General features: G+C 63.5%; 49 protein-coding genes and 1 pseudogene (2 of these 50 cut by a window edge). 19 read left to right on the top strand and 31 right to left on the bottom strand.

Annotation, left to right across the window (positions count from 1 at the left end; translation table 11 throughout):
- The 3 genes in view from QRN51_RS07030 to QRN51_RS07020 are tightly spaced (at most 44 nt apart) and all read right to left on the bottom strand, a layout consistent with a single transcriptional unit that may run on beyond the window.
- On the bottom strand, nucleotides 1-640 hold the 5' portion of the coding sequence (locus QRN51_RS07030) for an HAD-IC family P-type ATPase (RefSeq protein ID WP_284989220.1). It extends 143 nt beyond the left edge of the window; only the first 640 of its 783 coding nucleotides appear in the window; the start codon lies at nucleotides 638-640; the stop codon falls past the left edge of the window.
- The gene (locus QRN51_RS07025) at nucleotides 598-2,292 is read right to left on the bottom strand and encodes an HAD-IC family P-type ATPase (protein WP_284989219.1); all 1,695 of its coding nucleotides are present in this window, start codon (nucleotides 2,290-2,292) and stop codon (nucleotides 598-600) included. Before QRN51_RS07025 ends, QRN51_RS07030 begins: the two co-directional genes overlap by 43 nt.
- Before the next feature lie 44 nt (nucleotides 2,293-2,336).
- Nucleotides 2,337-4,760: a phosphoketolase family protein gene (locus QRN51_RS07020; RefSeq protein ID WP_284989218.1), complete on the bottom strand. Its 2,424-nt coding sequence runs from the start codon at nucleotides 4,758-4,760 to the stop codon at nucleotides 2,337-2,339.
- Nucleotides 4,761-5,028: 268 nt separating this feature from the next.
- On the opposite strand from QRN51_RS07020, the gene mgtA reads away from it, so the two are divergent.
- Complete coding sequence (gene mgtA, locus QRN51_RS07015) at nucleotides 5,029-7,707, top strand: magnesium-translocating P-type ATPase (protein WP_284989217.1); 2,679 nt, start codon at nucleotides 5,029-5,031, stop codon at nucleotides 7,705-7,707.
- Here the strand turns inward: mgtA and QRN51_RS07010 are convergent.
- On the bottom strand, nucleotides 7,694-8,869 hold the full coding sequence (locus tag QRN51_RS07010; protein WP_284989216.1) for an acetate/propionate family kinase: 1,176 nt from the start codon (nucleotides 8,867-8,869) through the stop codon (nucleotides 7,694-7,696). The genes mgtA and QRN51_RS07010 overlap by 14 nt on opposite strands.
- Before the next feature lie 175 nt (nucleotides 8,870-9,044).
- Between QRN51_RS07010 and QRN51_RS07005 the strand changes: the two genes are divergently transcribed.
- Entirely contained in the window at nucleotides 9,045-9,902 is an 858-nt protein-coding gene (locus QRN51_RS07005) for a universal stress protein (protein WP_284989215.1), read from the top strand.
- A 60-nt stretch (nucleotides 9,903-9,962) separates the two neighbouring features.
- Here QRN51_RS07005 and QRN51_RS07000 read toward each other — a convergent pair whose 3' ends face one another.
- The 4 genes from QRN51_RS07000 to QRN51_RS06985 form a co-directional block, all read right to left on the bottom strand.
- Nucleotides 9,963-11,864, bottom strand: coding sequence for a heavy metal translocating P-type ATPase (locus tag QRN51_RS07000; protein WP_284989214.1), 1,902 nt, complete (start codon nucleotides 11,862-11,864; stop codon nucleotides 9,963-9,965).
- Nucleotides 11,865-11,918: 54 nt separating this feature from the next.
- Complete coding sequence (locus QRN51_RS06995) at nucleotides 11,919-12,986, bottom strand: zinc-dependent alcohol dehydrogenase family protein (RefSeq protein ID WP_284989213.1); 1,068 nt, start codon at nucleotides 12,984-12,986, stop codon at nucleotides 11,919-11,921.
- A gap of 54 nt (nucleotides 12,987-13,040) precedes the next feature.
- Nucleotides 13,041-13,505 (bottom strand): pyridoxamine 5'-phosphate oxidase family protein, encoded by a 465-nt coding sequence (locus QRN51_RS06990; protein ID WP_284989212.1) that lies wholly within the window; start codon nucleotides 13,503-13,505, stop codon nucleotides 13,041-13,043.
- Nucleotides 13,506-13,569: 64 nt separating this feature from the next.
- Entirely contained in the window at nucleotides 13,570-14,040 is a 471-nt protein-coding gene (locus QRN51_RS06985) for a pyridoxamine 5'-phosphate oxidase family protein (RefSeq protein ID WP_059389003.1), read from the bottom strand.
- A gap of 168 nt (nucleotides 14,041-14,208) precedes the next feature.
- Here QRN51_RS06985 and QRN51_RS06980 point away from each other — a divergent pair, with 168 nt between their 5' ends.
- Nucleotides 14,209-15,924 (top strand): GAF domain-containing sensor histidine kinase, encoded by a 1,716-nt coding sequence (locus QRN51_RS06980; RefSeq protein ID WP_284989211.1) that lies wholly within the window; start codon nucleotides 14,209-14,211, stop codon nucleotides 15,922-15,924.
- 20 nt (nucleotides 15,925-15,944) lie between these two features.
- On the opposite strand, the gene QRN51_RS06975 is transcribed toward QRN51_RS06980, so the two are convergent.
- On the bottom strand, nucleotides 15,945-16,643 hold the full coding sequence (locus QRN51_RS06975) for a response regulator (RefSeq protein WP_284989210.1): 699 nt from the start codon (nucleotides 16,641-16,643) through the stop codon (nucleotides 15,945-15,947).
- Between the two features lie 192 nt (nucleotides 16,644-16,835).
- On the opposite strand from QRN51_RS06975, the gene QRN51_RS06970 reads away from it, so the two are divergent.
- The 5 genes from QRN51_RS06970 (at nucleotide 16,836) to QRN51_RS06950 (ending at nucleotide 20,120) form a co-directional block, all read left to right on the top strand.
- A complete protein-coding gene (locus QRN51_RS06970) occupies nucleotides 16,836-16,994 on the top strand; it encodes a hypothetical protein (RefSeq protein ID WP_284989209.1) in 159 nt (52 codons plus the stop codon).
- Between the two features lie 29 nt (nucleotides 16,995-17,023).
- Nucleotides 17,024-17,386 (top strand): SPW repeat domain-containing protein, encoded by a 363-nt coding sequence (locus QRN51_RS06965; RefSeq protein ID WP_284989208.1) that lies wholly within the window; start codon nucleotides 17,024-17,026, stop codon nucleotides 17,384-17,386.
- Nucleotides 17,387-17,456: 70 nt separating this feature from the next.
- On the top strand, nucleotides 17,457-18,842 hold the full coding sequence (locus QRN51_RS06960) for an MBL fold metallo-hydrolase RNA specificity domain-containing protein (protein ID WP_284989207.1): 1,386 nt from the start codon (nucleotides 17,457-17,459) through the stop codon (nucleotides 18,840-18,842).
- 37 nt (nucleotides 18,843-18,879) lie between these two features.
- Nucleotides 18,880-19,203 (top strand): DUF3040 domain-containing protein, encoded by a 324-nt coding sequence (locus QRN51_RS06955; protein ID WP_284989206.1) that lies wholly within the window; start codon nucleotides 18,880-18,882, stop codon nucleotides 19,201-19,203.
- Nucleotides 19,204-19,256: 53 nt separating this feature from the next.
- Nucleotides 19,257-20,120: a universal stress protein gene (locus QRN51_RS06950; RefSeq protein ID WP_284989205.1), complete on the top strand. Its 864-nt coding sequence runs from the start codon at nucleotides 19,257-19,259 to the stop codon at nucleotides 20,118-20,120.
- 132 nt (nucleotides 20,121-20,252) lie between these two features.
- Here QRN51_RS06950 and QRN51_RS06945 read toward each other — a convergent pair whose 3' ends face one another.
- From QRN51_RS06945 to QRN51_RS06925, 5 genes are all read right to left on the bottom strand, one after another.
- Nucleotides 20,253-20,696: a pyridoxamine 5'-phosphate oxidase family protein gene (locus tag QRN51_RS06945; protein ID WP_284989204.1), complete on the bottom strand. Its 444-nt coding sequence runs from the start codon at nucleotides 20,694-20,696 to the stop codon at nucleotides 20,253-20,255.
- Nucleotides 20,697-20,823: 127 nt separating this feature from the next.
- Nucleotides 20,824-21,267, bottom strand: coding sequence for a universal stress protein (locus QRN51_RS06940; protein ID WP_284989203.1), 444 nt, complete (start codon nucleotides 21,265-21,267; stop codon nucleotides 20,824-20,826).
- Nucleotides 21,268-21,387: 120 nt separating this feature from the next.
- Nucleotides 21,388-21,810 (bottom strand): Hsp20/alpha crystallin family protein, encoded by a 423-nt coding sequence (locus QRN51_RS06935; RefSeq protein WP_284989202.1) that lies wholly within the window; start codon nucleotides 21,808-21,810, stop codon nucleotides 21,388-21,390.
- 238 nt (nucleotides 21,811-22,048) lie between these two features.
- On the bottom strand, nucleotides 22,049-22,498 hold the full coding sequence (locus QRN51_RS06930; RefSeq protein WP_284989201.1) for a pyridoxamine 5'-phosphate oxidase family protein: 450 nt from the start codon (nucleotides 22,496-22,498) through the stop codon (nucleotides 22,049-22,051).
- A 242-nt stretch (nucleotides 22,499-22,740) separates the two neighbouring features.
- Complete coding sequence (locus QRN51_RS06925; protein WP_284989200.1) at nucleotides 22,741-23,571, bottom strand: sugar phosphate isomerase/epimerase family protein; 831 nt, start codon at nucleotides 23,569-23,571, stop codon at nucleotides 22,741-22,743.
- A gap of 218 nt (nucleotides 23,572-23,789) precedes the next feature.
- Here QRN51_RS06925 and QRN51_RS06920 point away from each other — a divergent pair, with 218 nt between their 5' ends.
- From QRN51_RS06920 to QRN51_RS06885, 8 genes are all read left to right on the top strand, one after another.
- Complete coding sequence (locus QRN51_RS06920) at nucleotides 23,790-24,965, top strand: substrate-binding domain-containing protein (protein WP_284989199.1); 1,176 nt, start codon at nucleotides 23,790-23,792, stop codon at nucleotides 24,963-24,965.
- 144 nt (nucleotides 24,966-25,109) lie between these two features.
- The gene (locus QRN51_RS06915) at nucleotides 25,110-26,417 is read left to right on the top strand and encodes an ABC transporter substrate-binding protein (protein WP_284989198.1); all 1,308 of its coding nucleotides are present in this window, start codon (nucleotides 25,110-25,112) and stop codon (nucleotides 26,415-26,417) included.
- Between the two features lie 55 nt (nucleotides 26,418-26,472).
- A complete protein-coding gene (locus QRN51_RS06910; RefSeq protein ID WP_284989197.1) occupies nucleotides 26,473-27,435 on the top strand; it encodes a carbohydrate ABC transporter permease in 963 nt (320 codons plus the stop codon).
- On the top strand, nucleotides 27,432-28,340 hold the full coding sequence (locus QRN51_RS06905) for a carbohydrate ABC transporter permease (protein ID WP_284989196.1): 909 nt from the start codon (nucleotides 27,432-27,434) through the stop codon (nucleotides 28,338-28,340). The genes QRN51_RS06910 and QRN51_RS06905 overlap by 4 nt, the downstream gene beginning before the upstream one ends.
- Nucleotides 28,337-29,341 (top strand): hydroxyacid dehydrogenase, encoded by a 1,005-nt coding sequence (locus QRN51_RS06900; RefSeq protein WP_284989195.1) that lies wholly within the window; start codon nucleotides 28,337-28,339, stop codon nucleotides 29,339-29,341. The genes QRN51_RS06905 and QRN51_RS06900 overlap by 4 nt, the downstream gene beginning before the upstream one ends.
- Before the next feature lie 263 nt (nucleotides 29,342-29,604).
- Nucleotides 29,605-31,797 carry a polysaccharide lyase 8 family protein gene (locus tag QRN51_RS06895; RefSeq protein WP_284989194.1) on the top strand — a complete coding sequence of 731 codons (2,193 nt, stop codon included), beginning with the start codon at nucleotides 29,605-29,607 and terminating at the stop codon, nucleotides 31,795-31,797.
- A 297-nt stretch (nucleotides 31,798-32,094) separates the two neighbouring features.
- The gene (locus QRN51_RS06890; RefSeq protein WP_284989193.1) at nucleotides 32,095-33,078 is read left to right on the top strand and encodes an aldo/keto reductase; all 984 of its coding nucleotides are present in this window, start codon (nucleotides 32,095-32,097) and stop codon (nucleotides 33,076-33,078) included.
- Between the two features lie 62 nt (nucleotides 33,079-33,140).
- Entirely contained in the window at nucleotides 33,141-33,569 is a 429-nt protein-coding gene (locus QRN51_RS06885; protein ID WP_284989192.1) for a hypothetical protein, read from the top strand.
- Between the two features lie 20 nt (nucleotides 33,570-33,589).
- Here QRN51_RS06885 and QRN51_RS06880 read toward each other — a convergent pair whose 3' ends face one another.
- Nucleotides 33,590-35,005: a ferredoxin reductase gene (locus QRN51_RS06880; protein WP_284989191.1), complete on the bottom strand. Its 1,416-nt coding sequence runs from the start codon at nucleotides 35,003-35,005 to the stop codon at nucleotides 33,590-33,592.
- The gene (locus QRN51_RS06875) at nucleotides 35,002-36,306 is read right to left on the bottom strand and encodes an aromatic ring-hydroxylating oxygenase subunit alpha (protein WP_059388985.1); all 1,305 of its coding nucleotides are present in this window, start codon (nucleotides 36,304-36,306) and stop codon (nucleotides 35,002-35,004) included. The genes QRN51_RS06880 and QRN51_RS06875 overlap by 4 nt, the downstream gene beginning before the upstream one ends.
- 156 nt (nucleotides 36,307-36,462) lie before the next feature.
- On the opposite strand from QRN51_RS06875, the gene QRN51_RS06870 reads away from it, so the two are divergent.
- Nucleotides 36,463-37,395, top strand: a complete 933-nt coding sequence (locus QRN51_RS06870) for a LysR family transcriptional regulator (protein WP_284989190.1) — start codon at nucleotides 36,463-36,465, stop codon at nucleotides 37,393-37,395.
- A 132-nt stretch (nucleotides 37,396-37,527) separates the two neighbouring features.
- Here QRN51_RS06870 and QRN51_RS06865 read toward each other — a convergent pair whose 3' ends face one another.
- From QRN51_RS06865 to QRN51_RS06820, 10 genes and pseudogenes are all read right to left on the bottom strand, one after another.
- Nucleotides 37,528-37,773, bottom strand: a complete 246-nt coding sequence (locus tag QRN51_RS06865; protein ID WP_284989189.1) for a hypothetical protein — start codon at nucleotides 37,771-37,773, stop codon at nucleotides 37,528-37,530.
- Between the two features lie 62 nt (nucleotides 37,774-37,835).
- Nucleotides 37,836-39,338 (bottom strand): MFS transporter, encoded by a 1,503-nt coding sequence (locus QRN51_RS06860; RefSeq protein ID WP_284989188.1) that lies wholly within the window; start codon nucleotides 39,336-39,338, stop codon nucleotides 37,836-37,838.
- 312 nt (nucleotides 39,339-39,650) lie between these two features.
- On the bottom strand, nucleotides 39,651-40,631 hold the full coding sequence (locus tag QRN51_RS06855; RefSeq protein WP_284989187.1) for an ABC transporter substrate-binding protein: 981 nt from the start codon (nucleotides 40,629-40,631) through the stop codon (nucleotides 39,651-39,653).
- A gap of 11 nt (nucleotides 40,632-40,642) precedes the next feature.
- Nucleotides 40,643-42,730: an ABC transporter permease gene (locus QRN51_RS06850; RefSeq protein WP_284989186.1), complete on the bottom strand. Its 2,088-nt coding sequence runs from the start codon at nucleotides 42,728-42,730 to the stop codon at nucleotides 40,643-40,645.
- Nucleotides 42,727-43,824, bottom strand: a complete 1,098-nt coding sequence (locus tag QRN51_RS06845) for a quaternary amine ABC transporter ATP-binding protein (protein ID WP_284989185.1) — start codon at nucleotides 43,822-43,824, stop codon at nucleotides 42,727-42,729. The genes QRN51_RS06850 and QRN51_RS06845 overlap by 4 nt, the downstream gene beginning before the upstream one ends.
- 144 nt (nucleotides 43,825-43,968) lie before the next feature.
- Complete coding sequence (locus QRN51_RS06840; RefSeq protein ID WP_284989184.1) at nucleotides 43,969-44,772, bottom strand: IclR family transcriptional regulator; 804 nt, start codon at nucleotides 44,770-44,772, stop codon at nucleotides 43,969-43,971.
- Nucleotides 44,773-44,838: 66 nt separating this feature from the next.
- A pseudogene (locus QRN51_RS06835) lies at nucleotides 44,839-46,136 on the bottom strand (molybdopterin molybdotransferase MoeA).
- A 151-nt stretch (nucleotides 46,137-46,287) separates the two neighbouring features.
- Nucleotides 46,288-47,505: a formaldehyde dehydrogenase, glutathione-independent gene (gene fdhA, locus QRN51_RS06830; RefSeq protein ID WP_284989183.1), complete on the bottom strand. Its 1,218-nt coding sequence runs from the start codon at nucleotides 47,503-47,505 to the stop codon at nucleotides 46,288-46,290.
- Between the two features lie 271 nt (nucleotides 47,506-47,776).
- Complete coding sequence (gene folE / locus QRN51_RS06825; protein WP_284989182.1) at nucleotides 47,777-48,376, bottom strand: GTP cyclohydrolase I FolE; 600 nt, start codon at nucleotides 48,374-48,376, stop codon at nucleotides 47,777-47,779.
- Complete coding sequence (locus tag QRN51_RS06820) at nucleotides 48,373-50,712, bottom strand: FdhF/YdeP family oxidoreductase (protein ID WP_284989181.1); 2,340 nt, start codon at nucleotides 50,710-50,712, stop codon at nucleotides 48,373-48,375. Before QRN51_RS06820 ends, folE begins: the two co-directional genes overlap by 4 nt.
- Before the next feature lie 190 nt (nucleotides 50,713-50,902).
- On the opposite strand from QRN51_RS06820, the gene QRN51_RS06815 reads away from it, so the two are divergent.
- A complete protein-coding gene (locus tag QRN51_RS06815) occupies nucleotides 50,903-51,568 on the top strand; it encodes a GntR family transcriptional regulator (RefSeq protein ID WP_284989180.1) in 666 nt (221 codons plus the stop codon).
- 88 nt (nucleotides 51,569-51,656) lie between these two features.
- On the opposite strand, the gene QRN51_RS06810 is transcribed toward QRN51_RS06815, so the two are convergent.
- From QRN51_RS06810 to purU, 4 genes are all read right to left on the bottom strand, one after another.
- Entirely contained in the window at nucleotides 51,657-52,514 is an 858-nt protein-coding gene (locus tag QRN51_RS06810) for a bifunctional 5,10-methylenetetrahydrofolate dehydrogenase/5,10-methenyltetrahydrofolate cyclohydrolase (protein WP_284989179.1), read from the bottom strand.
- Nucleotides 52,511-53,137, bottom strand: a complete 627-nt coding sequence (locus tag QRN51_RS06805; RefSeq protein WP_284989178.1) for a cyclodeaminase/cyclohydrolase family protein — start codon at nucleotides 53,135-53,137, stop codon at nucleotides 52,511-52,513. Before QRN51_RS06805 ends, QRN51_RS06810 begins: the two co-directional genes overlap by 4 nt.
- 119 nt (nucleotides 53,138-53,256) lie before the next feature.
- On the bottom strand, nucleotides 53,257-55,749 hold the full coding sequence (locus tag QRN51_RS06800; RefSeq protein ID WP_284989177.1) for a GcvT family protein: 2,493 nt from the start codon (nucleotides 55,747-55,749) through the stop codon (nucleotides 53,257-53,259).
- 61 nt (nucleotides 55,750-55,810) lie between these two features.
- Entirely contained in the window at nucleotides 55,811-56,725 is a 915-nt protein-coding gene (gene purU / locus QRN51_RS06795; protein WP_284989176.1) for a formyltetrahydrofolate deformylase, read from the bottom strand.
- Between the two features lie 119 nt (nucleotides 56,726-56,844).
- On the opposite strand from purU, the gene QRN51_RS06790 reads away from it, so the two are divergent.
- Entirely contained in the window at nucleotides 56,845-57,525 is a 681-nt protein-coding gene (locus QRN51_RS06790) for a GntR family transcriptional regulator (RefSeq protein WP_059388974.1), read from the top strand.
- Nucleotides 57,526-57,575: 50 nt separating this feature from the next.
- On the opposite strand, the gene QRN51_RS06785 is transcribed toward QRN51_RS06790, so the two are convergent.
- Nucleotides 57,576-57,671, bottom strand: the end of a protein-coding gene (locus tag QRN51_RS06785) for an amylo-alpha-1,6-glucosidase (RefSeq protein ID WP_284989175.1). The gene runs 2,061 nt beyond the window's last position; only the last 96 of its 2,157 coding nucleotides appear in the window; its start codon lies off the right edge, out of view; it ends in the stop codon at nucleotides 57,576-57,578.

Genomic DNA, 57,671 nt, shown 5'->3' with positions numbered 1-57,671 from the left:
CCAGCACGAAGACCAAGCCCAGGTACATCGTTCCGATGATGGTTGCGCGTCGCAGGTTGAGCGGGCGCGAAATGGCTGCCAGTATCCATAGACCCGTGAGTGATAGCGCGAGAACGGAAGCTGTGCGGGTGGCACTGACTGTGTGCGCACCGACAACCGTTGCGTAGACGTTGACGGCAAGGACGGCGGCAGCGACGACGAACCCGGAAGGCACAGCGAAGGAGAGGGAGCGTTTGAGGAATCCCGGGGTGTAGCGGCGGTTGTTGGGCATGAGCGCAAGGAAGAACGCCGGAATTCCGATGGTGAGGCCGTCTGTGGCGGAGAGTTGGCGCGGCAGGAACGGGAAGTCCCACAGAAGTGCTCCGAAGGTGGCGGAGAGGACGATGGCGTAGGCGGTCTTGCTAAGGAACAGGACCGAAACCCGTTCAATATTCGCGATGACCCGCCTGCCTTCCGCAACCACGCCGGGAAGCCTGTCGAAGCGTCCGTCCAGGAGGACAAGGCGGGACACGGCCTTGGTGGCGGCCGCGGCGGAGTCCATGGCGATACCTATGTCCGCTTCCTTGAGTGCCAGCGCGTCGTTGACCCCGTCCCCGGTCATCGCGACAGTATGGCCTCCCCGCTGCAGTGCAAGGACCATGTCCTTCTTTTGTTCCGGGGAGACCCGCCCGAATACCACGTTGTTCTCCAGAGCTTCCAGCAGCAGGTCCGGATCGACCGGCAATTCCCGTGCGTCGTACCCGTATTCCGCGTCCAGCCCGACCTCGCGGGCGACGGCGGCAACGGTGCGGGATCGTCGCCGGAGAAAATCCTCACCTTCACGTCCTGCTCGCGGAAGTAGTCAAGGATCTTTGCAGCATCCGGGCGCACGCTCTCCCGGAAGGTCAGCAGGCATACCGGGGCACAATCGGCCGGGGGTTGATCCTCCGCTGCGGCCCGTGCCGGCAACGGGCCGGGCAAGTAGGTCAGGGCCATGGTGCGCAGGCCGATTGAGGCCAAGCGGCCTGCTGCCCCAACAATGCGAGCTGTGCCTGGGGTGTCTTCGCGAAGGACAATCTCCGGAGCGCCCAGCACCCAGGTGCCGCCGACGAATTGGTCTGAGCCGAAGCTGACGGCGCTCCATTTCCGTGCAGAAGAAAACGGCACCGTCGAGCTCGGGCGAAGCCTGGTGCCCGAGGGGAAGGCATCGGCAAGGCACCGGGCGGTGGCATTGGCCTGCGGGTCGGTCCCGAACCATCCCAGAACCTGCCTCCACCCGGGTTGCGGCGACGGACCGGCCTCGTGGACGCCGTCGAACACGAGCTTGCCTTCGGTGAGGGTGCCGGTCTTGTCCAGGCAGAACACGTCCACACGAGCGAGGCCTTCAACGGCCGCCAACTCCTGGATCAGGACTTCCTGACGGGCCAGCCGCAGCCCGCCGACAGCGAAAGCGACGCTGGAGAGGAGCACCAGGCCCAGCGGGATCATGGCTATGACGCTGGCGACCGCCCCCACGGAAGCGGTCCTCCAGCTTCCGGTTGTGATGGCTTGCTCCCAACCACCGCTCGCCTGCATTTGCCCGTTGATGACAAGAATCATGACGGGCGGCAACAGCCAGGTGATCCAACGGAGGATCCTGCTGAGGCTATTGCGGATCTCGGAGTTGACCATAGAGAAGCGTTTGGCCTCGGCGGTCAGTTTGCTGGCGAAGGAGTCGGCGCCGACCCGGACCACCCGGGCCCTGCCGTTCCCGGCGACGACGCTGGAGCCGGAGAGCACTTCGGATCCCGGTCCCTTGCTCACGGGATGTGATTCGCCGGTGAGGAGCGATTCGTCAAGTTCCAGGCCTTCGCCGTCGATGATGGAAGCATCCGCGGGCACCTGGTCGCCGACTCGCAGCACGAGCACGTCGTCGCGGACGACGTCTTGCAGGTCAACATCCTGCGCCGTGCCGTCGCGAACCACCCGGGCGGGGGAGGCGTCGAGAATCGCGAGTCGATCCAGTGACTTTTTGGCCCGGTATTCCTGAACGACACCAATGAGGATATTGCCCGCGGCTGCCAGCCCAAAGAGCGCATCCTTCCACTGGCCCAGAAGAAGCAGCAGGCCGAAGCTGCAGCCCACGATCACGTTGAACAGCGTCAGGAGGTTTGCCCGGAAGATCTGCCCGAGCGTTCTGCTTGGAGCCTCCGAAACGGTGTTGACGAGTCCTGCTTCCGTCCGGGCCAGGACCTCGGCGCTGGACAACCCGGATCCAGCGGGGGAGCGGCCCACCTCGGCACCGGGATGGTTCAGGGCTGGTTGTTGGGTCACAGTTTTCCGCACTTCTCCTCGACGGCACCTTCCTTTTCCTCCCGCTAGGGAAGGTGCGGCGTCCAGGACCAGTTCCGTATTTCCGGGAGGTCTTCGAAGTGTTCCCGGATGTATCGCGCATGTGCATCCAGCTGCCTGCGGCAGAAGTCGACCAGTTCGTCCGCGCCTCCGACCTGCCGGTGAATGCGACGCAACGCTTCCAGGACCAGGTGGTAGCGGCTCATCTTGTTCAGGACCACCATGTCGAAGGGGGTGGTTGTGGTTCCTTGTTCGTTGTAGCCGCGGACATGGAACCGTTCCGGGCGGGGTCTTCCATGCAGGAGTTGGTGCAGGGCCCGGGCGTAGCCGTGCCAGGCCATGATGACTTCTCGGTCTGCCGTGAACAGCTCTTCGAACTTCTCACTGGAGAGTCCATGGGGGTGGGCGTCGCGGGGCGGGAGGACCATGGCATCCATGACGTTGACAACGCGGACCACGAGTCCGGGCAGATGTTCTTGCAGCAACCAGGCTGCGGCCAGCGTCTCCTGGGTGGGGATGTCCCCTGCACAGGCCAGGACGACGTCGGGCACAGCCCGGGCGCCGTCGGGCTCGCCGCCGAAGGGCTGCTCGTTCCCGGCCCAAGACCAGATGGACGCTCCTGCCTCGGCGTGGCGCCTCGCCTCCTCCAGGGTGAGGTACTGCGGGTGCGGTTGTTTGTCTACGACCACCAGATTGACGTAGTCCTTGCTGCGAAGGATGTGGTCGGCAGTGACGAGGAGGGTATTTGCGTCCGGTGGCAGGTAGACGCGGGTGACGGTGCCCGACAGGGACAGCACCGTATCGATCAGTCCGGGCCCTTGGTGGCTGAATCCGTTGTGGTCGTTGCGCCAGCAGGTGGAGGTCAGGAGTATGTTCAGGCTCGGCACGGGGGCACGCCATTCAAGTTCCCTCGCATGCTGGAGCCATTTGGCGTGTTGGACGGTCATCGACGCGCTGACCATCGCGAAGGCCTCATAGCTGGCGAACAGTCCATGGCGGCCCGTGAGGAGGTATCCCTCCAGCCAACCCTGGCACAGGTGTTCGGACAGGACTTCCATGACCCTGCCTCCCGGCGAGACGTGGTCTTCCGTCGCGGCATGGTCGCCGGCTCGCGCCGGTTCCAGGAGGCAACGGTCGGTGGCCTCGAAGACAGCCCCGAGCCGGTTGCTGTTGGTTTCGTCCGGGCAGAAGAGCCGGAACCGCGGATCCGGGGCCGTAGCGATGTAGACATCCCGGAGCAGTTCCCCGAGCGGCCGGGTGGTTTCGTGGACGACCGACCCCCGCGGGGCCGCCGGTACCGCGTACTGTTCCAGCCCGGGGATCTCAAGGACAGTCCCGGTCCCGCCCCGGCCCGCACGGGCTGCGCCCATGCGAAGACTGCCCTCCGGAGCAAGCGCGGCCAGTTCGGAGACGAGCCGGCCCGCGTCGTCGAAGAGAGTTTCCGGCTGGTAGGAGCGCATCCAGGCCTCAAGCTGCGACAGGTGTTCGGGATTCTCGCGAACGTTTGCCAAGGGCACTTGGTGGGAGCGAAAGGTTCCTTCGACGGGAAGCCCGTCCACCATGGCTGGCCCGGTCCACCCTTTTGGCGTCCGCAGGATGATGGCAGGCCATCGCGCGGGGCCGTGCACGCCCTGGCTACGCGCTGTGGATTGCAGTTCGCGGATGCGCCCATAAGACTCGTCCATCGCGGAGGCCAATGCGCGGTGGACAAGCACCGGGCCCTCGCCGGAGACGGTCACCGGATCCCAGCCATGGGCACTGAGCAGCGCTTCGACGTCCTCGTCGGATTTGCGGCCCAGGACGGTCGGTCCCGAGATCTTGTATCCATTGAGATGGAGTATCGGTAGGACGGCGCCGTCCCGGGCCGGATTGAGGAAGGATGGCGCCTTCCATGAAGCCTCCAACGGGCCGGTCTCGGCTTCGCCATCGCCGATGACGCAAGCGACAATCAGTCCGGGGTTGTCCATGGCCGCGCCCGTGGCGTGCATCAAGGAGTAGCCAAGCTCGCCCCCTTCGTGGATGGATCCGGGAGTGGCCGGACCGACATGGCTCGCGATCCCGCCCGGCGTCGAAAATTGCCGGACAAGGCGCCGGAGTCCCTGGAGGTCCATCCCCACTTTGGGATAGATCTCCGAGTAGGTGCCCTCAAGATAGACGTTGGCGACGACGGCGGGACCGCCGTGGCCTGGACCAGCGACGAACAAGACTTCCGCTGAGGTTCGCCTGATCAGGCGGTTCAAATGGGCATAGATCAACGACAGCCCGGGGCTGGTTCCCCAGTGGCCAAGGAGCCGGGGCTTGATGTGGCGCGGGAGCAAGGGCTCTCTCAGTAGAGGGTTTTCCTGAAGGTAGATCTGGGCCACCGTGAGGTAATTGGCCGCAGACCAGTACCGGTTCAATTGCTCGAAGTCTTCGGCCGACTCGCCGGTGACGGGGGTTCCGGTTTCCATGGGCTTGCCTCTTCCGGGTTCGACGGCGTGGAATGCACGCGTTTCTGGCGTCTGGACTGTTCTGGTCTTCACGGTGTCAGATGCGCGACCGGGGCGGTTAGGGCCATAGGGCCCAAGGCCGCGCCGCTGCGAGACTGCTATCACAATTCCACGTAGCCACTTCCAACCGCTCGACACAACCCAACCCACGGCACTCGTCCTCCCTCCCCAAGCCGTACCCTTATCCCAAGGGCGACTCCCTCAGGCAACGCATTCGAACGGATACGGCATGTCAGATCTCAACGTCAAGGAGCGGCACCGCATGCAGCTGCCGATCAACGAGGCCGCATGCCTTCCTCCGGACCAAGTGCTCGAACATCTGGGCTCCAGCCCAGCCGGCCTGACAAACAAAGAAGCCGCGGAACGCCTCGCAGAACTCGGCCCGAACGCCGTCCGGACGCACCGGGCCAACGGTTGGGCGGTATTGGGCCGGCAGTTCGCCAGCCCCATCCTCATCCTGCTGATCATTACGGCAGGGCTTTCCCTCTTCCTGGGCGATGCCACGAATTCGATCGTGATCGGCGTGATCCTCCTGGTCAGCGTGGGTTTGGGCTTCACCAATGAATTCCGCGCCGAACGGGCCTCCGAAGCCTTGCATTCCCGGGTAACCCACCGCGCCGTCGTGCTGCGCGACGGAACCACGCAGGAGGTGGACGTCACCGCTCTGGTGCCGGGCGACGTCGTACACCTGAGCCTGGGCGCCATCATCCCCGCCGACATCCGCCTCCTGAGCACCAAGAACCTCCTCTGCGACGAAAGCATCCTGACGGGGGAGTCCCTGCCAGCCGGCAAAGATCACGCCCCCGTGGCACCCGGATCGTCCCTGGGGGACCTCGCATCCTGCGTCTTCATGGGAACCGTCATCCAGTCCGGCGGCTGCACGGGCGTCGTCGTAGCCACGGGCGGCCGCGCCGAATTCGGCCGTATCGCGCTGGGCCTGGGAGAACGGCAACCCCAGACCGAGTTCCAGCTCGGGCTGAAGAGGTTCTCGTTCCTGCTTTTGCAGGTGGCTATCGGGCTCACCACGCTGATCTTCATCGCGAACCTGCTCCTGCAGCGCCCGCTGATCGAGTCTCTGCTGTTCTCCCTGGCAATCGCCGTCGGCATCACTCCGCAGCTGCTGCCCGCCGTCGTGAGCACCAGCCTCGCTACCGGCACCCGCCAGCTGGCCCGGCGGAAGGTCCTGGTCAAACGGCTGGTTTGCATCGAGGACCTGGGCGACATGGACATCCTGGTTACCGACAAGACGGGCACCCTCACCGAGGGGCGCATCAGCTTCATCGGCGCGCTGCCCGCCTCCCCGGACGTCTCCGACGCCGAACTCCTCACCTTGGGTCTGCTGGCCACCGAAACCGACTACTCCGAGGCCAAGCAATCCACGGCCGGGCAGAATCCGCTGGATGCCGCATTATGGGAAAGCTCAGGTGCGGCACCGTTTGATCCCACCCGCTTTGAGCGCCTCGACCTGATCGACTTCGACCACCAGCGCCGCCGGACCAGCGTTCTGGTGCGGGAAGCCGGCGGCCCCGCACGCCTGGTCACCAAGGGTGCCCCCGAGGACGTGCTCGCTCTCTGCGGGCCGACGTCGCCCAACGTGCAGGCCATGCTGGACGAACAGTTCGACGCCGGATCGCGCGTCGTCGCGGTGGCTACCCGTCCAGCCACGGGGATGAGTAACATCACGCCTGCTGATGAAGGGGACCTCGTCCTGGCAGGCTTCCTCGTCTTCCTCGACCGGCCCAAGGCAAACGCGGGAGCGTCCCTGGAACAATTGGCCACGCTGGGTATCTCCGTCAAGATCGCCACCGGGGACAACGCCAAAGTCGCCGAAAAAGTATGCTCCGAACTCGGCGTGATTTCGGGCGGAACCCTGACCGGCGCCGACGTGGACGTATTGTCAGACACCGAGCTGGCCGCGGCCGCCCGGGAAGCCACCATCTTTGCCCGCGTCTCGCCCGAGCAGAAGGCGCGGATCATCACCCTGCTGCGCCAAAGCGGCGGAGCGGTGGGCTTCATGGGCGACGGTGTGAATGACGCCCTGGCCCTTCACAAAGCCGACATCGGGATCTCCGTGGACAGCGCCACCGACGTCGCCAAGGACGCCGCCGACATAGTGCTTTTGGAAAAGGACCTGGGAGTCCTGGCCGAGGGCGTGATGGAGGGCCGGAGGATCTTCGCGAACACCATTAAATACGTGCTGATGGGTACGTCCAGCAACTTCGGAAACATGTTCAGCGCCGCCACGGCGTCGGTGGTACTGAGCTTCCTTCCCATGCTGCCGGGGCAGATCCTGCTCAACAACCTGCTCTACGACAGCGGCCAATTGGCCATCCCGGGCGACCGCGTGGACAAGGAACAGCTGTTGGCACCATCGCATTGGAACATCGCGTTCATACGGCGCTTCATGTTCCTCTTCGGGCCGATCAGTTCACTCTTCGACTTTGCGACCTTCGCGCTCATGCTGTTCGTCTTTAACGCGGTCCCGGGGGAGTTCCGGGCAGGCTGGTTCATCGAATCCATCGCCACGCAGACCCTCATCATTTTCGCCATCCGGACCCGGCGGGTCCCGTTCCTGCGAAGCCGCCCTTCGGCTGGTCTGTTGACTGCATCCTTGGGAGTGGTGGCCGCGGGGATCTTCTTGCCGTTGTCACCACTGGCGGGCCTGCTGGGCTTCGATCCATTGCCGGTGCCGTTCTTCCTGTCGCTACTGGGAATGATCGTCGTCTACATGGTCCTGGTGGAAGTCGCCAAGCAATGGTTCTTCGCCCGGGCCGCGCAGCAGCTGCCGGAGCTTCCGACGCCGGTGCGCCGTCGGCCGGATACCCACCACATCTCGCGCCGCGCCGCCCGCTTCAGCGCTCCCGTTGCCGGGATTGCGCCAGGGCGTCCATCAGTCACTCTTCGTTGAGGCATCGAATCGCCGATTCGTCCGAAAGCACGACGGCGGCCGTCGCCTCGGCGATGGCGCGTTCCTCGTCGCTCGGGACCACCAGGACCGGAAAAGCCGATGCGTCCGTGCTGATGACGCGGACGCCGGTCTCGGCGGAGCGGTTCCTGGCTTCGTCGACGAAGAGGCCGAGGGGCCCTAGCCGCGAGACAACCTGGGACCTGAACCGGCTGGAATGTTCGCCAATGCCCCCGGTAAGGATCAGGGCAGCAGCCCCGCCGACCACCATGTTGTAAGCGGCGATGTACTTGGCTAGCCGGTACGCGGCCATGTCCGAAGCGAGGATCGCACGGGTGTCCCCGTGCCGCGCGGCGTCTTGGATTGCGCGCATGTCGGCTGATCCGGCCAGTCCGAGCAGGCCTGCCTGATGGTTGAGGATCTCGTCGACCTCGTCCGGTCCCAGGCCGCGGCGCTGCAGCAGCGTGACAATGGACGGATCCAGATCACCGGAACGGGTACCCATGACCAACCCCTCCAGGGGGGTCATGCCCATGGACGTGTCGACGCTCCGGCCCTCCCGGACAGCGGTAACCGAGGCGCCATTGCCAAGGTGCGCCACCACCGCATTCAAGGAGCCCGGCGGGACTCCGAGATACGTCCCCGTATGGCGGCAAGCCATCTCGACGGAGATCCCGTGGAAACCGTAACGCTTGATCCCGTATTTCGTATGCAGCTCTTCCGGAACGGCGTAGCGGGAGGCATGGTCGGGAATCGTGCGGTGGAAGGCCGTGTCGAATACGGCCACCTGGGGCGTGCGCGGCCAACGGGCGACCGCGGCACGCATGCACGCCGCGCTGGCCGCGTTGTGGAGCGGCGCAAACTCGACAAGTTCCTGGATGTCATCCATGACGGTCTGGGTAACACGGACCGGAGAACTGAAGCGATCCCCGCCGTGGACCACCCTGTGTCCGATGGCGTCAGGGCGTTCCCCGCCCGTAATGTCCCGAATGGCGGCATCGACCACGTCGAACACGTTTCCAAGGAAGACTGGATCCAGCGTGCCCTCTTGCGGGCTGTTGATGGCCCGTTCCAGCAGGATACCGGGACTCGGGTCAGATGGTCCGAGGCGCCGTAGCTGGTACTTCAAGGATGAGGAACCTGGATTCAATACGAGGATCAGCACACTGACGTCCTTTCAGGAAGACCACGCGGCACCCGATCATGGAACGCGATACCCCTCCAGGAACATACCCGGAAATTGCGTTCGCGGGGAGGGTCTTACGGCCCTTGCAGGTTAACGACGCAGCCCACGAAACTGGGGGGAGATTGCTGCTGGTTCCGGAAAGGCACGTGCGTTCGTGAAGACAAAGATCCTCGTTGGTGTCGATGGGTCCGTGGTCGGCAGTGCTGCCGCGGACTGGGCTGCCGAACGGGCCCGTGATCTTGGTCTTCAGCTCAACCTGGTCCATGCCGTTCCTGAGCCGTGGGCGTTCCCGGAGAAGGCCCTCCACGACGGCGCGACTGCAGAAGCAAAGGACCTGCTGAAAGGCGAGTCAGCACGGGTCGCCGCACGGTTTCCCTCCCTGGAGGTAGTGACGACAGTGAGTCCCGGAGAGCCCGCGGAGACCATGCGCAAGCTTTCGGCAGACGCGGAAATGGTCGTCGTGGGAACCGATAGACGCCCCGGCAACCACGGCGAAGGATTCGGTTCGGTCAGCTTTCAGATCGCGGTCATCAGCCATTGCGCCGTCGCGATTGTGCCAGCCCCCTCAACGCGCGAGTCATCCGGCGTAGTAGTTGGTGTCGATGGTTCCCGGGACTCCGAACTCGCCGTCGAGTGTGCAGCTGACGAGGCGCAGCGAATGGGGCAGGAACTCGTGATCGTCCATGCCGGTAGCGGCCGCGCTCCTGCACCGTCCGGGAGATCAGTGCGCGGGACCGGGCCTGCAGAACCTGGACTCGATGGGCACGCGCTGTTGTCCAAATCGGTCCACGGCCTTGAGGGGCGGCACCCGGGTTTGGCCATACTCAAGATCCTGGACTTTGAGCGTGCGCCGGCCGAAGCGCTCCTGGACGCCAGTACCCGTGCACGGCTGCTGGTCATGGGCTGCAAAGGAAGAGGCGGTGCCCGCGTGCTCGTCGGCTCTGTGGCTCAGCATGTGCTGCTCAACGTCCAGTGCCCGACGCTGATAACCCGCCCGGTTGTGCAAACATAGCCGCCGGGCGGAAGCAACCGGCCTTGGTTGCTCCACCCTGTCGGGCGGGCGGCCGGCAGGCTAGGGCCGAAAGTCGCGGTCCAATTTTCGGAGCCGGTCAAGGGGGACACGCCCTGGCGAATCGACCCCCGGTTTTCGGCTGTGCCCCAAGGCCCGGAGGGCATTCAAGATGGTCGCGAGATCTACCAACTCCTGCAGGAGAGCCCCGGCAACCGCCGGGACGAAGCCGTATGCTGCCGCGGCCATCAACCCCACGCTAAGGAGAATGCCTGTCCAGATGCTGGTGCGGGCGATGTGGATGGTGTGCCGGCCGATGTCAACGGCAGCGGCCACCTTGGATAGGTCATCGAGCATGATGACGACGTCGGCCGATTCGCTGGCCGCGGTTGCTCCCCGGGCACCCATTGCTACACCGACGTCGGACGCGGCGAGGACAGGTGCGTCGTTGACTCCATCACCGACCATCAGGACCGGTCGGTCGTTCAATTCGGCGACGGCGGCCACCTTGTCGGCAGGCAGGCAATCGGCCAGGACCCGGGTTATCCCGGCTTCGGCCGCAATATGTGAGGCAGTGGAACGGGTGTCGCCAGTCAGGAGCATGGTTTCCCGCACCCCGAGGCGTCGCAGCTGGGCCAGGGTGGCCACCGCGTTTTCCCGCAAAGGGTCGCTCATGATCAGCGTTCCAGCGAAGTGCCCGTCCACGCCGACGGCGATCCCAAGTTGTCCGCTGGCCACGTCTGCCTTCTCGAAGCCGCTTGTGGCTGGGCCGACGAAGGCAGCTTTGCCCACCTTTACAGTCTGGCTTCCGCAGACTGCCGTGACCCCCTGGGTCGCGTGCTCGTTGGCGCTGGTGACGGGCAACAGATGGAGGCCGCGCGTCCGTGCTGCATCAATCACGGAGGCTGCCAGCACATGCGAGGACGACTGTTCAGCGGACGCTGCGAGTTGCAGTATCCGATCGGCTGACATGCCTGGCGTGGCGGTCGCGGAAACCTGTATGGCGTGCAGCGCGGGGCGGCCGTGCGTCAGTGTCCCGGTCTTGTCGAAGACCGCCGTCCTGACGCGGGCGAGTTGTTCGAGGGTGCCGGCATTCTTGATGATGATTCCCGAGTGGGCTGCCCGGCTGGTGCCGGCAAGGAACGCCACAGGTGCTGCGATCAACAAGGGACACGGTGTCGCAACGACGAGCACCTGGGCAAACCGTTCCGGATCGTGACTGAAGTACCATGCGATTCCTGCCAGCAGGAAGGCGAATATCGTGAAGGGAACGGCGTATCGGTCCGCAAGCCTGACGGTGGGGGCGCGGCTCGCCGCGGCTTCTTGGACCAGGGCCACGATCCGGCTGTACTGGGAGTCTGCAGCGGTGGCACTTGCAACAACGCGAACGGCTTCGTCGCCGTTAACTGATCCACTCATGACGGGGTCGCCCTTGCCGTGCTCGACCGGCAGGCTTTCGCCAGTCAAGGAGGATTCATCGAAAGTCCCGGCAGGGGAGAGCAAGAGACCGTCCACTGGGACGATTTCGGAGGGTTTGACCAACAGTGTGTCTCCGGAGCGGATGCTCCCCACGGGAACCTCTTCCACCGGGTTGCCTGGGGTCTCGCGGTGCGCGGTCCGCGGAGCCCGCTCAAGGAGGGCTTTCAGTTCGTGCGTAGCCCGTCCGTGGGCAAATTCCTCCAGGGCGTCTCCTCCCGTGAGCATGAGGACGATGATGAGGGAGGCAAGGTATTCTCCGACCACGAGGGTGCTGGCGATGGCCGTCACCGCCAACAGGTCGATGCCCCACCGTCCCCGGAAGAGATCCCTGATCATGGACACGGCACGGTACGCGGCCACGGTTAGCGCATAGATAGTCGCTGTTGCCTGTGCCGCTGGCATTTGACCGAGGCCCCACAGTACCCCGACGCACACTCCTACGAGGAGTGTGGCCGCGACGAGCGGAAAGCGCAGAATTGTGGCCATGGGAGCCGCCGCTCTTGGGTGCCGATTCGGGGAAGGAGCTTCAGCAACGGTTGCCTAGTGGTGGGATTCCCGGCTGAGGATGACCTTTAGGGCGTGTGTTTCAGCCGCCCTTGAGAAAGTGTCGTAAGCATCGATGATCTGTCCCAGGGTGAAGTGGTGCGTCGCGAATTTCTCGGCGGGGATCTTGTGCTGGGCCACCAGGCGGAGGAGCATCGGCGTCGTGTTGGTGTTGACGAGGCCCATGCTGATGTTGATGTTGCGGATCCAGAGGTCCTGGAGGCGCAGTTCAACGGACTTTCCGTGCACGCCGATGTTGGCCACATTCCCGCCGGGGCGCACGAGCCGCAAGGCCATATCGAAGGTGTCCGGGATCCCGACTGCTTCGATGGCGACATCCACTCCTGCGCCGTCGGTGTAGGACATGACGTCGCTGATCCAAGCAGGACCGGAGGGGTTCACGACCCCCGTTGCGCCGAACTCCCGGGCCCGGAGAAGGCGCCCTTCGTCCGGGTCTATGGCGATGATGGCGGCGGCGCCGTGGAGGCCTGATGTGGCTATCGCGGCGAGGCCGATGGGGCCCGCTCCGACGACGGCGACGACGTCGCCTGGCTTGATGCGACCGGCTTGGACTCCGATTTCGAACGCCGTGGGCAGGATGTCGGAGAGCATGACGGCTTGGTCGTCGGTGACCCCGTGGGGCAGTTTGTAGAGCGAGTTGTCCGCGTAGGGGACACGCACGTACTCGGCTTGGGTGCCGTCAATGAGATGGCCGAAGATCCAACCGGTTCCTGCTTGGCCCTCCTCCCCGGAGCAGTGCGAGTAGAGGCCCTTCTTGCAGTTGCCGCAATGTCCGCAGGACTTGATGCAGGAAATGAGGACGCGGTCTCCGGTCCTGAGCCCGGTGACGGACGAACCCACTTCGGTGACCGTTCCGACGCCCTCATGCCCGAGGACCCGTCCCTCCTGGACCGCCGGAACGTCGCCTTTGAGGATATGAAGGTCCGTCCCGCAGATTGTGGTGGTATCGATGCGGACGACGGCGTCGGTGGGGTTGACGATGTGGGGATCAGGGACGTCCGTCCAGGACTTTTGTCCGGGTCCGCCATAGACGAGTGCTTTCATGATGCTCCATCAAGCTAGGGCAAGAGGTACCGTCGGCGACGCCGGCAGCAAAAGTCAGTGGAACAGCTCGGAGCGCGCATCCCACAGGGGAGTGTTCCAGATATCGGGCCGGGTGGCCTTGAACCGTCGACCAGTGAGGGCATCCAAGGTCAAACGCAGATAGTGGCTCTTGCTGCCCGGCTGCCAGGGATCCAGGTGGAGGGCATCGGCTGCCGCCTTTTCACGCAGGTCGACGATGAAGTGCGCCTGCCCTCTGGCGACGACGCTCCAGGCCTTCCCGGTGCCCGCATCGAAACCATCGATTTCGAGCGCGCAGGGATGGCGCATCGTGTTCCAGAATTTCGTGCCGGTGCCTGTGCGGAAGACGATTGATCCGTGGTCCACGACGTAGTTCACGGGGAAAATGTCCGGATGGTCCTCGACAATGACGGCTAGCCTGCCAACGGCTGCTTGGCCAAGCAATTCAAAGCATTCGTCTGGACTCAGACTTTCGATTTCATCCGTCGATTGAGGGTTCATGACCATGACGCTACCGGCGGCTGTCCGCCGTCGTTAGGGGCTTTAGGCCCGCCGGGCGACGCCGTCATTCGAGTCCGGCGCGCGTTGCGTCATCCAGGGGACTCCACCACGTCAGGGGAGGGGTGACGGTGAAGCGGCGTCCGGTAATTGACGTCGGAACGATGCGGACGAAGTGGTCTTTGCGGCCCGCTTGCCAAGGGAAAAGGAGCAGCCCGACCGTATCGAGCACCTCCTGGGTCAGCTTGATGGCAACAGCGTGACCTTTCACGACCACGCTCCACGCCACCCCGGTGTCCGGGTTGACGCCGTCGGCCTCCAGCGCAACCGGTGTTTCGCCCAGGGCCGAGTGGAGCTTGGTCCCTTCTGCGGTCCGGAAAACGAGGGTGCCATGGTCAACCTTGTAGTTGATCGGGAAGATGTCTGGATGGTCTAGTACCCACACTGCGAGGCGTCCCACCGAGACGCCGCGCATGAGCTCCCAGCATTGTTGAGGTTGCAGGACCTCCGGCTCCGGGGTTGATGGTTTGTTCGTCATGACGGAGAGGCTACGCCCGGGAGTGAGCTGGAAACAGGGCACAAAGACCCGCGCCTCAAGGGCGTCTGGGCGAACGCGAGACTCGGGGAGTAGTCTGGCATCGGATACGCCAGCTGCCACGACACGGGTACCTGCCCCGTGTGGGCTGCACCGCTCGAAAGGCAGTAAATGAACGGCTCTCTTCCAGATCCTGTGCGGCCTGATCGCCTTCATGTCACGGGAACCCGGATCGAAGACCTGCTGAGGGACTTTTTGGCCAGGGCCGGAGAACTCCTGGATGCCCAGGAGCAGATGCGGGGGCTTCTGGAAGCGGTGGTGGCCGTCGCCGAAGACTTGAGCCTGGAAGCCGTTCTGGACCGGGTGGTCAAGTCCGCGTGCCGGCTACTGCATGCCCGCTACGGCGCGTTGGGAGTCATCGGCGAAAACAAGTCTTTGAGCCACTTCGTCACAGTCGGGATCGACGAGGACCTTGCACGCCGCATCGGCCCGCTGCCCACCGGGCACGGGGTCCTCGGCCTGCTGATCAGCGAACCCGCGCCCCTCCGTCTTCATGATTTGCACCAGCATCCGAAGTCATACGGATTCCCTGCAAACCATCCACCCATGAAGTCTTTCCTTGGTGTCCCGGTGCGGGTCCGGGACGTCGTCTTCGGCAATCTGTACCTGACGGAAAAAGAGGGGGGTGGCGATTTCACTCCCGAAGACGAGGATCTTGCCGTCGCATTGGCTGCTGCTGCCGGCGTGGCCATCGAGAACGCCCGCCTCTATGAGGACGCCCGCCGCCGCGCGTCCTGGCTCGAAGCATGCATGGATGTGACCGGCCGGATGCTCGGCGACGACCGGACCTCGGAGCCGGAAAATGTCGGGCTTGACCAGATAGCCGACAGGGCGCTCCGGGAATCCGGTTCCCAGCTGGCCCTGATTCTCGTTCCAGATGGAGGGGTGGATTCGTACTGCGTCGCGGGTGCCGCGGGAACGGAGAGCGCACATTTCGCCGGAAATATCCTGCCCATGGATTCCGCCGTCATCAGGTCGGTCGCCGCCACCGGGATGCCCGCCTGCATGGACGAGGCCGGAGACATCCTTGGACTGGCTGACGGCTTGTCCAAGGGAAAACTCCTGGCGATAGATCTCAGTGCACAGGGCGCCCATCATGGACTTCTGTTTCTGGTTCGGGCCCCTGGAACGGGGCCGTTCGCTAAGACGGATGTGGAGATGGGGGCCGTGTTCGGCTCACACGTGGCCTTGGGCCTGGAGCTTGACCGGATTCACCGGCTCCGTGAACAGCTGGTGGTCTTCTCGGATCGGGACCGCATTGCCCGGGACCTGCACGACCTCGTCATCCAGCGCCTTTTCGCCGCGGGACTCAGCATCCAAAGCCTGCGGCGGTTCACTACAGGCGAACCTGCCTTGACCCGGATCAATGCGGTCACGGCTGAACTGGATGAGACCATCAGGGACCTCCGCAACACCATCTACTCGTTGCGCTCTTCCGGCGAGCAGGAGTTGCTGAGCAGCCGGATACTGCAGACTGTCCGCACTGCCACCAGGTCCCTGCCCTTCGCCCCCCACCTCACGCTCACGGGGGCGGTCGATTCAGTGCTCGACGACGGAACAGTCACCAACGCGCTGGCGGTCATCTCCGAAGGCCTCAGCAATGCGGTCCGTCACTCCGAGGCCGAGGCAATCAGCGTTTCAGTGTCCGTGGAAGACGGCATGCTGACCTTGATCATCGAAGACGACGGCAGGGGCTTCAGGGATGCCGTCCCCGGAAATGGCCTGGTGAACATGGAACAGCGGGCCTCGGAGTTGCGTGGTTCGTTTGAGGTGACCAGCGCCCCAACGAAGGGGACTACCTTGGTGTGGTCGGTTCCGGCCCACTGAGTTTCCCGTCTGCTGGTCCGTCAACGGAAGGTTCCGGTGTCCGTTTCCGGTCCGTGGGCAATATAGACGGCTGCCTGGGTGCGACGTTCGAATCCCAGCTTTGCCAGCATCGAGGACACGTAGTTCTTCACCGTTTTCTCGGCGAGCTGCATGAGTTCCCCGATCTGCCGGTTTGTCAGGCCCTGTCCGACCAGATCGAGGACCCGCCTCTCCTGGGGTGTCAATGAGGCGACCCTGGGATCCACACGCCGGGGCTCGGTGAGTCCCTGGATGATCTTCGCCTTCACTGACGCATCAAACAACGACTCACCGCGCGCGGCCTGGCGGAGCGCACCTATCAGGTCGGTACCGCCGATTTCCTTGAGGACGTACCCGGCCGCACCGGCAAGGACGGCTCCCCGCAGGGCTTGTTCGTCGTCGTAGCTGGTCAGTATCAAGCAATTCAGGGTGGGGTCCACGGAGCGCACCTCCCGGCACACTTCGATGCCCGTGCCGTCGGGCAAGCGGGCGTCTAGCACTGACACGTCGGGGCGCAAAGCGGGAATCCGCCGTGCGGCTTCCTCCGCGGAACCGGACATGCCCACCACCACAAAGCCTTCGCTTTCGAGCAGCTCCTGCAGTCCCCGGCGGACAAGCTCATGGTCGTCCAGGACATAGACACGGATAGGCGGCGCGCCAAGGACCCGGGCGTCGCTTTGGGGTGATACTGGGCGTTCCATGATCCTCCTGTCGGGCAGCCCGTGGCCGCGGTCCCGCCGGTCCGGCATGTTTCCCGGCTATGTCATTGTTCACTGCCCGCCAACGGCAAACAAGGGCCGAAGGACCCAAGCCGGGGCCATGACTTTCGGCCCTGTTTGGCAGCTGATTTTCTGCCCATTCTTAGAGAAACCGCGGGAACGGAAAGGAACACCATGGCCAGGCAAACCGGGCAGGACAAGATCATGCTGCTTGGTTGTGTCAGCGCGGCCTGTGTCGTCCATGCCCATTGTCCAGTTCTCGTCGTGCACGAGCCCGAAGCGGCCAAGCACCCCGAACCCCGTCCCGGCGCCGCCGGGGCGGCCATCAAATAGCCCAAACCGATCAAAGGAGCACGATCTAGATGAAGAAGTGGACCCGTTGGCAGGACTGGACGGTCATCGCCGCCGGCGCCTATGCCGCACTCTCGGTGCTGTGGACAAGTCAAGGCGGATCGTCCACGGCCCTCATGGTGATCCTCGGCGTCCTGCTGGTCGCCGCCGGGGTCACCAACCTGGCCATGCCGGGAATGCCGGCTGCCGAGTGGGCGCAAGCCGTGTTCGCCGTCGTCCTCCTCCTTGCGCCATGGCTTGGAGGCTTCACCTCCATGACAGGGGCCGCCTGGAGTGCATGGATTCCGGGCGCGGTCGCCCTGGTTGTCACGGCCTTTGCAATCAAGCCCAGCACCGAGGAATACCGTCACCACCACGTGATGCCGGCCCCGTAGCCGTGCAATTCCGGAACGGGCATCCGGCCACCGCCGGATGCCCGGCACTGCAAATTTCGAGGTGACCAGCATGAACAGCAATCACCCGGCCCGCCTGCGGTTTTTTGGCGCGACCGACACTGTCACTGGTTCCCGCTATCTCCTCGAATCCAGAGACACGCGGATCCTGGTCGATTGCGGTCTTTTCCAAGGCTACAAACGTATCCGCGACCGAAACAGGATCCCGTTTCCCGTCGCCCCTGGTTCCATCGACGCGGTGCTGCTCACCCACGCGCACCTGGACCACACCGGATACGTTCCGGCACTGGTGCGCGATGGCTTCACCGGGCCGGTCTACGCCACCCACGGGACCAGTGAACTATGCAAACTGCTGCTGCCGGACAGCGGCCACCTCCAAGAAGAGGAAGCCCGCTACGCTGATCATCGGGGTTCCTCGGTGCATGTTCCCGCGCTTCCGGTCTACACCGCGGCCGATGCGGTCAGGTCCTTGAACTCATTCGAGCCGCGGGATTTTGATGCTCCGCTTGAAGTGGGAGATGGCATCGAGGCCACCTTCCTCCCAGCCGGACACATCCTCGGCGCCGCCCAGATCCACATAAATGTCGACGGGCATTCCATACACTTCACGGGAGACTTGGGCCGTGCCGACGATCCCCTCATGTTCCCTCCCCGGGAATTGGAGGCCGCGGACATTCTTGTCACTGAATCGACGTACGGCAACCGACGCCACCCGGATCAGGACGCGGCCGCTGAGCTTGGCGCGGTCGTGTCCCGCGTCGCCAAACGCGGGGGAGTTGTCATGATCGCCGCGTTCGCCGTCGGCCGCGCGGAAACCCTCATGCTCCATCTCTCCCGGCTCCGCCGCAAGCACCTCATTCCGGACATTCCGATCTATCTGAACAGCCCCATGGCCATCGACGCGTCCTATATGTACCGGCAACACCCGGACGAACACCGCCTCCTCGTGGACGAGTTCGAAGACATGTACAAGCTGGCCACCATGTCACGTACCGCCGACGATTCCAAGCTTCTCAACCTGAGGGGAGGGCCAATGGTCATCATCTCCGCCAGTGGCATGCTCACCGGGGGAAGGATCCTCCACCACCTTGAGGCTTATGGCCCGGATCCGAAAAACGCCATCATCCTCAGCGGCTACCAGGCCGGAGGAACACGCGGTGCCGACCTGGCGGCCGGAGCAAAGGAACTCAGGATTTACGGCCAGGACGTCCCCATTCAGGCCGAGGTCGTACAAATTGAAGGATTCTCCGCGCATGCCGACGCCGACGAAATCATTCGTTGGATGCACACCGCGGATGAAGCCCCGCACATGACTTACATCACTCACGGCGAACCCGAGGCCTCCGATGCCCTGCGCCGCCGCATCAAGCGGGAGCTGGGCTGGAACGCCAGGGTCCCTGAATACCTCGAAGCAGTCCCGCTCGACAAACCGCTCTAGCAGCAATGGTTTCCACCCACGCCGGCATAGGAGGCCGATGATGGCTCTCTCCGAGCACGAAAAGAAGACACTGGAACAGATCGCCCAGGAACTGGAACGCGATGACCCGAAATTCGCGGCAAAGATGAGATCGACGCCCGGGCGTCCCAAGTCCCGACACACAGCTTTCGGCATCTTCGCCGCCGTCGTCGGATGCCTTGTGCTCCTGACCGGGGTCGCGGCCCGCACCCCGGCCCTCGGAATCATTGGATTCACCATCATGGGCGCAGGGGCGTACCTGGCAACGAGGCGCTTCGGCTCCCCGCAGATACGGTGGCGTCCGAGCTCTTCCCAGTCCATGGGACCCGCAGAGCTGGGGTAGTTGAGGTGGAAGCCCAACGGTCGAAGACATCATCGAGGAAGAGCGGACATGCCATGAAAGAGCCAATAGTCGTCGGCATCAACGACACCGGGGCCAATGACGCCGCGGTGACTTGGGCAATGCACCGGGCCGCGGCTTTGAAGCTGCCCGTGCAACTCGTGCATGCGGTGGATGACCGCTGGATGGCCGAATCCTTTGCCTACAACGAGATGGCCAACAAGGTCGCGACAGAGCTTCTGATCAAGGCCAAAGCCCATGCAGCCGGGGTGGAACCGAAAGTTGAAGTTCGAACGGTATTGATTTCGGGCACCGCAGGGTACGCCCTTCGCAAAAGGTCCAAGAAGGCTTCCCTGGTGGTCATCGGTTCCGGGACCCATGTCAGGCCCGGAGGTCGGCTGACCGACCGCGCCCTGCAGATCGCCTCCGTGGCCGTTTGCCCCGTGGCCGTCGTCGGAGAAGAGACGGTGCACAACCGCCACGGAGTCATCGTCGGAGTGGACGGTTCGGAGGAATCAACACAGGCGGTAGCATTCGCCGCCGCGGAGGCAGACCGTGAAGGACAGGAACTGACCGTCATGCACGCCTACCCGATACCCGGCGCCTGGTTGCAAAGGGGGTTGCCTGAGGGCAGCTTCGGCGAGCAATTCATGGAAGAAGAACGGCTGGTCCTCGCCGAGACAGTCGCCGGCCTGGCGGAAAAGTACCCCGACCTCGTCGTCCACAGGGTCCTGGCCACCGATCCACCGGCCCAGGCCCTCGCTGAAGCCGCATCGACGGCGAAGCTGCTGGTCCTTGGCAGCCGCGGCGGAGGCGGAATCAAGCGTCTCCTGCTGGGCTCGACCGCCCACGCAGTCCTTGCCCAGCTGGCGTGCCCCACCATCATTACCCGCATACGCCGGGTCAAGAAGAGCAAATAGCGGGCGGGGTTCCTTCCCGGGGAAAAGGCGGGCGAGGCCATCACGGGAATCGACAGCACAGCCGTCGAACCCGACTCGGGCAGGCCCGGCACTCTGGAGAGCACCGTTGACGCCTGGCGCCAGGACCCGGATTCAGGCTAGGTGTACGTGGCGGCCAGTCACCACCGCGGCGTGGATCCGGATGAAGTCATTCCTTGCTCCGCCTGCCCAGGGCTCTACCATGGCCTGTCCCCAAAGATAGGTCAACAGCTCCGGTTCCTGCACATGCGAGGAAGGTCCACTGACCAGGACCGACCACCCTTCGCTTCGCTCGGGCTGCGCCTCATCAATCTCGAACGATGAACTCAAGCGAGGAACGGCGTCCCCGATGGTCCCGGCAGCGGACGTACGGAAGTAGATCGCCCGGTCATGGACGAGGTAGCTGACGGGCAGGATCATCACCCTGTTCTTGTAGTTGAAGCCGAAGCGGCCTGTGTCCTGTGAGCACAACAGCTCCCAGCAACGCTCCTCGCTAAGCTCCTCCGTGACGTGCCGGACATCGTCAAAGGGGCTGGGATCCATGTTGGGAAAGGACATTTGTTTCTCCTGGGGGCCGATTTTGCTTCTGCAAGTCACGGCATTTGAGCGGCTGGATCGGCGAGAAGGCGACTCAGAGACCACAAGGGCGCCATCAGGCGTCTCCTCTCTCCGCCGTCGGTGTCGTTCACTTCTTTTCCGGAGCATGGACAACAAGGACCGGGCAGTGGGCGTGGGCAACGCAGGCTGAACTGACCGATCCGAGCAGCAGCCCGCCAAATCCTCCGTGGCCACGCCTGCCGAGAACGATCATGTCAGCTTCCCGGCTAGCTTCAATGAGGGATTCCCGTGCCTGACCGCGGACAACGCGCGAGACGACGTTGTCCGGCAGTCCCGGACCGAACGCTTTCTCCAAGGATTCCTTGAGGACCTGTCCGGCGCCTTCCTCGAAGTCATCGATGCCCATGGCCACATAGCCGCCATAGACCTGAGGGAACTCCCAGTAGGCAACGGCCTCGATTTGCGCTCCCAATGGCACCGCAAGGCTCTGGGCCTGCCTCAGTGCCTCTATGGAGGCTTCCGATCCATCAACACCAACAACTATCCTTGCAGTGGATGCTTCCCCGCCCATGACTTTCCTCCCGCGATAGGGGTGATTTCGTTCCCCGCTAGCGTGATCCGTTGCGATTCCGGATGATAGGGCCGAAAGTCACGGCCCGCCCGTGGCAGGCCATCATCTGGACCGTGTGTACTACTCCCGCGTAATCGAGATCTTGTGAGCGGAGGAGGGTTGGACCCTTTCCGGAATCGGGGCTCTCACTTCGAGAACACCGTCCTTGTATGAAGCGGAGACGTCGTCCTTTTGGATTGTGTCCGGAACTGGCAGCCTGCGGACGAAGGAGCCGTAGCGGAATTCCGTTCTGTAGCTGCCCTTGTCCTTTTGCTCCTCTTTCTCCTGCCGTTCAGCCCTTATTTCAAGGAACCCGTCGCCAAGCGTGATTTCAACGTCCTTCTCGGGATCGATCCCCGGCAGTTCGGCGCGAACCACCAGGGTGGTGCCTTCAACCAATTGTTCGACCCGGATCCCGGATGCTGCCACATCACCTTCGAATAGCCGTTCGATCATCTCAATGGGTGAGCGACGGTTATCGAACCACCTGATTAAGTCCGACATTCCTGACCTCCTTGTCCTGGAATCTGGTCAAGCCCGAACCGGCTTGACCCTTCCAGAATGCGAAGCACGGGGAATTGATCCCAGAGTCTTTGGTCCTCCATCTTCCGGATTTTCAGTTGGTCGAGTGACATGAACGAAGCGGCGTCTTCCCTTCGGCACCGGACACGCAGCCCAAGGCACAAGGCAATGCGGGGAAGCCATGGTCGGCGAGGACCGAGGCAGCCGACCTGACCAGCGGTCACGAATCGCGTGGGGGCCACCATTGGGATGGCGGGCTGATCACGAACCTGCGACCGCTCATTTCCGCCGGCGTAATCCGGACAAGATGATTTTTGGCGCCGGCTTCCCAGGGCGAGAGTTCCATAACGGAAGATTCCTGCAGTTCTTCAGCTTCCGTGACTATCTCGGCACGTCCCTTGACGATGACGCTCCACGCAATTGTGCCGTAGGTGTTGAAACCATCGGCTTCCAATGCAATCACTTGCCCGGCCATGACGGCATCCAGTTTGGTGCCCGGTCCTGTCCGGAAGATCACTGTCCCCTCGTCAGGCAGGTAGTTGACTGGGAAGATCTCCGGGCTGTCGCCTCTGACGAGCGCAATTCTGCCGACGGAGGAGGAACGAAGGTACTTCCAGCACTCATGAACGCTGAGTACTTCGGTGTCAGGTCTCAACTCTGAATTCTCCATAATGGTGAGCCTACCGAGATGGTCCACGCGGAAGTAGAGGAATAGGTCTCAGGTCTCTCCCGCGACCCGTGAGCCCCGGTTCAGGCATTCGACACGGACCGGTAATCCGGTCGGACGCCACTCCCGCAGGGCCTGACCAAAAGCCGGCGCAAGTGGAGCCACTCGTACCCCGCCCCAACGGGGCCAAAGAAGCTTGACATGTTCCGGTCATCATCCAGCGAATGCAGGAAATGGCCTTCTGCTTAAGGACCCGTCAGTTTTTCAAACCACTGCCTCATTCCGGCCAAGGCCACGGCCAGTTCGGGGAGTTCGGGATGCCATGGGCGCTCCCATTCCAATGAAAGCCACTCGGTTCGGTCTTCGAGGAGAATGAGGATTTCGTGCAACGGAATGTCGCCCTGACCGAGGAGCCGTAGCTGTCCGTCGAAGTTGGCATCTTTGAGTTGCGCATAGCCAAACCACGGGCTGATGGCTTCGAACGTCGTGGCGGGGCGCTCACCGGCAGCGGCCGGATGGAGTACGTCCCAGATGACTTGGACGCCGTGACCGGGGCATATCTCGTCCAATAGCGTCATAACCCGCCGGATGTCCGTTCCTCGGGGATGCGAGTCGTGCGTTTCCAGCCATATCCGGATGTCAGGGGCGGAGAGGGCGGCCGCCGCGAGCCGCCTTGCGATGCGTGCATCCGAGTCCGTGCCAGCCCCACCCGGAAAAACGCGGACGCCTGCCGCTCCCAGGTCACGAGCGAGAAGCATCTGGGCCTCAAGCTCGCCGAGTACGTGGTCGTCGCTTAGCCCGGGATCGCCCACACGTACGTACGTGGCTACACAGACGACGTGCAACCCTGCCTCGTCGATCCGCCTACGGATCCAGCCGCGCTCTTCACTCGATAAGCCAGCATGCACTATTTGTCCTGCCATGGAACGGAGTTCGAGCCCTTGAACCCCATAGGTGGCCGCAATGTCCAGAATCTCTTGGAGGGACGCTTCCGGGCAGCCGAGCGTAGAAAACGCAACCTTCGCTTTCACGAAGTTCTCACCAACCAGGCGGCCGCCGCCGAGCCTTTCGCCCACTTCACTCTCAATTCTTCTCCTCCGATGAATGTCCGCTGATTCAAGGAGAAGTCCCTGAGGAACCTGAGGTCAAGCATTGGTAGCTGATTTGAACAACAATGCACATCTCCTGCGCGGCCAATTCTCACGGGCCCAAATGGTCTTGACTTTCGGAGCCAGCGTCGGCTCTAGTTCATAATGAACAAATCAAACACAAGCGAACTTGATCGGAGACTCTCATGCTCCCCGAGGACCGGCACCTGCAGATTCTGAAGGAGTTGGCTTTTCACGGCTCCCTCAGCGTTGAGGATTTCGCGGCAAGAATGGGAACGTCCGGGATGACGGTCCGTCGTGACTTGGCAGCTCTCGCGGAGCAGGGGCTCCTGCAACGCGTCCGAGGTGGTGCCGTCCCTGTCGCCGGGTCCGCCATTGAAAGCGGCCGGCGTCGCGCGACCGGCATGAACCCCAGGGGACCATCGGGTCCCGGCAGCGTTCCTCTGTTGTCAGGGCGGCCGGGCGGGAGCCGCCCGCTGGCGACGGTCGGCATGATCGTCCCGTCCGCGTCGTACTATTTTCCCGGGGTTATCCGGGGCGCGGAGGCGGCCGCCCAGGAAGCGGGAGTTCGGTTGGTGCTGGGGGTTTCCAACTACTCCGGGGCCGAGGAACGGCGCCAGCTTCGCCGTCTGTTCGAACACGGCGTTGACGGCATCCTGGTTACGCCCAGTGAGGTTTCCTTGGCCGGAACTGAAACCCTGGCCTTGCTGGCTGAGACGGCGGTGCCGGTTGTCGTCGTCGAACGCTCCATCGACGACATTTCTGAAGAGTGCCGCCTGGAATCCGTACGCAGCGACCATGTGCGCGGGGCGGAGATCGCGGTCAACCATCTCCTGTCCCTCGGCCACAGAAGGATTGCCTTGTGCGTCCGGGAGAAGACTCCCACTGCCTCCCAGGTCATCGAGGGCTACCACCTCGCCATGCGGCGGGCCGGGACCCCGCAGCACTCCACCATGGTGCGCCCCGTCTCGCGTGCGCTGAACGATCCACAGGCGCACCGCCTGGTGGTGGAAGGGATTCTCGACTGGTGCGCCGAGTCGCACGTGACTGCTGCGATCGTGCACAGTGATGAGGACGCGCTGCAGTTCGCCAGCGCCTGCCAGGATCGCCGCGTCCGCATCCCCGGGGACTTGGCTATCATCGCGTATGACGACGAAATCGCGGCGCTGGGTACCGTTCCCCTCACCGCCGTGGCACCGCCAAAATACGACGTCGGCCACGAAGCGCTGCTGATGTGCCTGAACCGGATCGGAGCCCAGCGACGGGGCGTGTCGGCGCTGCAGCGACTGAGCCTCTCTCCCAGCCTCAATATCCGGGATTCCACCCAGAGCCAGGCGCTTCACGTCGGGGCCGCCGAATGACGGAAGCCAAGACAACTTCACTCCGGTTCTAGTGTTCAATTCTGTTCATTCCGTTGATATGTTTACTCGCTGACCGTTTCACTGGGAGTTAAGTGCTTCAAGGCACACCACGACTTCGCATCGTGAACTTCAAAGGAGAACAGAATGAAGCGTCGCCAGCTTCTGCTCGGAGCGGCCAGCCTCGTGGCCAGTGCCGCCCTCATCACGGCCTGCGGGACAACCCCCTCCGCAACCCCGACCCCGGCTCAAGAACCCACCGGCACCATCACGTTCTGGTCCTCGCTCGCCGGGATGGACAAGGTCGCCGCAGCGTTCAACGCAAGCCAGAACAAGATCAAGGTCAACTTCGAAACCGTCCCCAACGGCGCCAGCGGGGGTTACGCCAAGCTGTCCACTGCCATCACGGCGGGCAACGGTCCCGACGTGGCCACCATCGAATACCCGCAGCTGGCCCAGTTCGTCAGCAACGGTCAGCTCCAGCCGCTGGACGGACTGATCGACAAGTCCGCAACGCTGGACAAGCTCTCGGACCAAGCCCGCGGACTGGTGCAACTCGGCGGGAAGACCTACGCCCTTCCCTACGACACCACCCCGATGGTCATGTGGTACCGCAAGGACCTGCTGGAAAAGGCAGGCGTTGAGGTTCCAAAGACCTGGGATGATTTCGAGAAGGCCGGCCAGAGGGTCAAGGCAGTGGCGCCGAACGCCTACCTCGCCAGCTTCTACCCGAACGATCCGGTCGTCACCGCGGGCCTGGCCTGGCAGGCCGGTGCCAAGTGGTTCTCAACCGAGGGCGACACCTGGAAGATCGGCGTCAAGGATGAGGCCACGCAGAAGGTGGCCAACTACTGGCAGAAGTTGATCGACGAGAAGATCGTCAAGGTCGAACAGTCCTTCAGCGACGAATGGTCCGCCGATCTGGCCAGCAGCACCGTTGTCGGTGTCCTCGGCGCGAGCTGGAGTGCTCCTGGCCTGCAGTCGCGTACGAAAGCAAACAACCAGGCCGGCCAGTGGATTGCGGCCGAGGTGCCGAACTGGGGCACTCCCTCGAACGGTTTCCTGGGCGGTTCCAGCTTCAACATCCCCAAGGGCAGCAAGAACCCCGCCGCTGCAGCTAAGTTCATCGAGTTCCTCACCACCAACCCCGACGCCGTCAAGGCCCGCGGCAGTGCCGGCTCGGCCTACCTGGCGTTTCCAGGACTGACTCCAGTGGCGAAGGGCGCGTTCGACGCGAGCTACTTCGGCAACGACATCTACGCCGTCTTCGACAAGGCCTTCGCCTCCGTCAGGAGCGGCTGGCAGTGGGGACCGAACTGGGACCTCACCAACACCGCCATGAAGGATGCTTTCGGCAAGCTGACCACCGGCGGCACCGTCAAGCAGGGCATCGAAACCGCGCAGACTGCCACGGTGGGCGGACTCAAGCAGAACGGCCTCTCCGTCAAGGAGTAGGCCCGCCCGGCGGGGTGGCTTCATGGCAAGCCACCCCGCCAGCGAGGAGATTCAAATGGTCAATCAAGCACCTACGAAGCCGGCCAGCCGAGTTGCCGCCGCCCCCGCTTCAACCATCCGCAAGCCACGCGGCCTTTCCGGAACCGGCGGCCGCACCGCCGCCCTGTTCCTTACCCCGTTCTTTGCCGTCTTCGCCTTGGCGATGGTGGCACCCGTCATCTATTCGATCGTGTTGAGCTTCTTCGCCCAGCAGAAATCCGGCCTGGGCTTCGGCGAGGCGAAGACCGCGTTCGTCGGCCTCGAGAACTACGTGCAGGTCCTGCAATCCGAGGCCTTCGTGGGCGGCATCGGCCGCCTCGCGCTGTACTGCGCTATGTACATTCCATGCATGGTGGGCGGCGCCTTGGCGTTCGCGCTCCTACTGGATGCCGCCGTCGCACGTGCCCGGAAACTGTTCCAACTCCTTGTCTTCCTGCCGCATGCCGTTCCGGGCGTCATCGCCGCGCTCATCTGGGCCTATCTGTACACGCCGGGAGTCAGCCCCATCGTCTCCGTCCTCGAAACCGGCGGCATTTCGCTGAACTTCCTGGACGCCCACCTGATCCTGCCGTCGATCGTGAACATCGCCGTGTGGGAATGGACGGGCTACAACGTGATCGTGCTCTTCACGGCGCTGCAGGCGGTTCCGCGGGAAGTCCTCGAGGCCGCTCGTGTTGACGGAGCCGGGGAAATCCGTGCGGCCCTCAGCATCAAGCTGCCGCTGATCCTGCCCGCACTCAGCGTCATCATGCTCTTCACCGTGATCGGCACGCTGCAGCTGTTCACCGAACCCTCCATCATCTCCAAGGCCACGGCGTCGGTCACCAGCACATGGGTTCCGAACATGTGGGCCTACGACGCGGCCTTCAATCGGCACAACCTCAACCAGGCCGCGGCCGCCTCCATCATCATTGCGCTCATGGCCGCCGTGCTGTCCTGGGCCGTCACCCGCTTCAGCTCAAGGATGAACAAAGCATGAGCGCCACCACCTTCCCCCGGCCCCGAACGGCGCTTGCGCCTTCACCTTTGAAACGACGCCGGGCCGCCCGAGTCGGGTTCGCCAGCACCCTCACCGTGAACGCACTCCTGATCCTCGGTTGCGCCTACATGGTGCTTCCGGTGCTGTGGCTCTTCTTCGCCTCCACCAAAAGCACCGCGGACCTCTACGGAACGGCGGCCTACGCTTTCGGGCACCCGGCCTTTTTTGACAACGTCGTCGCGGTCCTGAGCCAAGACGGCGGCGTGTTCCTCCGCTGGATGGCGAACTCCATGTTCTACGCGGCCTTCGGAGCCGTCTTTGGCGGGCTCATCTCGGTCATGGCCGGGTATGCGTTCGACAAGTTCCAGTTCCGCGGCAAGGACTCCTTCTTCGGTATCGTCCTGGTGGGTGTCCTCATCCCGAACACCGCCACCGTCCTGCCCATGTATCTGCTGGCATCGGTCTTCGGGATCACCAACACCATCTGGGCCGTCCTCATCCCCGTGCTCTGCAACCCTTTCGGTGTCTACCTGGCCCGGGTTTACTCCGCGGCCTACGTCCCGGCCGAAACGCTCGAAGCCGCGCGTGTGGATGGGGCCGGAGCCATCCGATCCTTCTTCTCACTCGGCCTGCCCATGATGCTCCCCGGATACGTCACGATCGCCCTGTTCCAGTTTGTCGGCGTCTGGAACAACTTCATGCTTCCGTTGGTGATGCTCCAGGACCAGCAACTGCTCCCGGTCAGCGTCGGGATTTCCATCTGGCAGGGCTACGCCGTACCGCAGCCGGAATTCACACCCCTGGTGATCACTGGGTCCCTTCTGTCCATCGTGCCGCTGCTTCTAGCGTTCATCATGCTGCAGCGATTCTGGAAGTCCGGCTTGACGGCAGGGAGCGTCAAGTGACCCTCAACGTTGCCTTGGCCATGCCGGCCCACACCGCCCGGGCCCTGTTCCCGGAACGCAGCCTCGACACCCTCGAGCCTGAACTGAACCTCCTGAGCCTTGAGCCCATCCAGGACTTCCACGCACCCGAAGGCAAGGCGCTGCTCGCGGAGGCCGACATCCTCATCACGGGCTGGGGCTGCCCCATGATTGACGACGCCGTCCTCGATGCGGCACCGCGCCTGCGCTACGTCCTGCACGCGGCCGGGAGCGTGAAACACCACGTTGCGGACGCCTGCTGGGAACGCGGCGTCCAGGTCAGCTCTGCCGCGGATGCCAACGCCATCCCGGTCGCCGAATACACCGTGGCCATGATTATCCTGGCCAACAAGCGCGTCCTTCAGATCGCCCGCGCCCTGCATACCGCCCGCGCGGAGATCCAGCCCGAACGGCTCTTCCCTGACATGGGAAACTACCGCAAGCGCGTCGGGATCATCGGTGCTTCCAAGATCGGGCGCCATGTCATCCGCCTGCTCGCTCCTTACGAGCTTGACGTCGTGGTGGCCGACCCCTACCTCGACGCCGCCGAGGCGGCCGCGATCGGCGTCGAGCTCGTCACCTTGGACGAGCTCGTGGCGAGCAGCGACGTCGTGTCCCTCCACGCGCCGTCGCTCCCCTCCACCAAGAACCTCATCGACGCCGGCCGGATCGAAGGGCTCCGCCCCGGAGCCACGTTCATCAACACCTCTAGGGGTGACCTCGTCGACCAAGGCGCCTTGCTGGCGCGGGTGGAGCGCGGTGATATCTATGCCGTGTTGGATGTCACCACCCCTTGGGTCCTGCCAGCGGACTCCGGCTTCTACGCGCACCCAAATGTCCTGCTGACCCCGCACATCGCCGGTTCCCTGGGCAACGAACTGGAACGCATGGCAGCCAGCACCGTCCAGGAAGCCCTCCGGCTTTCCCGGGGCGCCCCCCTCTCGTTTCGCGTCCGCGCCGAAGATCTCGGCATCACCGCCTAGTTCTCAAGTCCGTCCATTTTGTGCCTCGACGTCCAGGGCGCCTTTGGCACGTCCACCACACCTACTTAGGAGCAACTCCGTGTCACCACAGATCTCACGCCGAACGGTTCTCCAGACCGCAGGCACGCTATCCCTTGCGGCCGTTGTCAGCTCGATGTTTGCCCAAAATTCCTGGGCGGCATCAGTGCCGAGCGCCGCGGACTTCGCCGCGCTGCGGACCCGCTGGGTGGACCAGATCACCGGCCGCACGGTGATCCAGGCGGGTGATCCAGACTTCGCCACGGCTATCAGCTCTGAACAACAAGGCCGCAGCTTCGCTGGCCAAGGTCAACCGGGCGCCAGGCCGTACCTCGGTTTTCACCGATCTGTCGCTCGCCAACGACGTCCAAATTGTTGCCACCTACCAGCGTCTGCAGCAGCTCGCCATCGCCTGGGCGACACCCACAGCCACAGTGTTCGGGGATGCCTCCGTGCTCGCCGACATCAAAGCGGGGCTGGCGGACGCGCATGCCGTTGCCTACAACGATACGAAAGTAGAATCCGGAAACTGGTGGAACTGGGAAATCGGTGTGACAAGGGCCTTGGCCGATACGTTGGTCCTGATTCACGGCGAGCTGTCCGCCGCTGAGATCGCTGCCAACTGCGCAGCCATCGACCACTTCGTGCCGGACCCATGGCAGCAGTTCATGGCACCAAGAGCCAAGGTCACGTCCGTGGGGGCCAACCGCGTCGACCTTAGCCAGGCAATCATCATCCGCTCCTTGGCCGGGGAAGATACCGCAAAGCTTCAGCACGCCATCACGGGACTGAGCCAAGTGTGGCAATACGTCACTAGCGGAGACGGATTCTTCAGGGACGGCTCCTTCATCCAGCACAGCACCACCGCATACACAGGTTCGTACGGGGTAGTGCTGCTCACTGGATTGTCCAAGCTGTTCGCGCTCCTTGGCGGCACGGCCTCTGAAATCTCCGATCCAAGCCGCAGCATCTTCCTCGACGCAGTCGAGGGTTCGTACGCGCCGTTCATCATCAACGGAGCCATGGCGGATGCCGTGCGTGGCCGCTCAATTAGCCGAGAGGCCAACACCGGCTACGACCTCGGGGCTTCCGCGATCGAAGCCATCCTCCTCCTGGCACGCGCCATGGATCCCGCTACCGCTGGAAGATGGCGGGGCCTGTGCGCCGGATGGATCACCCGCAACACCTGCCGCCCGATTCTTGCAGGGGCCAGCGTGCCAAGAACTGCCCTTGTCAAGGAACTCCAGGCCAGCGGTATTGCGCCCGTCGCCGAGACCGCGGGGCACCGGCTCTTCCCTGCCATGGACCGTACCATCCACCGGGGGAGCGGCTGGGCACTGTCCTTATCCATGTCAAGTAACCGCATTGCCTGGTACGAATGCGGCAACGGCGAAAACAACCGCGGCTACCACACGGGTTCCGGCATGACACATTTCTATACGGCCGACTTGGGCCAATACGACGACGCCTATTGGGCCACCGCCAACTACAACCGGCTGCCCGGCACCACCGTGGACACCACGCCCTTGCCGGACAAGGTGGAGGGCGAATGGGGTGCAGCCCGCCCTGCAAACGAGTGGACGGGCTCCGCGGCCCTGGGCGAGGTGGCCGCCGTCGGGCAGCATCTTGTGGGTCCCGGTGGCACCGGCTTGTCGGCCAGGAAGTCCTGGTTCATCAGCGGGGACCTGGCGGTATGCCTCGGCGCCGACATCAGCACCAGGAGCGGCGCCCGCGTGGAGAGCATTGTGGACCACCGCAATCTTCACGAAGGAAACAACGCCCTCACGACGGCGTCGGGCAGCATCGCCGAATCGGCCGGCAGCGCAGTGGTTCTTGATGACGATCGATGGGTCCATTTGGAAGGGTTCGGCGGCTACGCCGTCCTCGACGCCTCACCGCTCACGGTCCTCCGCGAAAGCCGCTCCGGAAGCTGGTCGACGGTCAATCTCCTTGCCGGCAGCACCACCGTCCAGCAGCGCAACTTCGCCACCGTCTACATTGACCACGGCGCAGGCGATACACCGGGCAGCTACGCCTACGTGGTGGCTCCAGGCGCATCGGTCGCCCAAATCAGGCAGATCGCACAAGGCGACAACCACACGGTGATCCGGAACGATGCCACCGCCCAGTCCGTGGATTTCAAGAGCGAGAAGACTACGGCGGCAACCTTTTGGAAGGCCGGAACAGCGGGGGACCTTGGTGCCTCGGGTCCAGCGTGCGTTGTCTACTCCAGGCACGGAAATGTGCTCAGTCTGGCGGTCAGCGAGCCCACGCAGAAAGCATCCAGCATCACATTGACGCTGCCCGAAGGAACATGGTCCACAGTGCTGGAAGGCTCCGGGGCGACCCTCGGCGCTGATGCCGAGGGCCGCTCAACCCTCACACTCGACACTGCCGGACTCGGCGGCCAGACGCAGACCGTCAAACTCCGCCGCTAACCGAACATGGGCCACCGTGCCGCTGCGACACTTGGACGCGATGGTCGGCGTGGTCGACCTCAAAAACCTGGAAAGAGCATCCAGAACGTCATCATCACCTGAGCTGTGTGACGGGGGCGTCCGGCCGTCCCCTGCCACTTGGTGCTTATGCTTCCCGGGTGGCGGGTGAGGAATCGGGAGAGCCCGAGATCGTCCGGCAGCATCTTTTGACCAGGCGTGGCTGGCCCATCCGGTCCTAGGATCAACTGGCCCCCCTCCATGCGGACGGGGCTGTTGTGCCGTGGTTATAGTCGAAGGATGAAGCAGCGAGTATTGGGCAAGACGGGGCGGTCCGTCTCCGTTGTGGGGCTGGGCACATGGCAGCTCGGTGCAGACTGGGGCAACGTGGACCCGAAGGAAGCCAACGACATCCTGGAAGCCGCAGTGGATTCCGGGGTGACCTTCTTCGATACCGCCGATGTCTACGGCGACGGGCGGAGCGAGCAAACCATAGGGGCGTACCTCGCTGCCAACCCCGGACTGGAGATCACGGTAGCCACCAAAATCGGGCGGCGCCTGGAACAGAAACCGGAGAACTACACACTGGCCAACTTCCGGCAGTGGGTCGACCGTTCCCGGCGGAACCTCCGGACGGATTGCCTGGACCTGGTGCAGTTGCACTGCCCACCGACCCCGGTCTACAGCCGGCCGGAAGTCTACGATGCGCTGGAGACACTCGTCAGTGAAGGCGCAATCAAGGACTACGGCGTCAGCGTCGAGCGGACCGATGAAGCACTCGAAGCCATCAAACACGGCACGGCCACCGTCCAGATCATTCTGAACGCCTTCCGACTCAAACCCTTGGAGGGCGTCCTGCCTGCGGCGAAGAACGCCGGAGTCGGCATCATCGCCAGGGTCCCTCTGGCCTCCGGCCTGCTCTCGGGCAAGTATTCCAAGGACACAGTCTTTGCCGAAAATGACCACCGGAAATACAACCGGAACGGCGCAGCATTCGACGTCGGAGAGACCTTCTCCGGAGTTGACTTTGAACAAGGCCTCAAAGCGGTGGAAGAATTCAAAAAGCTTGTCCCGTCCGGAGCAACTACAGCCCAAGCGGCCATCGCCTGGATCGCGGCACAAGACGGCGTCAGCACCGTCATACCAGGTGCCCGAAGCCCCGAACAAGCCCGCTCCAACGCCGCCTCCATCCAGATACTGGACCACCTGGGTCCGGACTTCGAGAACAGCGTCAGGGAAATCTACGACACGTACTTCCGCGAGATGGTCCATTCACGCTGGTAAACCCCGGAAAGCCAAGCTATTCCGCATGTACCGGCAGTCAGGGACGACGATAGGGTTGGTGCATGAGCGCACCGGAAACCACACACGACTGGCAGCCCCTATGGGCGCGGCTCAATGCAGGCGAGGAAACACTTCCCGCCGGCGTCCTGATGACCGCCCCGCCGGGCGAGGTCAACAGCGCGCTGCCGCTGGAGTCCGAGTTCGGGGTGTTCGAGGCGCCCTTGGAGGATTACGACGTCGTGGAGTTGACCCGCTTCGACCGCCCTCTGGCGCGGGGCCGGGTGGCTTTCGGCGATGGTTTCGCTGTGGTGGGCCCGGTGCGCGCAGTGGACGGCGACTCTGTGGCGCTCGATCACGAGGCTGTGATTCTGGCCCGCCTGGCGGAGGAAGCGTTCGTCGACCGTGGACGCCGCGGCGGCGGACCGGTACGAGGCCCTCGGGTGGACGCGGGCGGGCGAACTGGCCCCCTAGGAGCGCCGGGTCTTCCGTGAGGTCCGGCAGCTGGAAGCTGCTAGGCATCGATCACCAAATCGGTTCGTGCTGTGGAGCAGCAGGGCAGGAACTTGCCTGCCTCGATTTCCCGTGCCCGAATCCCGCCCTGGTGGTTCATGTCGACCTCCCCGGAGAGCTTGACGACCTTGCAGGAGCCGCACATGCCCTCTTTGCAGTTCGCTCCGATCCTGACGCCGGCACGCTGCGCCACCTCGAGGATGTGTTCGGAGGGGTCGATGCGCACGTTAATGCCGGTGCGCATGAAGGACAGGGTGAGGCTTCCCGTTCCGACCGTGTCGAAGCTCGAGGCATCGGAGGACCCGGCCTGCGGTCCCACGTCCGGACTGCCGTCGGGGGCTTCGGGACCGGGAACGTCAGGGTCGACGGTTTCCAGCGGCAGGCCCGTGGCCTGCAGGGTTCCATCGGCGTCGTAGCCCGGCTCGTAGAGCCCGAACGCGGTGGGCTGGCTTTCGTAGTAGTCCTCGGCGGAATCGGCTATTTCCTCGGCTATTTCCTCCGCAATGTCCACTGCAAACGCGAGCTCCGCCTGGTATTCAAGGAGCGTCTGGCGATCTCCCGAGAAGAATTCCATGTAGATGGAGGTGTCGTCGACGCCGACCTTCTTGAGGAGCTCGGTGGCTGTGTTCAGGTAACCCTCGGGGCCGCAGGCGTAGACTTGGCGGCCGTTGGCGTCGGGAGCCACCTCGTCGAGCATGGCCGCCGTCAGCCTTCCGGTGAGCCCTTCCCAGCCCTCGGGTTTGCTGCGGTCGCCCAGGGAGTAGAAGACCTTGACCCGCGAGTCCACGGAGGCGATGTAGGCCAGCTCCTGGTGGAAGGCAAAGTCTCCGGCCGCCGCCCCGTGGTAGAGCACCACGACATCGGCTTGTCCGGGGAGCGAGTGGATGGTCCGCACCATCGACATGATGGGGGTGATGCCAGCGCCGGCGGCCAGGAACAGGTACCGTGCCCGCCGGTCGGCGTCGGGCAGGTGGAATGCCCCGACTGGTCCGAGCATGTCGAGGACGGTGCCGGGTTTGACGTTCTGGTGCACCCACGGCGAGACCTGTCCCGTGGGGTCGCATTTGACTGTGATGTCGAAGGTCCACGGCTTGGTGGGCGAACTGGACAGCGAGTAGCTGCGGTCCACCGCGTCCTGGTCCGCGCCCTTCACGGGAAAGGCGACGTTCACGTACTGGCCCGGACGGAACGCCAGCGGCGCACCATCGCAGCGGCGAAACACGAAGGTCATCATGCCGCCCACCTCGGGAACGGTCTCGACGCATTCGGCCAAGAACTCCTGCGGATGCCAGGGGCCCAATGCGCGGGCGGCGCTTGCGGGTCCCTCGGTGCTGCCCATGACCCTGTTCCACGGCATCTCAAGACCGCGAATGCGCTGTGGTTCCTGGACGGCCGTCTCAGTGCGGAGTTCGATCATGCCAAGTGCTCCTGCACGCGCTGCACGTACCAGTTGATGAACGCCTCCACCTGGTATTCGCTCTTCATGTACGGGCCGGGTTCGTAGGCGGGGCTGCCGGCGCCCTTCTGGCATAGTTCCACGAACTCCTTGTCCTGCAGATTGGTCTGCTTCCAGGTGTAGGTGAGCTTCTCCAGGTCGTAGTCGACGCCTTCCTCGGCGTCGTCAGCCACCAGCCAGGTGGTGCGTACCAGTGTCTGGTGTTCGTTGATGGGGAAGACGGCGAACGTGATGACGTGGTCGCTCTGGAAGTGGAACCAGCTGTTGGGCTGCAAGTGCATCGAGCAGCGGCCAAGGCGGAAGTCCCGCAAGTCGCCGAGCAGCTTCTTGGAGAGCCTGCGCCCGTCGGCCGAGAACGATTCGCCCTCTCCGTCGAGCGATTCACGTGAGATACGGATTCCCGCGATGCGGGTGTCGAGCTCCTCGACCACCTCGTAGGGAAGGCCATAGCGGCGGCAACGCTCCTCGAGCGAGGACTGTGCTTCCTTGTTGCGGTCCCACACCTCTTCGAGATGGGCCGGGATCAGGCCCTCCGTCAGACCCCAGGTGGGAAAGAGGGAACAGGCAAGCTCGGGGTGGCCGTCGCAGTGGTAGCACTCACGGTTGTTCTCCATGACGAGCTTCCAGTTGCCCTCCTCGATGATGTTCTGCTGGTAGGCGACTTTAGTCTTCGACAGATCGTGCGGCGCGAGGTAGGGCTCGAAGATCTTTGAGGTTTCGTCGAAGTCGGTTGGCGGTTCGTCGGCAATGCAGACGAAGATGAGTCCGGCGACCATGCGGCTGTGGGCGCGCTTGAGGCCGAAACAGCCCTTGTCGAACTTGGTTTCCCCCGGCGCCGAGGCATGGATCAAATTACCTTCGGGAGAGTAGGTCCAGGAGTGATAGCCGCACACCAGGTTTCCCGTTGACCCCGCGGGCTCGGTCAGGACGCGGGCGCCGCGGTGGCGGCACACGTTGTGCAGGACGTTCACGCCGCCGTCGTCGTTGCGCAGCACGATCAGGGAGTAGGGCCCGTAGTCGACGGTGACGTAGTCGCCCGGCTCCGGCAGTTCGGCGATGCTGGCGGCATAGATCCAGTGCTGGCCAAAAATGGCCTCCATGTCGATCTTGAAAATCGTCGGATCGGTGTAGAAGGGGGCGTTGAGGGAATACCCCACGCGCCGGAACTCGAACAACTCGGTGATTTCCGCCAACTGTTCGGCAGGCAATGACGAAGCGAGTTTTCGGCGTGAATTGAGGGGCGCGTTCACTGGAGCAGACATGTGTTTCCTCCCGGGAGGGCTAGGTAGGGGGCGATCCATCGAGACCGGCGTTGGTGGGTGCAATCGCCGTTGTCGAACGTTTTATTCATGAGATTAGAGCCGATCGATCTGCAACAAAAGCGCAGGATTGTGGAGATAACAGTGCACAATAGATGCATGATCGATCCACGGCTCATAACACTTCGGGTGTTTGCCCAGTGCGGCACCATTGGCGCAACCGCAGAGCTCACGGGCTATTCTCCCTCCGCCGTCTCCGCGCAATTACGGGAGTTCCAGCGCGTGCTTGGAATGCAGCTGCTGACGAAGGACGGCCGGGGTGTGCGGCTGACCGCCACAGGCCGTTTTCTCGTGGCTGGGTCGGATACCCTCATTGCCGAATGGGAGAACCTGCGCGCTACGGCCATGGAGGCCGGCGAGCAGATACCCGCGCGTTTTGGACTCGGCGGATTCTCCACCGCGGCCGCCCAGTTGCTCGCGCCGCTGGCCGCCACCTTGCGCTCAACACACCCGTCGCTGGAGGTGCAGGTGCTGGAGGCTAACCCGGCCCGCTGCTTCGACTTATTGGTTGCCGAGCGGATCGACATCGCGGTCATCGTCGCCATGCAGTCCGACACTTATGTTGAGGACGATCCGCGCTTCGAGCAGACCGTTCTGCTCGACGATCCACTGGACGTGATCATTCCTTCCAGCCATCCGTTGGCATCGCGGGAAAAGGTCACGCTCGAAGAGCTGGCGTCGGAGCCCTGGATCACCGAGGCTGCCGGATCCACCTACCATTCCCTGTTCACCGCTGCGTTCACGGCAGTCGGGGTGACGCCGCGGATTGCCCATGAGGCCGTGGAATGGGAAACCCAGATCGCCTTCGTTGGTGCGGGGCTGGGCGTGGGCCTGCTGCCGCGACTCGCCCCCCTGCATAGTGCCGAAAACGTGGTTCGACTGCGCATCACTGGCAAGGGGAAGCCATCGCGGCGTATTGTCGCTGCGGTGCGCAGTGGCAGCATTGCATCGCCCCTGATCAAGGAGTCGCTCGGCATCCTGCGGGTCAGCGCCAATCGTATCCTCACCGCCCGGCCCGAAGACGATCTCTAAAATCGGATGGCCGCGATTCCTTGCCGAAGGGCACGCGGCATCGACGCCGGCCGGGGCCTCCTCCAGGAAGGGCCGTCTCAGCATCGGCAACCTCGCGTGATCGCTTCCGCTCCGCGGCTGTGGCATGTTCAGTTAAACACCCATGTTTTCCGGCCACGATGGAGCATCGATAACGTCGCTTGGCTTGGTTCGGCCCCGCGGATCACTGTAGGCGTAGGAACCCGGCCGGCTGGCGGCACCTTCGTCTTGGCAGTTGCACTTGGCGTCGATTTGTAGCCGGACCGTGACGGGTTCGGAACCTTCGAAGTTCACGATTATCGGATCGGTGCCGGAGCCTGAGATGCGAAGCACGTTTTCCTTCGGCAGGGATTGATTCATTGTGGATTCCTTCTTTGGGCGCCGTTTGGCGAGCTTTGGGGCATTAGTTAGGTCCTCGAAAATCATCGCAGTGAGGGTCTGGCCGTATTTTCGAACGCAAGATCCTCCAGGAACGGCATTCCGTCCAGGTCGATCAGCGGGTTGTTGTCCTGGGTAGCGACCAGCTCGCGGGCCTCGGCCTCAGTATCAACGCTCGGCATGGAGCCGGGCAGTGGCCGCCGAGCGGATTCGCGCAGGAAGTAGATGCCGATCGCACCGACGATGGAAGTGCCCATGAGGTAGTAGGCCGGGGCCATGTCATTGTGCGTAGCCTCGATCAGGCCTTGGACGATGAATGGCGTTGTGCCGCCGAAGAGCGCCATGGAGAAGTTGTACGCAATGCCCATGCTGCTGTAGCGGCCCAACGTCGGGAACTGCGCGGGGAGCGCCGAGGCGAGGTTGGCGACATAGAACGTCACGGGGAAGGCGACAAGGGCAAGGCCGGCGAGCGTGGACCAGACATTGCCGACGCCGATCAGCAGGAATGCCGGGATAGCGAACAGAATGGTGCTTCCGGCACCGATCCAGAGGACGGGGCGGCGGCCGATGCGGTCGGACAGTTTCCCGGTCAGCGGGATGCAGGCTGCCATGATCACCATCACGGGGATGGTTAGCAGCGTGCCGTGGATGGGGTCGTAGCCTTTGGATTCGGTCAGGTATGTCGGCATGTAGGACGTCAGGACATAACCTACTGTGTTGGCAGCGGCGGCGAGGATCATGGCGAGGATGATTTGACGCCAGCAAGCCTTGATGATGGGCAGGGGACCGTTGACCACCGTTTTGTCGGCTGCTGTAGCATCTGCAGATTGTGCTTGCCGGGCGTCGAGGGTTGCCTGGAACTGGGGGGATTCCTCGATCTTGTTCCGGAAATAGACGGCGATCGCACCGAGCGGCCCGGCGATCAGGAAGGGCAGCCTCCAGCCCCATTCCTCCATGGCCGCTTGGCCCAGGGACAGTTGCAGTACGGACACGATCGCAGCTCCCAACGCGAAGCCGAGATACGAGCCCATGTCCAGGAAGCTCGCGAAGAAGCCGCGCCGCTTGTCGGGGGCATATTCGCAGACGAAGGTAGTGGCGCCTGCGTACTCGCCGCCGGTGGAAAAGCCCTGGACAAGTTTCAGGATCACCAACAGGGCGGCCGCCCACACGCCGATCTGGGCGTAGCCAGGAAGGAGTCCGACGGCGAAGGTACTTGCCGCCATCAGCATTAGCGTCGCCGCCAGCACCTTCTGGCGGCCAATCTTGTCGCCGAGCCAACCGAAGATGACACCGCCCAGCGGGCGGGCGATGAATGTTGCGGCGAAGGTGCCGAGCAGGAACAGGGTTTGGACGGATCTGTCAGCTTCCGGGAGGAAGACGGGGCCCATAGTGGTGATCAGGTAGCCGAACACGCCGACGTCGTACCATTCCATGGTGTTGCCGACGATCGTGCCGCCGAGTGCCTTCTTGAGCATCGTCTGGTTGACGACGTTGACGTCGGACACCTCTAGCCGCCTGTGTCTGAGGAGCTTCGGTTTCTGGGTCATAACGATTCCTTTTGCTCAATGTTGCAATTGGCTCATATGTTGCCGTCAGCCGGCACCTTGTGACAGGTTCGGTTCGCCCGGCGGATAGGCGTGGTGCTTCCCTCGGAGGCCTTGGGAATGAAGCACCTCCCCTTCATTTAGGAAAGGACTCGCAAATACCGGTAGGCGCCAATTCTTGATCGTTCCGCATGGAACAACAGAATTCGCCATAAGCAACAGAGTGCGCTAGATCACAGTAATTGTCAAGGACGTTGCGCAAATGAGTTGCTTATCGTGAGTTTTGTTGCGTACAGGGGAACTGTCGCCATGGGTCTACTTGAGCCAGGCGGCGACCTTGTCCGAGTTCGCGTCGATCCATTTCTGTGCGGCGGAATCCGGGCTCATGTTGTCCTTGGCGATGTACCCGGCAACCGTGTCCTGGTCCTGGTTCGTCCACGTGAATCTTTTGACGAGGGAATACGCGGGGCTGCCGGAGTTGGCGAACTTGGTGGAGACGACCTTGTTGAGCTCGTACTTGGGGTAATCGCACGCGACCTTGGCCGCGTCGGAGTCGCAGCCGGGCGTGTGGGCCGGGAGGTTGACTTTGACGAGCGGGACCTCTGCGATGAACCACTGGGGCTCGTAGAAGTAGCCGATCAGCGGGGTCTTGTTCTGCTCCGCTTGCCGGAAGGCCTGGATGAGCGCCGGTTCGCTGCCCGCGTACACAACCTTGAAGTTGAGGCCAAGGTTCTTCACGAGGGCTGCGTCGTTGGTGACAAAGGAGGGGTCACCGTCGAGGAGTTGGCCCTGTCCTCCGGACTCGGAGGTCTTGAACAAGTCAGCGTACTTGTCAAGGTTCTTGGAGTCCGTGATGTCCGGGTACTGCTTGGCCATCCACGGCGGCACGTACCAGCCGATTACGCCGGTGTTACCGGTCGGCCCGGCGTCGACCGCAGTCTTTTGCTGCTTGATGTACTTGTCCGCGAGCTCGGGGTGGCCCCAGTTCTCAAGGACGGTGTCCACCTCGCCGCTGCCGAAGCCCTGCCATGACACCTCTTCCTTGAGGGTCTTGTAACTTACGGTGCAGCCGAGCTTTTCCCTGGCAACGGTCCCTACGACGTAGGCGTCCGCCTCGTACCCGACCCAAGGGTTTACGGCGACGTTGAATGCTCCGCATGCACTCTTTCCGCTTGGCGGGGTTGCGCTAGGGATATCCCCGGCGCAGGCCGTGAGCGCGAGGACCGCGGTAAGGACAATTGCGGCAGACGTTCTCTTCCCCGTCTTTGGGCCACGCTCCGTCAGTGATTTCTTCACGGCTCTTTCCTCTATCGGGTGCTGCCGAAGCGGGCAGTGGCGTGTTGGGTGATCCGGTCGAGCATGACTCCGAGCGCGGTGATGGCGATGCCGGCGGCAAGACCCTTTCCGAAGAGCTGGCTCTGGGAGAATCCAGCGACTACGAGATAGCCGAGTCCTCCGCCGCCGACGAGTCCGCCGACGACGACCATGGACAGGACGTAAAGCAAGCCCTGGTTGGCGGCGAGGACTACTGCCGCGCGGGCCATGGGGAGCTGGACCTTCGCGATCATCTGCCACGACGTTGTTCCGAGTGATTCCGCGGCCTCCACGGCAACCGGCGAGACACCTCGGACCCCGTCGGCAACCAGTTTCGTCGCGATGGGCACACCGTAAGCGAACGCGGCGGCGATCGCCGTGAATCGTGTGGGACCGAAGAGGGCGAGGGCCGGTACCAGGTACACGAAGGACGGGATGGTCTGGAAGGCGTCGAGCACGGGTCGGATAACCGAGTCGGCGGGCTTGCTCCGACCCATCCAGACGCCCAGGCAGACAGCGACGATGATCACAACGAACGCGGCTACTAGCGTGGTCGCGAGCGTCTTCATGCTCTCATTCCACAGCCCGCTTCCGAGGATCACGGCTTCGCACACGATCGTGACTGTGGCGGCCCGCCGGCCGGCGAGCACGAACGCGATTCCGAGCAGCGCGAGCGCCATGACCCACCACGGCGACTGTGAGAGCACCGACTGGAGTGGGTCGACGAGAAGTGCGGTGACGGTGTCCCTGAGCCATTCCGTGAAGCCTGAGAACGTGCCGACCGTCCAGTCGGTCGCGGCTGAGACGGCCTTCGCCAGTGGGGTGCCGAGGTCGGGCGAAGCCGGGAACTTCGAGAGTGCAAGATAGATGTGCGAGAGATAGATGGCCACGGCGGCGACGACAGCGCTGGCGATGATAGTGGTCCGACGCATCTGCCGGCCCCCGAATGTGCCGGTCTGACCCACTCCGGACCCGCGCTGCATGCGGGCTTCGATGCCTGAGCGTTCGGAGGCCCTCGTCGTGGTGCGGTCGAGCATGATCGCCATGAGCACGATGGCAAGGCCGGAGACGAACGCCGAGCCGACGTCGAGCGACTGGAGCGCCTGGAGCACCGGAGTGCCCAGTCCCGGGCCATTGATGAGCGCGGCTATGGTGGCCATCGAGAGCGCCGCCATTGTGCACTGGTTGATACCGACCACGATAGTGCGCCGGGCCATGGGAAGTTGCACCTTCACGAGGGCCTGCCAGGGGGTGCTGCCCATGGACGTGACGGCCTCGAGCGTGGCCGGTGAGACCCCTCGGATGCCGTGCTCGGTGATGCGCACCAGCGGGGGCAGCGAGTAGATGATGGTCGTGACAATCGCGGCCGCCGGGCCGATGCCGAAGACGAGTGCGAGCGGTGCCAGGTAGGCGAACGACGGCAGGGTCTGCATGAGGTCGAGCAAGGGTGAGACCGCGGCCGAGACTCGGCGGCTTCGGGCCATGACAATGCCTAGCGGGAGTCCCGCGACTGTGCAGATGCCGACTGCGAAAAACGTGACGATGAGCGTGTCGATGCTTTGTGCCCAGTAGCCGAAGAACCCGAAGAGCAACACGCACACGCCGACGAGGAGCATCGAGCGCACGCCGGCGAACGCCAAGGCCAGCCAGGCGAGGAGCGCGACGACGCCGAGCCAGCCGATCTCCGGCACCGGGCGTCCGTCCGAGGCCTGGCTGAAGATGCCTTGGAGAAAGGTAACGAGCCCATTGATTCCGTCCGTGACCGGCTGGACGATGTGCTGGAACACGAAGGAGTTGGTGCGGGCGCTGTCAAAGGCGTCGCGGACGCTGTTCAGCCAGAGTTGGAAGTCCGTCTTGTCTGCACCGCCCAACTCGAAGGTGTCCACGCCCTTGAGCGTGGCCCAGAGTCCGAGCCAGACGACACCAATGCCCACGAGCGAGACCGGGCGCCAATGACGTCGGCAGAATCCCAGGACAGCAGGACCTCCGGACGGGGTGGCAGGGGTTCGTCCTCCAGGTGAGTTGGAACGCGCGCCCCCGGACCGTCGTCGACGGTTGGCCCGCACTGTGGCGATGCTCACCCGGCACCGCCTTGGTGGGAAGTCGGGGATGGCTCTTCGGCGACGACGACGCGGAGGATATCCTCGTCGTCGACGATGCCGAGGAATTCCTCGCCTTCGAAAACCCTAACGGGGAGCTCCGAGTGGAGGACCTGCCGCGCGGCTTCGCGCACGATGCGGTCGGCCTGCATCACCGGCCCGTCGAGGGCCTCGCCTTCGCGCGGGGGCCGCACCACATAGCGCAGCGTGAGCACATGGGAGCGGGGGACATCCGAGATGAAGTCGCGCACGTAGTCGTCAGCGGGGTTGGCTACGATGTCGGCCGGGGTTCCGATCTGGACGACCTCGCCATCGCGCATGATGAGGATGCGGTCACCGAGCTTGAGGGCCTCCTGGAGGTCGTGGGTGATGAAGACCATCGTCTTCCCCACCTCCTCGTGCAGGCGACGGACCTCGTTCTGCATGTCGCGGCGGATGAGCGGGTCAAGGGCGGAGAACGGCTCGTCGAAGAGCAGGACCTGCGGGTCCACGGCGAGTGCCCGGGCAAGGCCGACGCGCTGCTGCATGCCGCCGGAGAGCTGGTCGGGGAACGAATTCTCGTACCCGGTCAGGCCGACGAGGTCGACCATGTCCTGGGCTCGGGCGCGGCGCTGGGACTTGCCCTCCCCGCGGACTTCGAGGCCGTAGGCGACGTTGTCGATCACCTTGCGGTGCGGGAGCAGGCCGAACTGCTGGAACACCATCGCCATGTGGTTCCGGCGCATAGCCCGGAGGCGGGCCTTGCTCGCGCGGATAACGTCTTCGCCGCCGATCGTGACGCTTCCCGCCGTCGGCTCGATCAGTCGGGTGAGCAGGCGAACGAGAGTCGATTTGCCGGAGCCGGAGAGTCCCATGACCACGAAGACCTCCCCAGGGGCCACCGCGAACGAGACGTTCCTGACGGCCGCGACACAGCCGGTCTTGCTTTGGAGCTCCTTGCGCGAGAGGTGCTCGGCTGGGGTGCCGATGATCTCGTCAGACTTCTGGCCGAAGATCTTCCATAGTCCATCGACCTTGAGCGCGGACTCAGTCGCGTTGGAGCCGGGGGTCTCTTCTATCGCAGTGTGCGTGCTCATGCTCTTCTGCTCTTTCCGCCATCACTACCCCCTTTATTGATGATGCATCCGCAGTGCTTGGCTGTCACGAAAAGTCGGAGACGCTATTTCGTCCTCCTGGGCCCCTGACCCTTTACTGATGACCCGGCGCCCCAGTGCCCGGGGTCATCGGTGCGTGTAGCCCATTTGCACGCTGATCCGGATTCCGGCCTGACGAAGTGCGTCAATAAGTCCAGGGATCTTCTGCGGGTCAAAGCGGAACGCGGGTCCGGAGATGCTGACGGCTCCGATGACGGTTCCCAAGTGGTTGTAGATCGGAACCGCAATCGCGTTCAGGCCGATTTCCAGTTCCTCGCGTGTCTCCGCATACCCGTCGTGGGCCACATCGATCAGCTGCTTCTCGAGGTCTTCCCGATTGGTGATAGTGCGGGGAGTCCTGGCATGAAACCCGGCTTCCGTCAGGATGCGGTCCCGTTCGTCGGCGGACAGTGCAGCCAATAAAACCTTCCCGCTCGAGGTGGCATGGAGCGGCGTCAAGCCGCCCACCCAGTCATAGGTGGCCAACGACGACGGTCCCATGGCCTGATCCACGTTGACGGCATAGTTCGAGCGCAGGACAGCGAGGTTCACAGTCTCCTTGAACTCCTCCGCAAGACTCTCCAACACGGGCCGGGCCTCGCGGACCAAGCTGAGCCGGCCGGGAATCGAGCTGGCAAGCCGCAGGATGCCAAAGCCCAGCTGGTACTTTCCCCGGTCGCTGTTCTGGTGGACCATCTCCCGGCTCACCAATGAGCCGAGCAGTCGAGAGACCGAGGATTTGTGGATGCCGATTTCCTCGGCGATTTCGCTCACCCCCGCGTGTCCGTCACGGGAAAGGATTTCGAGGATCTGGAGGGCGCGGTCAACAGATTGCACGCCACCGGGCTGCCCGTTTCCGCCCTTTTCGGAGTCAAAGTCAATCGTGGCCATGAGCCATACCTACGTCTTTCTGCGGCGAAACAAGAGGCTGGAACTTCCCCCTTGTTTCTCTAAATCCTAGACCGGAACCACAGAGGCATTGAACGGGTGGCTTCCCGCCGATCCGGCGGTCAGGGTTTGGGTCCACGGGAGCGGCAATGCGGGAACCGGGTCCCCTGCCCGCGCGCCGCTGGGAGGCGCCGCCAGGACACCGTCGGCCAAGGCGAGGCCCCTCATCATTCCCGGGCCAGTGTGATGGGTGGGGTATGCCAGACCGTTGTCGAAGCGGAAGGGCATGAGGCGGGTGCGACCCGGATCAGGGTCAATTGCGGTACCGGAGGTTACCTGGCCGAGGTTCGGGAGCGGACGGTGTCCTAGTGCCGCGATCATGGGCGCCGCAATGGTCATCAGCGCCATCATGGCGGCCAGAGGGTTTCCAGGCAGTCCGATGACGAAGCGCCCGTCCGGCAGTTCGGCCAGTACCGCGGGATGTCCGGGACGCATTGCGATGCCATCCAGCAGCAGCCTCCCGCCTAGCGCGGCTATGGCGTTGCGGAAGTGGTCCGTTCCGGAGCGGCCGGTTCCGCCTGTGGTGATGACGACGTCGGGCCGCTCCACCGGGCGGCTGCCCGTATCGCTGAGGGCGGCGAGCCACTCGTGATATGAGTCCCCGATTCTTCGCTGTCCCGCCGGGACGCCTCCCAGCATTGCCAGCACCGTGCCCAGTTGCGGGCCGAATGCGTCCCTGACCTGACCCGGCCCGGGCAGCCCGGAGGTCACCACTTCCGCGCCCGTCAACAGGATCGTGACTCGTGGCTTGCCAAAGACGTGCAGCTCGTCGTGGCCGGCGATCGCGGCAAGGGCGATATGGGCGGCATTGAGCACGGTGCCTGCGGGGATCAGCATTTCGCCTGCAGCGGCTTCCTCGCCTGCTTGGCGGATATGCTGGCCGCTTCGCGGTTCGCCGGGCCTTGCTTCGGAGCCGAGGGTCAGAGCGGGCACGCCCGCCATGTCATCGCTTGTCCGGCCACTTTCACGGCGTAATACGGCGTCGGTACCGGCAGGCACCAGTCCGCCGGTGGCTATGGGGCTGGCACGGTGCGGTGCCAGCGGTTGGCCCGGTTTCACCAAGGTCCAGGGTCCGCTGCCGCTGACGGCCCAGCCGTCCATGGCCGAGGACGCGTAGTGCGGTAGGTCTTGGCTCGTTGTGACGGCCCGGGCAAGCGTGCGTCCGATGGTTTCGCCAGGGGCACGGGCAGCGCCGGGATGGGGTCGGCACAATCGAATGCCAATCGGCGGGCCTCAGACCAGCTCGTCGCGGACTTCCCGACGGCCGGTCGACCCGAAGGCCGACGCTGTTCACCGCTGCGATCGATTAAATCGTGAGCAGGCAAGCCTTGCCCCTTATCTGAAGGCTTTCCGAATGGGATGCTGCTCGCCGGGAACGGCGTTAAGGCACCTTCTTGGCCCTTAACGCCGTCCCTTCGGGGAGCAAACGAGCCAGACCAGGCCCGTAAAACGCGGCGCCTAGGCCTTGACGTAACCGTTGGGGTTCAGCACGTACTTCGTTGCGGCTCCCGCATCGAACTCGGCGTACCCGCGGGGTGCGTCCTCCAACGCGATGGCCTTGGCGTTGACGGCTTTGGCGATCTGGACTTTGTCGTGCAGGATCGCCATCATCAGTTGCCGGTTGTACTTCATCACGGGGCACTGGCCTGTGGTGAAGGACAGGGATTTGGCCCATCCCGTGCCGAGGGAGAGTGAGAGGGAACCATGCTGGGCAGCGTCGTCGATTCCACCTGGATCGCCAGTGACGTACAGGCCGGGTATGCCCAAGGCACCTCCAGCGGCCGTGATGTCCATGAGGGAATTCAGCACGGTGGCCGGCGCTTCGTGCGAGGCGTCCTTGCCGTGTCCGCGGGCTTCGAATCCGACGGCGTCGACGCCGCAGTCCACTTCCGGGACGCCGAGGATCTGCTCGATTTGGTCCTTCGGGTCGCCCTTGGAGACATTGACGGTTTCGCAACCGAATGACCTGGCCTGGACGAGGCGGTCTTCGTTGATGTCACCGACAATGACCACTGCTGCGCCGAGCAGTTGCGCTCCGGCGGCCGCCGCCAGGCCGACCGGGCCTGCGCCTGCGATGTAGACGGTAGAGCCGACCCCGACCCCGGCCGTGACTGCTCCGTGGAAGCCGGTGGGGAAAATGTCCGAGAGCATGGTCAAGTCCATGATCTTCTCCAAGGCCTGTTCCCGGTCCGGGAACCTAAGCAAGTTCCAGTCCGCATAAGGCACCAGAACATAATCGGCCTGGCCTCCGACCCATCCGCCCATGTCGACGTAGCCGTAGGCGCTGCCTGGCCGGTCCGGGTTGACGTTCAGGCAGATGCCGGTCTTGCGTTCCTTGCAGTTCCGGCAGCGGCCACAGGAGATGTTGAAAGGCACCGATACGATGTCGCCGACCTTGATGAATTCCACATCCGGGCCAACTTCCACCACTTCGCCGGTGATCTCATGACCGAGGACCAGGTCCCGCGGTGCGGTGGTGCGGCCGCGCACCATGTGCTGGTCGGAACCGCAGATGTTTGTGGTCACGGTGCGCAGGATCGCTCCGTGGGGCACCTTCCGGCCGACATTGGCTGGGTTGACGCCGGGGCCGTCCTTGAGCTCGAACGTCGGGTAGTCGGTGTCAATGATCTCGACTACGCCAGGTTCCTTGTATGCGACTGCTCTGTTTCCTGACATGGACACTCCTAAGGGCCATTTCATGGTGTTTTGATTCAGTGGTTGGACGTTCGCTGAAACAGTTGCCAACGGTTGCCCGTTGCCCGTAAGCGGTGCTCCGGCGCTTACCTCCCCAGGCATTCAGGCAACCGAAGCACCGCTTACGGGAAACGCGATTCCCCAAGACCGGTTCAGGGGATGAGAGAGGCAACCACGCTGATATGTCGTTCTTAGATTAAAGATATATCAGAAATATGTTACGTGAGCCGAACGGGTCATGTCCAGAGGTTTTTCAGCGGCCGAGTATGAGGCTCAGTGCTTCTGCGCGGGCGGCCAGCAGCCGGAGCTCGCCCCGCACCGCGGAGGTGATGGTCTTTGACCCTGGTTTTCTGATGCCCCGCATGGACATGCACAGGTGTTCACACTCGACGACGACGATCGCACCGAGGGGTCGAAGCGAAGTGACCAGGGCATCAACCACCTGCGTCGTGAGCCGCTCCTGAACTTGGGGCCTTCGAGCGAAGGTGTCCACCAGTCGGGCGAGCTTGCTCAGCCCCGTGACGAATCCATCCGGGGAGGGGATGTATCCGACGTGGGCTACGCCGTGGAACGGGACCAGGTGATGCTCGCAGGTCGAGTAAAAGGGTATGTCCTTGACGATGACGAGTTCTTCATGGCCAAGGTCAAACGTCTTGTCCAGCACGGCGAGGGGGTCTTCGTGGGGGCCGCCGTACATTTCCGCCGCTGCGCGGGCGACGCGCGCGGGGGTCTCAACCAGGCCGGGCCTGTCCGGGTCTTCGCCAACGGCCAGGAGGAATTCCCGGACGGCCCGTTCCACCCGCGGACGGTCAACCCCTGGGAAGGGACACCGCAACCGCGCCCCGGCTGTCACCCATGGCTGCCTGCGCCTGCCGGCTCGAGGCGGACAATGACTGACTTTGACGTCGGGGTTCCGCTGATGTCGGCTACCGAGTCCAGCGGTACGAGGACGTTGGTCTCCGGGTAGTAGGCGGCTGCGCAGCCCTTTGGCGTCGAATAGGAAACGATGCGGAAATTCTCCGCCCGTCGCTCGGTACCCCGGAATTCGGATACCAGGTGAACCATGTCGCCGTCCTCGAAACCAAGTTCGGACACATCGGATTCGTTCACGAGGACCACCCGGCGGCCGCCGTGAATGCCGCGGTAGCGGTCGTCCTTGCCGTAGATGGTGGTGTTGTACTGGTCGTGGGAGCGCAGCGTCTGGAGGATGAGGCGGCCCTCCGGGACGCGGAGGTACTCCAAGTGGTTCGCCGTAAAGTGGGCCTTGCCGGAAGCGGTGTCGAATTCCCGGGCATCCCGGGGCCGGTGGGGGAGAACGAAGCCTCCCGGGTTCTGGATCTTCTCCTCAAAATTTTCGAAGCCGTCGAGTACCGCTTCGATGTGTTTCCTGATCAGTGAATAGTCGTCCCTGAGCGCGAGCCAGGCGGCCTTCGGCGTGTTCGGCAGGGGGTGGCCGTCGCTGTCCGTGAAGAGCCGGTGGGCCAGGTTGCAGACGATCGCCACTTCGGACATCAAGTGCTCACTTGCGGGCTTGAGGCGTCCACGGGACGCGTGAACGGCACTCATGGAATCCTCCACCGTTACCCTTTGATCACCTGTCCGCTGCGTGTCCCTCTCGGTGCGTCCGAGCGTGGGAAGGATCAGGGCGCGCCGCCCCGTTGCCAGGTGGGAATGGTTCAATTTTGTGGAGATCTGGACCGTAAGGCGAGTGTTGGCCAGCGATTGCTCCGTGATCTCAGAGTCGGGGGCCGCCCGCACAAAGTTGCCGCCCATCCCGATGAAAACCCGGACCTTGCCGTCCCGCATCGCCCTGATGGCTGCGACGGTATCGTAGCCGTGGGCCCGGGGGGAGCGGAACTGGAACTCCTGGTCCAGCCTGTCGTGGAACTTCTCCGGCATTTGCTCGAAAATGCCCATGGTGCGGTCGCCCTGGACATTGGAATGCCCGCGGACGGGGCAGACTCCGGCCCCCGGCTTGCCGATGTTGCCCTGAAGAAGGAGGACATTGACGACGTCGCGGAGCGTAGGCACGGAATGCTTGTGCTGTGTGAGGCCCATGGCCCAGCAGACAATGGTTGCTTTCGAAGCCAGGAGACGCTCACCGGTGGCCTTGATCTGTTCCATCGTCAGCCCGGTCGCTTCGAGGATGTCCTCCCATGCCACGTCTTCCAGTTGCTTCACATAGGCATCGAGGCCGACGGTGTGTTTGCTGATGAAGTCATGGTCGAACACGGTGCGCAGGCCCGGGCTGGTCCTTCCGGCACTTTCGGCCTCCAGCAGGTATTTGCCCAGTCCCTGGAAGAGCGCCTGATCGCCTCCGGCCCTGATTTGCAGGAAGTCGTCGGTCAGTTCGGTGCCAACCATCATGCCAACCACGTTCTGCGGGTTTTCGAATTTGAGCAGTCCGGCTTCGGGAAGTGGGTTCACGGACACGATAACCGCACCGTTTTTCTTGGCCTTCTCCAGCGAGCTGAGCATGCGCGGGTGGTTCGTGCCTGGATTTTGGCCGGCAACGAAGATCAGCGACGCTGTTTCCACGTCTTTGAGGCTCACGGAGCCCTTGCCGATGCCGATGGTCTCGACGAGGGCCGAACCGGAGGATTCGTGGCACATGTTGGAACAGTCCGGAAGGTTGTTGGTCCCGACGCCGCGCACGAGGAGCTGGTAGGCGAAAGCCGCCTCGTTTGACGTCCGGCCGGAGGTGTAAAACACCGCCTGGTCCGGGCTGTCCATGTCCCTGATCTCCTGTGCGATCAGCTCCAGGGCATCATCCCACTCGACGGGCCTGTAGTGCGTCGCGCCCTCGTCCAGGAGCATCGGATGCGTCAGACGCCCCTGCTGTCCCAGCCAGTAGTCGTCCCGTGTCTTCAGTTCAGCTACGGAATGCGATGCGAAGAACTCCGGCGTGACCCGGCGGCGTGTGGCTTCTTCCGCGACGGCCTTCGCGCCGTTCTCGCAGAACTCGGCCGTATGCCGTTTGTCGTGCTCCGGCCAGGCGCAGCCCATGCAGTCGAACCCGTCTACTTGGTTGACCGCCAGCAATGTTTGGACGCTGCGCAGTGGGCCCATCTGCTCGAGGGAGATCTTCAGCGCATTGGTGACGGCCGGGAGGCCCACGGCCTTCGACTTGGGTTTGGTGACAGTCAGCTTCGACTCGTCGATATTTTCACGGGGGGCTCTTGAGGCCATGGGCTTTTCCTTCAGATCTTGGCCGGATAGAGAGGTCTGGCGGTGAGGAGGAGGAAGTCCGTGACATTCTTATCCCGCGCATATTGATATATCAGTTGTAGGGATACTATGTTCACGGAGCCGGTGAGTCAAGGGCGCCGTCACCGAACAGGAAGGATCAGACGTGGAGAGCAGCGGCAAGTTATCGGTCATGGGGGAGTCGGAAGTGCCTGCGAGGCAGGATGACGAGTCCTATGCCGAGTATGCGTACCGGGTGCTGTGTGATGAGCTGATCGTCCTTGATATCAAGCCCGGGGAGCCCTTGAATGATGACCTGATCTCGCGTCGGCTTGGTGTGGGAAGAACGCCTATCCGGGAAGCCATGAAGAGGCTGGAAAGCGACCACCTGGTGGTGGCCTATCCACGCAGGGGAACCTTTGCCGCGGGCGTGGATATTACGGACCTTGCCGAAATCTCCGAGATTCGTCAGCTCTTGGAGCCTGCGGCATCTGCACGTGCCGCTCGAATGGCATCGGACCGGACGCGGCAGGAGCTAAGGGAGCTTGCCCGGGAGGTTCGGCAGCTCTTGGCCGGCCACCTGGCACAGCGGGACCTCATGCGCTTGGACATGCGAGTGCACCGCAGCATCTACCGGGCGACTGGCAGCCGGCATCTGGAGGATGTCCTGATTCGCTGTGACAACCTGGCGACCCGTATCTGGAGTCTCGTACTGGAGAAGCTCCCGCCGGTTTCCGAACACATTGCCCAGCACGTGGAGCTGCTTGAATACATTGCGGATGGCGAGGCAGAAGCGGCTGCAGACCTGACCGCCAAGCACGTTACCGACTTCGAGAACCTGATCCGGGCGGTCCTCTAGCAAGACTGAGCGTCCCGGATGCCCGGCGCCGTTCCCTTCGGCGGCCGGGCATGGTTTTGCCCTTTGTGTCAGCCGACAGGTCCAGGGATCAAAGAGCGCGCGACTGTTCACGGGCGGCCTCGGCGGTGTGTAGAAGCAACAGTGCGGTCGTCACCGTTCCGACGCCGCCGGGAACGGGCGTCACTGCTGCCGCGACGCCAAGCACGCTGGCTTCGTCCACGTCCCCGACGAGGGATCCGTCGGCAAGGACGTTCGTGCCGACGTCGATCACTATCGACCGGGAGGAAACATGGGCGCCCGTGAGCAGGCCGGTCCGCCCGGCTGCGACGACAACGACGTCGGCAGTCTCCGTGTATCTCTCGAGCGGACCCGACTTGGAATGGCAGACGGTGATGGCGGCGTCGCGTTCCAGGAGGAGCAGTGAAAGCGGTTTGCCCACGACGGCGGAACGGCCGATGACGACGACGTTCCGGCCCGCCACCGGGATGTCGTAGTGGTCGAGGATCTCGACGACGGCCCGGGCGGTAGCAGGTGCGAAGGCGGGTTGCCCCACGGCCAGCCGGCCGAGGCTGAGCGGGTTCGCGCCGTCGATGTCCTTCTCTGGTGCGATGTGGCTGACCAGGGAATCCGTCCCGACCCCGGCGGGCAGGGGCGTCTGCAGGATGATTCCGTTGACGGACGGATCCGCGCTGAGGTCTTTCAGGACGCTGGCCAGGACGTGCTCTGTGGCGCCAGGGCCAAGGTCGACAATCCGGCAGCCGATGCCCGCGCGGTCGGCTGCACGTTCAATGGAGCGGACGTACCAATGCGTGGACTCGTCGTCGGTTGCCACCACCACTGCGAGGACCGGGCGCGCTCCTTCGTTTTCGAGCTTCATTGCCTCATCCCGGGCTCTCTGCTGGATGACTGCTGCCAGCGGCTTGCCGGAAAGAAGGGTGGCGCTCAACCGAGGATCCTTTCGCGTACGCGCTTCACGAGCGCGTCTGCCGCCAGGACGACCTTCTCTTCGATCCCGTCGGTCTGCTGGGCAAGCCCGGTCCGGGTAACGCCGTCCTTGATGGCCACAATATTGATGTCAATGTTCACCCGTGCCGTGCTGGCAGCTGCGCGGGCGGCATCCGCGGCGGCTGCGACGTCGCTGATCACGTTGGCATTTGCGACGTCGAACAGTTCCGTGGCCAGTTCGACGACGGCTCCTGAGACCTTGACCAGTTGTGCCGGGGTCTGCGCTGCGTGAATGAGGGCAGCTTGGATGGCGGCCGACCGCGCTTCGTTGGAGGCCTCCGTCCCGGAGGGCAGCTTGTAGGAATCGATGACCCCTTGGAAGGCTAGTTCGTCGGCTTCCGCAAGTCGCAGGGCTTCGTCTACAAGTTCGTCCGCGGCCGCGATGATCCTTGAGACAAATGCGGCGTGTTGCTCGTATTTGGCGCCCGTCGTGTACCTGGCGACCATTGCAACGAGGGCGGCACCTTGGGCGGCGTGAAGCGCAGCGGCCGCGCCTCCGCCGGGGGTCGGCTCACGTGAAGCAAGCCTGGTGAGGTAATTGTTGATTGTTTCTGAACTGATCATGGGTCTTCCTGTTGTGTGTCTTCCTAGGCAGGGGCGGCAGAAGAGTCGGAAAGACAGCGGCCCGGACTCTGGTTGCGAGGATGAGTCCGGGCCGCGTGCCTTTGGATGCCGGGCCGGTCTTAGCCTCGGAGCCTGGTCATCGTGGGGTCGTACAGCGGATCGGCCGTGACCGTTGCCTCGATGCGCCGTCCGAAGTACTCGATCTCGACGGAGTCACCCAAGGAGACGCCGGAAGGGAGGTACGCGTAGGCGATCGGCTTGGCAACGGTGTAACCATAGGCGGCGCTGGTGATGTAACCGACCGCCTGGTCCTTATAGAAGACCGGTTCCTTGCCCAGGACGACGCTGCGTCCGTCGTCGACGGTCAGGCAGCGCAAGCGGCGGGCGGAGTTTTCCTCGGTTCGCCCTTCCAGAGCGGCTTTGCCGACGAAGCTGTCCTTGGCCATCTTCACGGCGAATCCGAGGCCTGCTTCGAGGGGGTCGTGCTCAGTGGTCATGTCGGTGCCCCATGAGCGGTAGCCCTTTTCAAGCCGGAGCGAGCTGAAGGCGGCCCGGCCCGCCGCGATGACACCGAAGGGCTGCCCTGCCTTCCACAGTGCGTCCCAGAGGCGCTGGCCGTTGTCCGCGCTGGTGTAAAGCTCCCAGCCGAGCTCGCCGACGTATGAAAGGCGCATGGCGGTGACGTTGACTCCGCCGATGACGACATTCTTGGCCCGGAAGTAACGGAGACCGTCGTTGGAGAAATCGTCGCTGCTGACGGTGCTGATGAGGTCCCGGGCGAGGGGGCCCCAGAGACCGATGCAGCAAGTGCCGCCCGTCGTGTCACGTACCTGGACCCAGTCGCTGGCGGAGCCGCTTTCGGTCTGGTGGCGCGCGGCCCGGTCAAAGTAGGCGGTGTCGATGTTTCCGTTGGCCCCGAGCTGGAACCTGTCTTCGCTCAGGCGGGCCACCGTGATGTCGCTTCGGATACCGCCTGCGTGGTCCAGCAGGAGAGTGTAGGTCACTGCACCTGGCTTTTTGTCCAGGTCCGCGGTGGTGAGCTCTTGGAGCAGCTTGAGTGCTCCGGGGCCGGAGACCTCGAGGCGCTTTAGCGGTGTCATGTCGTACATGGCCACCGCGGTGCGGGTCTTCCACGCTTCGGCGGCGGCGATGGGCGAGCTGAACATTCCGGACCAGGCATCGCGGGCCGGGGGCTGCCATTCGGCCGGCATTTCCTTCAGCAGTTCGGCGTTGGCCTCGAACCAGTAGGGGCGTTCCCAGCCGCCGGATTCGAGGAAGAATCCTCCCAGTTGCTTGTGGCGGGCGTGGAACGGGCTGACGCGGAGGTTGCGGGGGGAGAGCTTGGGCTGGAGCGGGTGCAGGACGTCGTAGATTTCCACGAAGTTCTGCTGGGACGTTTCGCTGACGTATTCGGGGGTGAGCTGGACGTCTTCGAAGCGGTGGATGTCGCATTCGCCCAGGTCGATCTGGGACTTGCCCGTGGTCAGCAGTTCGGCAACAGCGCGGGCAACGCCGGCCGAGTGGGTGACCCACACGGCTTCGGCGACGAAGAAACCATCGAGCTCCTTTGATTCGCCCACCAGCGGGCCGCCGTCGGGGGTGAAGGAGAAGATGCCATTGAAGCCATCTTCGATGTCGCTTTCCGCCAGCGCCGGAAGCAACTGCTTGGTCGCCTCCCAGGCCGGGAGGAAGTCCTCGAGGGTGAAGTCAAGGCGGGAAGGCATGTTGTGTTCGCTGATGCTGTCCGGCGCGTAGCTGCCGAGTTCCTCGACGTCCACCGGCATGGGGCGGTGGGCGTAGGAGCCAATGCCATAGCGGTCGCCGTGCTCGCGGTAGTAGAGGTCCTGGTCCTGGTGGCGCAGGATGGGCAAGGAAGCGCCGTTGGGTAGTTCGTTCCGGCCCTGCTGTGCCGGTACGGGAGTTGTCGTGACGTATTGGTGGGCCAAGGGCAGGAGGGGAACGGACATGCCGATCATTTCGCCAATCTTGGCGCCCCAGAATCCTGCGCAGGAGACAACGATGTCCGCAGGGATGACACCGTCGGAGGTACGGACTCCGGTGACCCGGCGCCCGGATTGCTCGATCCCGGTCACGGTCGTGGAGCCACGGTACTCCACCCCGGCTGCCTCAGTGCGCTTGATCAGCAATTGGACGGCGCGGGCGGCGCGGGCCAGCCCGTCGCTAGGTACATGGAGGCCTCCAAGGATGTCTTCCTCGTTGATGAGCGGGTAGAGCTCCTTGCACTCGTCGCGGGAAAGGATCTTGCCTTCGATTCCCCAGGATGCGGCGTAGCCGAGCTTGCGTTTGAGGTCGGCGAGCCGGGTCTCCGTGGTGGCGACTTCCAGGCCGCCTACCTGGTTGAAGCAACTGACGCCGTCCTCGGTCAGCGACAGGAGCTTTTCCACCGTGTACTTGGCGAAAGCTGCCATGGTCTTGGAGGCGTTGGTCTGGAAGACCAGCCCCGGGGCGTGGGACGTGGAGCCCCCGGGCATGTTCAACGGTCCCTGGTCCAGGACAGTGATGCTGTTCCAGCCGCGGGCGACCAGTTCATCTGCCAGGTTGGTGCCGACGATCCCAGCTCCGATGATGACTATGCGTGGCGTCGATGCCATGTGGTTTCTCCTGCTATTTCTCGTGGTTGGGCTACTGCTGCTGCTTGTTGTCGGGCGTCGGCTAGCGGAAGACGACGGTGCTGGTTTGGTTCAACAGCACGCGGTGTTCGCAATGCCACCGCACGGCCCGGGAGAGCGCGAGTGCTTCGGCGTCCTGCCCGACCGTGGAAAGGGCAGTCGGCCCATAGCTGTGGTCTACGCGGATGACTTCCTGTTCGATGATCGGTCCCTCATCAAGATCCGCGGTGACATAGTGTGCCGTGGCACCCACCAGCTTGACGCCGCGGTCGTACGCCTGGTGGTAAGGACGCGCGCCCTTGAAGCCTGGCAGGAATGAGTGGTGGATGTTGATCGCCCTGCCCTCCAGGGCGCGGCTCAGCTCGTCGGACAAAACCTGCATGTAGCGGGCGAGAACCACCAAATCGATGTTGTACTCGTCAACCAGTTCGAGAAGGCGCCGTTCCGCATCCGCCTTGGTGTCCGGCGTCACCGGAATGTGTACGAATGGAAGCCCGGCAGCCTCGGCCATGGCCCGGTGGGTTTCGTGATTGGAAACTACCAGCACCAGGTCCCCGCCCAGGCTGCCCCCACGCCAGCGGAAAATCAGGTCGTTCAGGCAGTGCCCGAACTTTGACACCATGACCAGGACGCGCTGCTTAGTCTCGTCATGGAATCCGAACTTCATGTCAAAACGGTCGGCGATCGCCCGGAACTCTTCCTCGAGCGCGTCCGGTGAGTACTCCGGGGATCCGGAAAACGCCGTGCGCAGGTGCAGGGTCTGGCGGAGTCCGTCGTCGAACTGCTGGTGCTCTTCGATGTTGAATCCCCGTTCGAACAGGAACGTCGTGACCGCCTGGACGATGCCGGCGCGTTCAATGCACGACAATGTGAGCACGAACCTCCGCGAACGGTCGTCTTCAGAGGCACTCGCCTGCGGAAGTGTGCTTTTTATTGGAGTGGTCTCCACGAGCGTCATGTCTCCTCCTTAAGATATATTATCGGTTCGATAACTGATATATCAGATTGGGATATAGCGTATACTGGAGTTCGAGTGAGGTCAATAGTCCGCTTGGCTGGACGCGAAAGGTCGGTACCGTGGTATTTGAAGCGCTGGCAGCGGTGGATGCCGCCGGTCCGAGATCCCTGGCGGAAGTGGCCTACGAGCGGATACGCGACAGGCTCCTGACGCTGGACATCAAGCCGGGTGACTTGGTGAACGACGACGTGCTGGCGAGGGACCTTGGCATCGGGCGCACTCCTGTGAGGGAAGCGTTGAAGCGCCTCGAGTTGGACCGTCTGGTCATCAGCTATCCACGCAGGGGAACTTTCGCCACGCGCGTAGAGGTGACCGATCTGGCGTTCATTTCGGAGATTCGCGCCCAGCTCGAACCGCTGGCGGCCGCGCGGGCGGCTCGGGTTGCAACACCGGCAGCCAGGGAGAACTTGCGCTCCGTGATGCGTGCAGTCGAGTCATTCGAGGTCGACGGCGCCTCCGTGGTGGAGACACTGCGCCTTGATGCCCGTGTGCATCAGGGGATCTATGCGGCAGCGGCAAATCCCCACCTCGAAGATGTGCTGATCCGCTACGACAACCTGGCGACACGGATCTGGTGCATGGTGCTCGATCGCCTGCCGGATCTTTCCCGCCACGTGCATGAACACCTCGACCTTCTTGGCGCCGTGATCGACGGCGACGAGGCCAGGGCTGCGGAACTGGCGCGACTTCACGTAGACGGCTTCGAAAAGGCGGTCCGTTCAGCGCTGTTTGCTGCGTAGGAAGAACGCCCTCCTCCGATGTCCAAGCTGGAGTGATCGTGGTGGGAACGCTATTTGTCCGGATGCAGTTTGGCTTGCTCCACGAGATCGCTGATCCACGGCCGTTGCCCGCGGTGCAGTACCAGGCCTTCCGGTACGCCCTGAAC

This window comes from Arthrobacter sp. efr-133-TYG-120 (assembly GCF_030209785.1).
Classification (GTDB): Bacteria; Actinomycetota; Actinomycetes; order Actinomycetales; family Micrococcaceae; genus Arthrobacter.
This window is presented reverse-complemented; position numbering and strand designations above follow the sequence as displayed.

Bases quoted from the DNA above. Each gene is read 5' to 3' on its own strand.
- QRN51_RS06990 (WP_284989212.1), bottom strand. From the start codon at position 13,505: ATGAACCCTCAATCGACGGATGAAATCGAAAGTCTGAGTCCAGACGAA.
- QRN51_RS06815 (WP_284989180.1), top strand. From the start codon at position 50,903: ATGGGGGAGTCGGAAGTGCCTGCGAGGCAGGATGACGAGTCCTATGCC.
- QRN51_RS06970 (WP_284989209.1), top strand. From the start codon at position 16,836: ATGGCCAGGCAAACCGGGCAGGACAAGATCATGCTGCTTGGTTGTGTC.
- QRN51_RS06870 (WP_284989190.1), top strand. From the start codon at position 36,463: ATGATCGATCCACGGCTCATAACACTTCGGGTGTTTGCCCAGTGCGGC.
- QRN51_RS06880 (WP_284989191.1), bottom strand. From the start codon at position 35,005: ATGATCGAACTCCGCACTGAGACGGCCGTCCAGGAACCACAGCGCATT.
- QRN51_RS06980 (WP_284989211.1), top strand. From the start codon at position 14,209: ATGAACGGCTCTCTTCCAGATCCTGTGCGGCCTGATCGCCTTCATGTC.
- QRN51_RS06995 (WP_284989213.1), bottom strand. From the start codon at position 12,986: ATGAAAGCACTCGTCTATGGCGGACCCGGACAAAAGTCCTGGACGGAC.
- QRN51_RS06890 (WP_284989193.1), top strand. From the start codon at position 32,095: ATGAAGCAGCGAGTATTGGGCAAGACGGGGCGGTCCGTCTCCGTTGTG.
- QRN51_RS06985 (WP_059389003.1), bottom strand. From the start codon at position 14,040: ATGACGAACAAACCATCAACCCCGGAGCCGGAGGTCCTGCAACCTCAA.
- QRN51_RS06915 (WP_284989198.1), top strand. From the start codon at position 25,110: ATGAAGCGTCGCCAGCTTCTGCTCGGAGCGGCCAGCCTCGTGGCCAGT.
- QRN51_RS06820 (WP_284989181.1), bottom strand. From the start codon at position 50,712: ATGGCCTCAAGAGCCCCCCGTGAAAATATCGACGAGTCGAAGCTGACT.
- QRN51_RS06960 (WP_284989207.1), top strand. From the start codon at position 17,457: ATGAACAGCAATCACCCGGCCCGCCTGCGGTTTTTTGGCGCGACCGAC.
- QRN51_RS06840 (WP_284989184.1), bottom strand. From the start codon at position 44,772: ATGGCCACGATTGACTTTGACTCCGAAAAGGGCGGAAACGGGCAGCCC.
- QRN51_RS06860 (WP_284989188.1), bottom strand. From the start codon at position 39,338: ATGACCCAGAAACCGAAGCTCCTCAGACACAGGCGGCTAGAGGTGTCC.
- QRN51_RS06965 (WP_284989208.1), top strand. From the start codon at position 17,024: ATGAAGAAGTGGACCCGTTGGCAGGACTGGACGGTCATCGCCGCCGGC.
- QRN51_RS07020 (WP_284989218.1), bottom strand. From the start codon at position 4,760: ATGGAAACCGGAACCCCCGTCACCGGCGAGTCGGCCGAAGACTTCGAG.
- QRN51_RS06950 (WP_284989205.1), top strand. From the start codon at position 19,257: ATGAAAGAGCCAATAGTCGTCGGCATCAACGACACCGGGGCCAATGAC.
- fdhA (WP_284989183.1), bottom strand. From the start codon at position 47,505: ATGTCAGGAAACAGAGCAGTCGCATACAAGGAACCTGGCGTAGTCGAG.
- QRN51_RS06910 (WP_284989197.1), top strand. From the start codon at position 26,473: ATGGTCAATCAAGCACCTACGAAGCCGGCCAGCCGAGTTGCCGCCGCC.
- QRN51_RS06955 (WP_284989206.1), top strand. From the start codon at position 18,880: ATGATGGCTCTCTCCGAGCACGAAAAGAAGACACTGGAACAGATCGCC.
- purU (WP_284989176.1), bottom strand. From the start codon at position 56,725: ATGACGCTCGTGGAGACCACTCCAATAAAAAGCACACTTCCGCAGGCG.
- QRN51_RS06875 (WP_059388985.1), bottom strand. From the start codon at position 36,306: ATGTCTGCTCCAGTGAACGCGCCCCTCAATTCACGCCGAAAACTCGCT.
- QRN51_RS06865 (WP_284989189.1), bottom strand. From the start codon at position 37,773: ATGAATCAATCCCTGCCGAAGGAAAACGTGCTTCGCATCTCAGGCTCC.
- QRN51_RS06975 (WP_284989210.1), bottom strand. From the start codon at position 16,643: ATGGAACGCCCAGTATCACCCCAAAGCGACGCCCGGGTCCTTGGCGCG.
- QRN51_RS06935 (WP_284989202.1), bottom strand. From the start codon at position 21,810: ATGTCGGACTTAATCAGGTGGTTCGATAACCGTCGCTCACCCATTGAG.
- QRN51_RS06805 (WP_284989178.1), bottom strand. From the start codon at position 53,137: ATGATCAGTTCAGAAACAATCAACAATTACCTCACCAGGCTTGCTTCA.
- mgtA (WP_284989217.1), top strand. From the start codon at position 5,029: ATGTCAGATCTCAACGTCAAGGAGCGGCACCGCATGCAGCTGCCGATC.
- QRN51_RS06930 (WP_284989201.1), bottom strand. From the start codon at position 22,498: ATGGAGAATTCAGAGTTGAGACCTGACACCGAAGTACTCAGCGTTCAT.
- QRN51_RS07000 (WP_284989214.1), bottom strand. From the start codon at position 11,864: ATGGCCACAATTCTGCGCTTTCCGCTCGTCGCGGCCACACTCCTCGTA.
- QRN51_RS06885 (WP_284989192.1), top strand. From the start codon at position 33,141: ATGAGCGCACCGGAAACCACACACGACTGGCAGCCCCTATGGGCGCGG.
- QRN51_RS06920 (WP_284989199.1), top strand. From the start codon at position 23,790: ATGCTCCCCGAGGACCGGCACCTGCAGATTCTGAAGGAGTTGGCTTTT.
- QRN51_RS06945 (WP_284989204.1), bottom strand. From the start codon at position 20,696: ATGTCCTTTCCCAACATGGATCCCAGCCCCTTTGACGATGTCCGGCAC.
- QRN51_RS06940 (WP_284989203.1), bottom strand. From the start codon at position 21,267: ATGGGCGGGGAAGCATCCACTGCAAGGATAGTTGTTGGTGTTGATGGA.
- QRN51_RS06800 (WP_284989177.1), bottom strand. From the start codon at position 55,749: ATGGCATCGACGCCACGCATAGTCATCATCGGAGCTGGGATCGTCGGC.
- QRN51_RS06905 (WP_284989196.1), top strand. From the start codon at position 27,432: ATGAGCGCCACCACCTTCCCCCGGCCCCGAACGGCGCTTGCGCCTTCA.
- QRN51_RS06845 (WP_284989185.1), bottom strand. From the start codon at position 43,824: ATGAGCACGCACACTGCGATAGAAGAGACCCCCGGCTCCAACGCGACT.